The organism is Curtobacterium sp. PhB128 (assembly GCF_004340725.1).
Lineage (GTDB): Bacteria > Actinomycetota > Actinomycetes > Actinomycetales > Microbacteriaceae > Curtobacterium.
The window spans coordinates 111,897-169,567 of the sequence record NZ_SLUR01000007.1 but is presented as its reverse complement, the minus strand read 5'-3'; the positions used below and the strand labels follow the sequence as shown (position 1 = coordinate 169,567).

Below are 57,671 nucleotides of genomic sequence, written 5' to 3'. Positions count from 1 at the left end.
TCGTTGAGGCAGTGCCCGGCCTTCGACACGAGGACGAGGCTGCGCAGCGGGCGACCGACGACGTCGAGCTGGACGCGGGCGTCGTACCGGGCGGCGACGGGGGCGAGGGCTGCCTCGAAGGTCGCACGGTCCACCGGCGCCATGACCTGCAGGCGCATGAAGAACGTGTTCGTGTCGACGCTCGAGAACTGCTGCGACTCGGTGATGTTGCCGTTGGCGGCGACGACCGCTCCGGAGACGGCGTGCACGATCCCGGGCTGGTCGTCGCAGACGAGCGTCAGGGTCCAGTGCGTGGGGGTCGGGTCGGTCACCGGATCAGGGTACCGGGCGCGAGGAGCGCGGTGCTTCGTGCGCAGAAATGGTCGAGTGCCGTCACCCGACCCGACCATTTCTGCTCACGAAGCGGGCGTGGCGGCGGCGGCCGTGCGGAGGCGGCGGTCGGCCAGGGTCAGGACCGTCAGGAGCACCGCGACCCCGAGGATCACCCACGCCAGCACGTGCAGGTCCGGTGTGGTCGGGGCCTGGCCGAACACGCCACCGATGAGCGACGAGGCCCCGATCGCCCCGATGTACACCGCCGTGCGGGACAGCCCGGCCGCGGTGCCGATGTACGACGCGGGCACGAGCCGGTACAGCGCCGCCTGGTTCGACACCGACGCCAGGGCCTGCGGGACGCCGAACAGCGCCGGCGCCAGCGCGAGCAGCACGACCGGCGACCCGGTGTGCAGGAAGAGCAGGAGTGCCCCGCCGACGATCGGCACCACGGCCGCGACGATCAGGGGTCCGCGGACGGCGGTCTTCCGGGCGACGACGAACGACGCGATCCCGGCCACGATCGCGGCCGGCAGCTGGATGTACCCGGCGACGTCGCTCGAGTACCCGGCGACGTCCTGCACCCACTGCGAGAACCCGTAGGTCATCGTGTACGCGAGCAGGTACGTCAGGAACAGTCGCACGTAGGTGCGGGACAGCGCGCCGTTCCGAGCGAGCATCCGGACGTCCACGAACGGTCGGACCGCGCGCAGCTCCCACAGCACGAGGGCGACGAGCAGCACGATCGCCACCGCGAGCAGCCACCACAGGCCGGCGGACAGGTCGAGCAGGAACACGAGCAGCGCCGAGACGGTGCCCGTCATGAGCAGCATGCCGAACGGGTCGAGCGCCTGCAGGACGGGCAGGGCCTCGTCGTCACGCGGACGGAGACGGTCGGACGGCAGCCACATCGACGCCACGACGATGCCGAACGCCGCCAGGGGCACGTTCACCAGGAAGATCGCGTGCCAGCCGAACGCCGCGATCAGCGCGCCGCCGAGCGGAGGCCCGGCCGCCGCGGACACGAGCGAGGTGATGGACAGCGCTCCGAGCACGAGCGGCGGCGTCGGCTTCCCGATCCGTGCCGAGTGCTGTCGGAGGGTGGTGAGTGCCGCCGGGTACGCCGACGAGGTGCCGATGCCGATGAGCACGCGGGCGAACACCGCGCCGCCGAAGCCGGTGAGGAACTCGGGCACGACCCCGGCGACACCGACGATCACGAGCCCGGTCAGGAACACCTTCTTCGGGCCGAAGCGGTCGGCGAGCTTGCCCATCGTCGGCTGCGCGATCGCACTCGCCAGGTACAGGGCGGCGACGAGCCAGATCGCCTGCGCCGCACCGATCCCCAGGTCGCGGGAGATCGGCGTGAGCGCGACGGACACCATCGTGGTGTTGATCGGGTTGAGCAGCGGCCCGACGAGCACCGGGATGAGGAGCTTCGGGCCGAAGCCACTGCCGGTGCTGCCCGGGGCGACGACGGGGGTGGGAGTGGTCGAGGTGGACGTGGGAGTGCTTCTTCCGGGGTCAGCGTTCGGTGAGCGGGGCGAGGATCGCGATCGCTCGGGCGACGGTGTCGCGGTCGGCGTCGGGCAGCGCGGCGAGCCGGTCGGTCAGGACGCGGGTGCGGGTGGTCCAGGCGTCCTCGCGGGCACGAGCGCCCTGGTCGGTCGCGCGGATGAGCGCACGGCGGCCGTCGGCGGGGTCTGGACGTCGTTCGACGAGGCCGAGGTCCTCGAGCGCCTGGACGGTCGCGCCCATCGACTGCGGCCGGACGCCCTCGGCGCGGGCGAGCTCGGCGACCGTGCTCTCGCCGTACCGCAGCAGGCGGCCGAGCGCGGCGGTCTGGGACGCCGTGACCTCGTCGGCCTTGCCGGTCAGCAGCGTGCGACGGATCCGACCGTAGAGCGTCAGCAGGTCGCCGGCGAGCGCGGTCGGATCGGGTGATTCCATACCGGCACGGTACTACTTCGACAGTGCAACTTGCAAGGTGGCCTTGCGAGTTCCGGGTTCGCCGCCCCGGATCGGCTCAGCGCTCGAACACGATGCGGCGCTTCGTCACCACGAAGCCGGCCCGTTCGAATGCCCGGCGCATCGGGGTGTTCGCCGCGTCCGTCGTGCCGACCACCTTCGGCTCCCCGGCCTCGGCGTGCACGCGCAGCCCCTCGGCGAGCAGCCCGTCGACCACACCGCGCCCACGGTGCTGCGGCAGCACGCCGATGAAACTGATCGCCGCGTCGTACGCCGTCCGCGTCGCCAGGACGAACCCGACCACCAGGCCGTCGGGGTCGAGCGCGACCCGCCAGCCGTCGCGCGACCCCGGCAGCGAGCGGTAGAACTCGAGGTCGTCGGCGGCGGCGCCCCGCGGGCCGAGTTCGTCCACCGACGCCACGGTGTGGGCGTCGAGGCTCCCCACCGCGACGCGGGCGAACAGGTCCACGAACTCGTCGTCGTCACCGGCGCGGAAGCGCAGCGAGGACGGCATCGGCACTCCGCGGTCCGGCGTCCACGCCACACTCACCCGCTCCGTCGATCGTCCGAGCCCTGCCGACCGGGCGGCCGCCGTGCGCCACGACACCGCGGCGACGGCCTCGGGGTCGTCGTGCCAGTCCACCGCGACGTCGACGATCCACTCCGGTCGCGCCCCGAACGCAGCGGTCCCCGCCGTGATCAACCCGGCGGCGATCGCCACCCGCTCGTCCTCGGGCACGTCCGGAGCCACCAGCAGGTCGTCGAGGGTCGACGGCACCTCGGCGTCCGCGCCACCCCACCAGAGCGCCCGTGCCACCGGGCGTCCGTCGCGCACGGCCAGCCACGACCACCCCGGGCGGTAGTTGTGCGTGCCGGACTCGGCGCGGTACCGGTCCGGACCGATCCACGCGACCGGTTCCGACGTCGAGAACGCGAGCAGGGCCTCCCGGTCGTCCTCGGTGGTCGCGCGGAAGGTGACCGTCACCGCGGGTCGGTCATCGTCGTGATCAGGTGCTCCTGCACGTAGCCGAGCCAGTCGTAGACGTCGCGCAGGCCGACGCCCGCGTCGGCCTCGACCGAACGCTCCTCGTCGTCGGCGTCGACGATCCCGAGGCGGTCCGCGATCGTCAGCCGCAGGTCGGTCAGGGTGCGGAGCCAGGCCTGCTCGTCCTCGGGGTCGAGGGCGCCGTCGCGGGTCCCCGTCAGCCACTCGTGCACGGTCGTCGCGTTCGAGGTCTTCTGCGCCAGCAGGTCGGACTGCGTGTACTTCCGGAACTCCGCGCTGGCGTCGTCGTCGTCCGGGTAGGCGTCCGGGAACATCCGAGTCGCCACCGGGTCCGCCGTCAGGTCGCCGTCGAGCACCTGGCGCAGCTGCTCCGTCAGGGACGTGAGCAGCCCACGCTCGCCGGAGGACATGCCGAGGTGGACGCCGTCGGCCCGGCGGACGAAGGGGATCACGCTTCGGGGGCCTTGTCGACGGTCGCCTGCAGGCCGTAGCCGTGCATCGACTGGACGTGGGCCTCCATCGCCTCGCGCGGACCCGTCGCCACGATGGCCCGACCCTCGGTGTCCACCTGGTGCATGAGCCGTTCCGCCTGCGCACGACCGAAGCCGAAGTGCCGCTGGAAGACGTAGGTGACGTACGACATCAAGTTCACCGGGTCGTCCCACACGACGGTGACCCACGGGGTGTCCGCGTGCGCACTGGTGCGTTCGTCCGGGGTGGTCCGTTCATCCACGTCGGGCGAGGTCAGCGTCATGCATCCAGGGTGACACAGGGCGGGCGGCTCGGTACGATCGTCACGTCGCGACTGGCGTTGGATGGGTCACCATCGGGGAGCGACACCTGACACGGTGCGCGGCCGTACGCCTGGGCTGCACCGACCGATCGTCCGTGCGCGACCCACCGGTCGTCGCCAACCCACGTAGGAGAACCGTGTCCATCACCGATCTGCCCGCCGTCGACGGCTCCGTCGACACCGACCGCGCAGCCTTCAACGCCCCGCTCACCGAGGTCGACCCCGAGATCGCCGCCGTCCTGCAGCAGGAGCTCGGCCGTCAGCGCGACACCCTCGAGATGATCGCGTCCGAGAACTTCGTGCCGCGCGCCGTGCTCGAGTCCCAGGGCTCCGTCCTCACCAACAAGTACGCCGAGGGCTACCCCGGCAAGCGCTACTACGGCGGCTGCGAGTACGTCGACGTCGCCGAGCAGCTCGCCATCGACCGTGCCAAGGCGCTCTTCGGTGCTGCCTACGCCAACGTCCAGCCGCACTCCGGTGCGACCGCGAACGCGGCCGTCCTGCACGCCATCGCCTCGGCTGGCGACACCATCCTCGGCCTCGAGCTCGCGCACGGCGGTCACCTGACCCACGGCATGAAGCTCAACTTCTCCGGCCGCATCTACAACGCCGTCGCGTACGGCGTCGACCCCGAGACGTTCGAGGTCGACTACGACGACATCCGCGCCAAGGCCATCGAGCACCAGCCGAAGGTCCTCATCGCCGGCTGGTCCGCCTACCCGCGCCAGCTCGACTTCGCGAAGTTCCGCGAGATCGCGGACGAGGTCGGCGCCAAGCTCTGGGTCGACATGGCGCACTTCGCCGGCCTCGTCGCCGCCGGTCTGCACCCGTCCCCGGTCCCGCACGCCCACGTCGTCTCGTCGACCGTGCACAAGACCCTCGGCGGCCCCCGCTCGGGCATCATCCTGTCCAACGACGAGACCCTGTTCAAGAAGCTGAACTCCGCGGTCTTCCCGGGCCAGCAGGGTGGCCCGCTCATGCACGTGATCGCCGCCAAGGCCACCGCGTTCCTGCTCGCCGGCACCCCCGAGTTCAAGGCCCGCCAGGAGCGCACCATCCGCGGTGCCCGCTTGCTCGCGGATCGGCTCACGCAGCCGGACGCCCGCGCGGCCGGCGTCGACGTCCTCACCGGTGGCACCGACGTGCACCTGGTGCTCGTCGACCTGCGCACCTCCGAGGTCGACGGCAAGCAGGCCGAAGACCTGCTGCACGAGGTCGGCATCACCGTGAACCGCAACTCCGTGCCGTTCGACCCGCGTCCGCCCATGGTCACCTCGGGTGTCCGCATCGGCACGTCGGCTCTCGCCACGCGTGGCTTCGGTGACGCCGAGTTCACCGAGGTCGCGGACATCATCGCGCTGACCCTCATGCCGAACCCGGACATCGCAGCGCTCTCGGCCCGGGTGAAGACCCTGACCGACGCGTTCCCCCTCTACGCGTGAGCGACGCCCTGAGCCCCCTGCCCGTCGAGCGATGGGCGGGGGAGGGCTCGGCGGTCCGCATCGACGGCACCGCCCTCGCTGCCCGGACCCTCGACGAACTGCGGGTCCGCATCGACCGCCTGCACGAGCACGGCATCCGTCCGGGGCTCGGCACGATCCTGGTCGGGGAGAACCCCGGTTCCCTGTCCTACGTCGCGGGCAAGCACCGCGACTCGGCGCAGATCGGGCTCGACTCGCACCGCATCGACCTGCCGGCGACGGCATCCGCCGCAGACATCCGAGCCGCGATCCTGCAGATGAACGACGACCCCCGGGTCACCGCGTTCATCGTGCAGCTCCCGCTGCCGGAGGGCATCGACCCGACGCCGATGCTCGAGCTGATGGACCCGTCGAAGGACGCCGACGGCCTGCACCCGACGAACCTCGGTGAGCTCGTGCTCGCCGTGCCCGGTGGTGCCGGCACGATCGACGCGCCCCTGCCCTGCACCCCGCGGGGCATCGTCGCGATGCTCGAGGCGTACGACATCCCGATCCGGGGCGCGCACGTCACGATCATCGGGCAGGGTCTGACGGTCGGCCGGCCGCTCGGTCTGCTGCTCACCCGCCTCGAGGCCACCGCCACCCTGACCCACTCCCTGACGGCGGACGTCGCCGCGGAGTGCCGTCGCGCCGACATCGTCATCGCGGCGGCCGGGGTCGCCGGGCTCGTCAAGCCGGACTGGGTGCAGCCCGGTGCGGCCGTGATCGACGTGGGCATCACCCGCGTGGTGAACGAGGAGACGGGGAAGGCCAAGCTGCACGGGGACGTCGACCCCGCCGTCGCGTCCGTCGCTGGGTTCATGTCGCCGGTGCCCGGCGGCGTCGGCCCGATGACCCGCGCGATGCTCATGAAGAACGTGGTCGAGGCCGCGGAGCGCCACCTGAAGTAGGTGCGCGGCGGTCGGTGCCGCTGGCGCGCGTCCGTTCGTGCCGCGGTCCGTGCCGCGAAAGCGACAGATTCCCGCGAACAGTTCGCTGGAATCTGTCGCTTTGGCGGGATGGTCGCGTCCACGGGCGGCCAGGAGGCGCGGCTCGCCCCCGCCCCGCGCGTTCGGGGGACGGGTGCGGAGCCGCCCCCAGTGCTACGGTCACCGCATGGGGGAGAACGTCCAGACCGCGCCCGTGATGGCGGCCACCGGCAGGAAGCTGCGTCCGCGTGCGTGGGGACTCGTACTCGTCGGGATCGTCGCACTGGTGCTGTCCCCGAACCTGGTGCTCTGGAGCACGTCGACGGGCTACGGCGGGGTCGACGCCGACGACAACTGGATCGACAACGGCGGCAAGGTCCTCGAGACCGCGCCCATCACGGTGCAGGTCGAGGCGCACGTCGCACCGGCCGCACTCGCACTGCTGCTGCTCGTTGTCGTCGTCGGGATCGTCCTGCCGCCGACGCTCGCGCGCTACGGGCACCGCACCCTCGGCGACATCGTGCGGTACTCCGCGTACCTGGCGGTCCCGGTGTGCATCGTCGTCGGCGTGCTGGTCTACACGGTGTGGCAGGGCCACGTCGTGATGGACCAGCTCCAGCACGAGGTGCTGCACCCGCACGGGTTCCCGTGGGGCGGAGTCACCGTCAGCACGGGGCACATGACCCGCTGACGCACGGCCTCGCGCTGGATTGCGCCGAAGTTTCGCGGTCAGCGACACCTCACGGGCCGTGCGCCGCGTGACGTGTCGGTGAGCGCGAAACTCCGCCGGTCAGGCTCAGTCGCGGCGGGCGCCCTGCGCGGCGTGCACCGTGAAGACGTTCGGCTCGCGGTACCCGGCTGCGGCGAAGGCGGCGGTCACAGCCTCGGTGATCGCACCACGCGATCCCCGGTCGACCAACGCGATCGCCGCACCACCGAACCCGCCACCGGTCATCCGCGCACCGACCGCACCGTGCTCGACGGCGGTCGCGACGGCCAGGTCGAGTTCCGGAACGGAGATCTCGAAGTCGTCGCGCATCGACTCGTGCGACGCGACGAGCAGCGAACCGATCGCCCGCGGGCCCTGTTCGCGCAGCGTCCGGACGGTGTCGAGGACGCGCTGGTCCTCGGTCACGACGTGGCGCACACGGCGGAAGGTCTCGTCGTCGAGCAGCTCCTGCGCACGGGGCAGGTCGTCGACGCTCAGGTCACGCAGGGCCTCGACACCGAGCACCTGCGCACCCTTCTCGCACGAGGCCCGACGAGCCGCGTACCCACCGGTGGCGTGGGCGTGCTCGACCCGGGTGTCGATGACCAGGACCTCGAGCCCGTTGGCCTCGAGCGCCAGGTCGACCACGGCGGTGTCGAGCGTGCGGCAGTCCAGGAACACGACGGCGTCCTGCTCGCCGAGCAGTGAAGCGGACTGGTCCATGATCCCCGTGGGGGCACCGACGGCGTGGTTCTCGGAGTACTGGCCGACGCGGGCGAGGGTCTTGCGGTCGAGCCCGAGCTCCCACAGGTCGTTGAAGGCGAGTGCGACGCCGCACTCGATCGCGGCGCTGGACGACAGGCCGGCCCCGACGGGGACGTCGGACTCGATGAAGACGTCGAACCCGGTCTTGTCGGACAGGTCCGCGCCGGCCTGCTCGCGGAGTGCCCAGGCGATGCCGAAGACGTACGCCGACCAGCCGGTCATGTTCGACGGGTCGAGGTCGTCGAGCGACAGTTCGAGCACCGTGTCGGCGTCGAACGCGGACGAGACGCGCAGCAGACGGTCCGGCCGCGGGGCGATCGACGCGGTGGTGCGCCGGTCGATCGCGAACGGCAGGACGTACCCGTCGTTGTAGTCGGTGTGCTCACCGATCAGGTTGACCCGACCGGGGGCGGAGTACCGCACCGCCGGCTCGTACCCGTAGACCTGCTGGAACGTCATGCTCGCTCGATTCCCTGTCGGATGAACTCGGCTGCCTTCTCGGGCACGAGGTCCCCGATCCAGGCGCCCATGGCGGCTTCACTGCCGGCCAGGAACTTCAACTTGTCCGCCGCCCGACGCGGCGACGTGATCTGCAGCATGAGCCGCACGGTGTCCCGCCCGACGTGCACCGGTGCCTGGTGCCACGCGGCGATGTACGGGGTCGGGTCGCCGTAGAGTTCGTCGATGCCCCGCGTCAGGCGCAGGTGCATGTGGGCCAGTTCGTCCTTCTCGGCCTCGGTCAGACCGGCGAAGTCGGGGACGTGGCGGTGCGGCAGCATGTGGATCTCGATGGGCCAGCGTGCGGCGAACGGCACGAAGGCCGTGAAGTGCTCGCCCTGCAGGACGACCCGGTCCGAGGCCCGCTCGTTCGCCAGGTGCTGTTCGAAAAGGTCCGGCCCGAAGCGCTCGATGGAGTCGAGCAGACGCTGCGTGCGAGGCGTGACGTACGGGTAGGAGTAGATCTGCCCGTGCGGGTGGTGCAGCGTGACGCCGATCGCTTCGCCGCGGTTCTCGAACGGGAAAACCTGCTGGATGCCGGGCATGGCGGAGAGCGCTGCGGTGCGGTCCGCCCAGGCCTCGACCACGGTGCGGGCACGCGACTCGGAGATCGACGCGAAGGACCCCTCGGTCGCGGGCGAGAAGCACACGACCTCGCACCGGCCGACGCTGCGGAGCTGCCGGTTCAGGCCGACGTCGGACAGTGACTGGAGCGAGGACGGAGCGTCATCGGCCTCGAGCAGGGGACCGAACGACGGTGACCGGTTCTCGAACACGGCGACGTCGTAGGTGCTCGGGATCTCGGACGGGTTCTGCGGTGTCTGCGGCGCGAGCGGGTCCTGGTCGGCCGGCGGCAGGAACGCACGGTTCTGCCGGCTCGCGGCGATGGAGACCCACTCGCCGGTCAGGACGTCCTGGCGCATCCGCGCGGTCTCGGGCCGAGGGTCGAGCGCACGCTCGTCGATGGCACGCTCAGCGGGCAGGGTGCTGTCCGCATCGTCGAAGTAGAACAGGTCGCGGCCGTCCGCGAGCTTCGTCACGCGCTTGGTGATCACCGGAACAGCCTAGCGCCGATCCGAAGCGTTGCGAAAGACTTCGGAAGCAAGCGAAACTAGAGCCGTGACCGACGACGACCTCTCCTTCCTGGCCGGATCGCTGCCCGCGCCGCTGCGGCAGGACCGCATCGTCTCCATCGTCGAGGGCGCGCCCGGCATGGTCCGGACCGCCGCGCTGGCCGCGTCGCTCGGCACGAGTGAGGTGACGGTCCGGCAGGACCTCGCGGTCCTCGACCAGGAGGCCCGGATCCGCCGGGTGCACGGCGGAGCGGTCCGCCTCGGGGCCGGGTCCACCGAGCGCCCCTTCGAGGAGACCGCCGTCGAGCACCAGGTGGCCAAGGCCGCCATCGGCCGCGCGGCCGCAGCGCTCGTGCGGTCCGGCGAGTGCGTCGTGCTCGACGTCGGCACCACCCCGGCAGCGGTCGCCGAGGCGCTCGTCGCCCGCACGGAGCTGTCCGACCTCACCGTCGTCACGAACTCGCTGACGACCGCGCTGGCCCTCGAGCGCGCCGTGCCGCGGTTCACGGTGATCGTCACGGGCGGCACCCTCCGACCGCTCCAACACTCGCTCGTCGCACCGTTCAACAACACCCTGTTGCCGGTGATCGCCGCTGACGTCGTGTTCCTCGGTGGCACCGGTGTCGACGTCGCGCACGGTCTGACCAACGTCAACCTGCCCGAGACCGAGGCCAAGCGGGTGCTCGCGGCCACGGCTCGGCGTACCGTCGTCGTCGCGGACGGGTCGAAGTTCGGCCGGGCCCACATCGGGGTCGTCCGCGCGCTCGAGGACATCGACGTCGTCGTCACCGCCGAGGCCGAAGCCGACGCGGTCGCCACGATCCGGGCGGCCGGCGTCGAGGTCGTCGTCGCGGACGGCGAGGACACAGCCGGAAGGAACCACACCCCATGACCGCAGCACCCACCGGTGGCCAGTACCGCCTGCACCACGCCGGACCGGACGGCGTCGTCGAGGCCGTCGTGACCGAGGTCGCCGCCGGCATCCGAGAACTCCGCGTCGCCGCCTTCGACCTGACCGAGCCGTTCCCCGTCACCGAGCAGCCGCCCGGCGCCAACGGCATCGTGCTCGTACCGTGGCCGAACCGCGTCGCCGGCGGGGTCTGGGAACTCGACGGCAAGCGGCAGCAGCTGGACGTCTCGGAGCCGAAGTACGGCAACGCGTCGCACGGCCTGCTCCGCTTCGCGCCGTACCGCGTGGTGTCGCAGACCGAGACGGGCATCGTGCAGGAAGCCACGATCCACCCGCAGCACGGCTGGCCGTTCACCCTCGAGACCCGCGTGCACCACGAGCTCGTCGACGACGGCATCCGGGTGACGCACGAGATCACGAACCGATCCGGTATCCGCGCGCCCTTCGCCGTGGGGGCACACCCGTACCTGCGCGCCGGTGACACCCCGGCCGATGACCTCGTCGTCACGCTCGACGCCGCCACTGCGTTCACCACGGACGAGCAGAAGGTGCCGAACGGGTCCGTGTCGGTGGAGGGCACCCCGTTCGACCTGCGACGGGGACTGCGTGCCGGGGACGCCGATCTCGACACCGCGTACTCCGACATCACCCCGGATGCCGACGGGGTCCGTCACACGACGCTGCACGGCCCCGAGGGCGACGGCGTGCAGCTCTGGCAGGACGCGTCGTTCCCGTACGTGCAGGTGTTCACCTCACGGGAGTACCCCCGCGGCGACGGGAAGGGTCTGGCCGTGGCGGTCGAGCCGATGACCGCTCCGGCCAACGCCCTGAACTCCGGCGAGGGCCTGCGGTGGCTCGAGCCCGACGAGACCTGGACGGGCACCTGGGGTATCCGCCGCGTCTGGTCCTGATCGCCTTCGTGCACTGAGAAGGCCCCGCCGGATGTCCGGCGGGGCCTTCTGTGTTCGTGGCGGGGAGCTTCTGGTCAGCCGCGGCGCATGCGGAGTGCCTCGACCGCGAGGGATTCGCTGGCGTAGCGGCCGACCTCGTGCGCCCAAGCCGGGTCGTCCCCGCGCAGGGCGATGAAGTCCTTGCGCTGTCGACACACGTAGCCGAGCACCGCGGTGGCCGTCGCGACCTCGATGAAGTCCTTGCGGATGTGCCGGGTCGTTACCTGCGCGTTGCGACGGAGCGTGTCGAGCAGGAGCTCGTTGCTCATCGTCGTGTTGGTCGCTGCGGCGAGCTCGACGATGCGGCGCGCGTCCCCGGTGCTGCTGGTCTGCGTGGCTTCGATGGGCTCGATCACGGTGTACCCCGTTCGTTCGTGGTGGTGCGGTGCTGCAGGATCCGGTGATCGGATCCGGGAACGACACTATCGGCGGCAGCCCAACAGTCGGCTGTGCGCGGGCTGATGTGTGCAGGGGATCTGCCATGAGCCAGCTGGGGACGACTTGTACCCCGAACCCGAACCCGAGGTCAGGCGCAGCGTTCGTCGTCGGAGGCAGCGAGCGCGTCGAGGGAGTCCGAGACCCGGTCCGCCAGGTACTGGTAGCCGGCGTCGTTGAGGTGTCCGCCGTCGATCGCCGCGTAGCCCGGGCTGTTCGCCGCGGTGAACCACTGCCCGGCGAGCGCGTCGATGTACGGCACGCCCGCTGCTGCCGCCCCCGCGGAGACCGATGCGGCGACCCCGACCGTCGACTTCGCCCACGGCAGCGGCGCCGATGGCCCGAGCGCGACGATGACGGCGTCCGGCCAGGTCTGCTCGGCGTCGCGGAGGGTCTTCTCGACGCGGGCCTGCAGGACCGACGCGTCGACGAGCCAGTCGTTCTGGCTGCCCTGCACGATGACGAGCTCGGGATCGACGGTCGCGGCGTGCCGTTCGAGGCGGGGGCCGAACGTGTAGTGCGAGGACCCGGTGCGGCCGGTGTCGACGTAGCCCGTCCCCGGGTAGCCGTCGATCGTGGCCTTCCAGTCCCGGTCGGCCGCGAGGTCCTGTGCCCACCCGTCGATGCCGCTGGTCGAGCCGCGGCCGGAGGTGTACGAGTCGCCGACGATCAACACGTGCGAGCCGGGGGCGATCGCGTCGGAGACCTCGGCGGAGGAGACGCTCGACGACGTCGTGACGGGCTGGCAGGCACTCGAGACGGTCGGCAGGATGACGAGCAGCCCGCTCACGCCGAGAGCCATAGCTCCGAGCGCGATGCCGGGGAGGAGTCGTCGTGCCATCCGCCACATCTTAGACAACCCACTTGGAGTGGGCCCCGTGGGGCTCGAACCCACGACCCTCGGATTAAAAGTCCGGTGCTCTACCAACTGAGCTAGAGGCCCTCACCCGCAAGGCTAGCGGGTGAGGGCCTCTAGGAAGAACCTGGTGTCGAGGGTCAGCCGCGACGCCCGGTGAGCGTCCGCAGCAGCCACAGGACGACGGCCACGATGAGCAGCACGATGCCGACCCACAGCAGGAACTTGAGGCTCGCGGTGAAGCCACCGACGAACAGCAGGATGACCGCGATGACGGCCAGGATGATGAGCAACGGGTTCATGGGGGAGTCCTCTCCTTCACGTTCGGGAGGAGCGCCTCCCGACGAGACACCGTACCCGCGGCGCTGCCGTTGCGTTCTGGGCGAACGGAGGGCGGGCGTGTCACCGGCCGTGCCTACACTGACGCGGTGCCTCGCGATCACCACCGTCCTGTCCACTTCACCGATGCCGAGTTCGCTGCGATCCAGGGCGGCGAGGACCCGGCGGTCGTGAACCGTGTCGCGCACGAGACCGCGAACGCGCTGCTGCACCGGGTACGTCAGGACCCGGACCCCGCTGTGGTGGAGCGGCTCGTCACCTACACGGACGTGCACGGCATCGACGCGATCGCCGAACTCTGGGCGCGGGTGGGTGCGCACACCCTGCCGGGCGCCCTGTGGCGGGTGTACCTCGTCCGCACCGTGATCCGGCAGAACCCGGAGGAGATCGCGTACTTCTTCCAGCGCGGCACCGAGCGCATCGGCACGATCGACCAGGCCGTCGCGGGGGCGGAGCAGCCGACCGGTCCTGCCGAGATCCTCACCCTGGCGGACCGCATCCTGCACGGGCTGTACACGGGCGACTTCGCCGTGGCGCTCGACCGTGGTGCGGCGTTCTGCCGGCTGACCGCGGCCGGTGCGACTGCCGTGGCGGACGACTCCGACCTGACGGCGACCGATCGTGCGAGCGAACTGACGCGGCGGGCGCTCCGTCTCACGGAGCTGGCGGCCGACCTGACCGAGGCGGCGGCGCTCTGGCGTCGCGAGAGCCTGGACTAGCGAGCGAACGCGCCGGACCCGCACCGGGCCTCCCGGCTGGCTGCGCATGGTGAGCAGAAGATGTCGGGTCGCAACGATGCAAGCGACCATTTCTGCTCACGAAGCGAGACCGGACGACGCGAGACGATACGACGCAAGAGGGCAGAGAAAAACCGGGCCGCAGAAGCGCCTCTCGGCGCGAGGCCGCTCGAAGCGGCGAATTTTGGAGCCCGGGGCTTGCTGCGGCCCGGCGAGACCAACTCTACGACGCGTCGGCTGAGTCTGCTGCCCTGTTCACTCTCGGTGGACAGATCCGGACCCGGGCGTGCCCGGCAGACGGCCCGGACGCGGCGTCCCGACAACTTCTCGGCATCCGATCCAATCCACCACGGGCACCGCGCCGAATCATCAGCGTGACGGACTTGATGACCGTCACGAACGCGAGAGGCCCGGCGTGACCCGGACCGGTATCCGCCGGTCAATTCCCTGTGGGTCACGCTGGCCTCTCGTCTCGACCGCACGACGCGGCGGCTTCGTCCTACCCGGGGCGCGACCGCAGCACAGCACCACCGCAGCACAGCACCACCAGCACCACCGCACCACGCAGCACCCCTGACAGAACGGCCACAACCGGTCGCCGACGCACCCGAGAGGAGGGAAACCTGCAATGCTTGCCCTCGTGGATAGCGACACCGAACGCTGGAGCTCGTCAGAGCCAGCCCAGGCATCGCCGGACGACCTCTTGGCGCGGGTTGCCTCCGGTGACCAAGCCGCCTTCGCGGACCTCTACGACGCCCTCTCCGGCCGGGTCCTCGGACTCGTGACGCGGCTCCTCCGGGACCGCGCCCAGTCCGAAGAGGTCACGCAAGAGGTCTTCCTCGAAGTCTGGCAACAGGCCACCCGGTTCGACCGGAAGCGCGGGACCGCCTCCAGCTGGGTCCTGACCATGGCGCACCGCCGAGCGGTGGACCGGGTCCGGGCGTCGCAGGCCTCGCACGACCGGGACACGAAGATCGGTATCCGCGACCTCGAGTCCGGTTTCGACCAGGTCTCCGAGTCGGTCGAGATCCGCATCGAACACGAACGTGTCGGCAGGGCCCTGGCCAAGTTGACCGAGTTCCAGCGGCAGGCCGTGCAGCTCGCGTACTACGGAGGCTTCTCGCACAGCGAGATGGCCGAACAACTCGGTGTCCCCATCGGCACCGTCAAGACCCGTCTGCGTGACGGGATGATCCGACTCCGAGACGAGATGGGGGTGACCTCATGACCGAACGACACGACGACCCCGCCCTGCTGACGGGTTCCTACGCACTCGACGCGCTGTCCGACGATGAGCGCATGCTCCTCGAGGACGTCCTCACGACGTCGCCCGAACTCCAGGCCGAGGCCGACTCGCTGCGCGAGACCGCGCTGCAGCTGGCCTTCGCCGCCGCTCCGATCGAGCCGCCGACGTCGCTCCGCGCGTCGCTGCTGGCCCAGATCGCGACGACCCCGCAGGCTGCACCACTGGCCGAGACGGCTCCTGCCGTCGACACGACCTCCGTCCAGGAGGCCCGTCCCGAGCCCGCCAGGCACGTCGCCTCGATCGCCGACGGCTCCACCACCGGTGGCCGGGCGACCTCCGAGGCTCGCCGCCGCTGGTTCCAGCGTCCGGCAGCCATGCTCACCAGTGCTGCTGCGGTCGCCGTGGTCTTCCTCGGTGTCGGCCTGGGGGTCGGCGTCGCGAACGGTCCGGCCGACGGACCGGGCACCGGCACCACGCAGGCATCGAGCGGCCTCGACCGCATCTACGCCGCGTCGGACTTCCAGCGCAGCACCACCAAGGTCGAGGGCGGTGGCACGGCCACGGTCGTGTGGTCGGGCGACCTCGGCAAGTCCGCGGTCATCCTCGACGGTGTCGCCCAGGCACCGAAGGGCAAGACGTACGAGCTCTGGTACATCGGCTCCGAGAACGAGGGCGGCACGATCAAGTCGGCCGGCCTGGTCGACGGTGTCGCGGACGGCGTGCACTCGGCCGTGCTCAAGGGCTCGATGTCCGACGGCGCGACGATCGGCATGACGGTCGAGCCGGCCGGTGGTTCGGAGCAGCCGACCACGACGCCGATCATGGCGGTCCCGACCACCTCGGCCTGACCCTCCCGGAAGGTGCTCACGCGATCGATGCGTGGGCACCTTTCGTCGTTCCACGAGGCGATCGACGCGTGCATCGTCGGAACATGCGCACGCACCGTCTGCGTGCGCATCGAGCGACGAACCACGAGACGATCGACGCGTGGATCGTCGGAACATGCGCACGCACGCACCCACGCCGTGCGGCACGCACCCCGCACGGCCCCCGCACCCAGCGCAACCACGAAGGCCCGGTGCGCGTCCGTTGCGGACGTGCACCGGGCCTCCCGGTCGTCCGTCAGCACGACGGACGGACAGCGTTCAACCGAAGCGACCCGAGACGTAGTCCTCGGTGGCCTGGACGGACGGGTTCGAGAACATCGTGGCGGTGTCGTCGAACTCGATGAGCTTGCCCGGCGCACCGGTGCCGGCGATGTTGAAGAACGCCGTCTTGTCGCTGACGCGCGAGGCCTGCTGCATGTTGTGCGTGACGATGACGATCGTGAACTCCTTCTTGAGCTCCTCGATCAGGTCCTCGATGGCCAGGGTGGAGATCGGGTCGAGTGCCGAGCAGGGCTCGTCCATCAGCAGCACGTCGGGCTGCACCGCGATGGCGCGGGCGATGCAGAGACGCTGCTGCTGCCCACCGGACAGGCCCATGCCGGGCTTGTCGAGGCGGTCCTTGACCTCGTTCCACAGGTTCGCACCCTGCAGGGAGCGCTCGACGATGTCGTCGGCCTCGGACTTCGAGACGCGCTTGTTGTTGAGCTTCACGCCCGCGAGCACGTTGTCCTTGATGGACATCGTCGGGAACGGGTTCGGACGCTGGAAGACCATGCCGACCTGGCGACGGACGAGCACCGGGTCGACCCCGGGGCCGTACAGGTCGTCGCCGTCGATCTTGACCGAGCCCTCGACCCATGCGCCGGGGATGACCTCGTGCATGCGGTTCAGGGTGCGGAGGAAGGTGGACTTGCCGCAGCCGGACGGGCCGATGAAGGCGGTGACGGTGCGGGGCTCGATGGTGATGTCGACACCCTCGACCGCCTTGAACTTCGAGTAGTAGACGTTGAGGCCGTCGACCTCGATGCGCTTGGACACGTTGATCCTTCTGGTGGGTGGGGAAGTGGGTTCGCTAGCGCGAGAGCTTGGGGGCGAAGAGTCGGGTGACGAACCGGGCGAGCAGGTTGAGCGCCATCACGATGAGGATGAGCACCAGCGCGGCGGTCCAGGCACGGTCGATGAACGGCTGCGGGTTGGCGCCCTGCTGCGAGTACTGCGTGTACGCGTACACCGGCAGGGTCATCATCGGGTCCTTGAACAGGTCGTAGTTCATGCTCGCGGTGAAGCCGGCGGTGACGAGCAGCGGAGCCGTCTCGCCGATGACGCGGGCGATGGAGAGCATGACGCCGGTGGTGATGCCGGCGAGCGACGTGGGGAGGACGACCTTGAGGATCGTGAGGTACTTCGGCACCCCGAGGGCGTAGGACGCTTCGCGGAGCTCCATCGGCACGATCTTCAGCACCTCTTCGGTGGAGCGCACGACGATCGGGATCATCAGCACCGACAGGGCGACGGAGCCGACCAGGCCGAAGCGGGCGCCCGGGCCGAGGAACAGCGCGAACAGCGAGTAGGCGAACAGACCGGCGACGATCGAGGGGATGCCCGTCATGACGTCGACGAAGAACGTGATGCCCTTCGCCAGTGCACCGCGGCCGTACTCGACCAGGTAGATCGAGGTGAGCAGCCCGATCGGCACCGAGATGAGCGCCGCGAACAGGGTGATCTCGAGCGTGCCGACCAGCGCGTGGATCGCGCCGCCGCCCTCGGAGATCACGCCGCGCATCGAGTACGAGAAGAAGTTCGCGTCGAAGCGGGCCAGGCCGTCGGCGATCACGGTCCAGAGCAGCGACACCAGCGGCAGGACCGCGATGACGAAGGCGGTGATGACGAGCGACGTGACCAGTCGGTTGACGGCCTGACGGCCACCCTCGACGATGCGCGAGACGACCACGATCAGGACGTCGAACAGGACGGTGCCGAGGAACAGGGCGGCGACGACGTTGAAGTCCTTGACCGCACCGCCGGCGTTGAGCAGGGCGAACACGGCCACCAGGGCGACCCAGCTGCCGACCAGCAGCAGCCACGGCACCGAGCGGTGCAGCTTGCCGTTGGCGTAGACGTTGCCGGCGGTGCCGGTCTGACGGAGCGCGAGGGACATCGGGTGCGACCTCTCAGCTGACCCGCGTGCGGACGATGTACCGCGCGAGCATGTTGATGACCAGGGTGATGACGAACAGGATCAGGCCCGTCGCGATCAGGGCGTTCAGGGCGGTCCCCGATGCCTCGGCGAACTGCAGCGCGATGTTCGCGGCGATCGTCGAGGGGTTCTGCGAGGTCAGCATCTGGAAGGTGACGTTCGTCGAGACCGACAGCACCAGGGCGATCGCCATCGTCTCGCCCAGGGCACGTCCGAGCCCGAGCATGATCGCGGAGACGATGCCGGACTTCGCGAACGGCAGCACGGACAGGCGGATCATCTCCCAGCGCGTCGCACCGAGGGCCAGGGCGGCTTCCTCGTTGAGCGTGGGCGCCTGCAGGAAGATCTCGCGCATGACGGCCGTCATGATCGGGATCGCCATCACGGCGAGGACGATTGACGCGGTCAGGATGGTGCGGCCGGTGCCGGACACCTGGCCGGAGAAGAGCGGGAACCAGCCGAGGTACTCGTTCAGGAAGCCGTAGAACGGCTTCACGAACGGCGCCAGCACCACGATGCCCCAGAGGCCGTAGACGACCGACGGGACCGCGGCGAGCAGGTCGATGACGTAGCCGAGCACCGGCGCGAGGCGTCGCGGTGCGTAGTGCGAGATGAACAGGGCGATCCCGAGTGCGAGCGGGACCGCGATCACGAGCGCGATGAGCGCGGACCAGACGGTGCCGAAGACCAGGGGGCCGACGTAGTCCCAGAAGTTCGTGGCGTTGTTCGGCAGGTCGCCGACCTTGGCGGCGAACGCCGGGATGCTCTGCCAGACGAGGAACGCCGCGACGAGCACGAGCACGAAGAGGATGAGGCCGCCGGCGATCACCGAGGCAGCGGAGAACACCCGGTCACCGACGCGGACGACGGCCTTCGGCTTGGTCGGGGTGACGGTGGCCCCTGGCTGGGCCGGTGCGGTCGTCATGGGACTCCTGTCGGAGGAACGCCGGGGGAGGCGACGGGTTCGGGGATGGTACGTGGTGCGTGGCGCTGGTCGGACGGGCGCTGGCGGTGGAGCCGGGCTGCTCGCGTCGCGACGAGCAAGGGCCCGGACGCCGGTCAGGTGGGTGGGACCGGCGTCCGGGCGCTTGAGGGTCTTACTTGATGGAGTCGACCGCGGCAGCGGCCTTGTCGGCCAGGTCGGACGACAGGGCGGCCGACTTGGCCTCCTTCGCCGCAGCGTCCTGGGCGTCGCCGGAGACGACGTAGTTCAGGAAGCCCTTGACCAGGTCGGCCTTGTCCGAGTCCTTGTACTCCTGGCACGCGATGGCGTAGGAGACGAGGACGAGCGGCCAGGCGCCGTCAGCGGTGTCCTTGCGGTCGATGTCGATCGCGAGGTCGTTGTCCTCGCGGCCGGTGGCGACCTTCGAGTCGGCGACGACCTGCGCGGCGCCGTCGGCCGAGATCTCGGTGGCCTTGTCGCCGACCATCAGCTTCGCCTTGTCGAGGTCACCCGCGCCGGAGTCGTCGATGTAGGTGATCGCGTTGGAGGCGCTGCCCATCGCGGAGGCGACACCGGAGGTGCCCTTCGCGCTGTCACCGACCGAGTACGGGAAGGTCTGGCTCGGCTCTTCGGTCCAGACGTCGCCGGCGTTCGCGGAGACGTACTCCGAGAAGTTCTGCGTGGTGCCCGAGTCGTCGGAGCGGTGCACGACCGTGATGTTCGCGTCCGGCAGGTCGACGCCGTCGTTCAGGTCGGCGATCTGCGAGTCGTTCCACTTGGTGATCTTGCCCGAGAAGATGCCCGCGATGGTCTTCGCGTCGAGGGTCAGGTCGCTGACGCCGTCGACCTTGTAGGCGATCGCGATCGGGGAGATGTAGACCGGGATGTCGATGGCCTTGGTGTCGGCCTTGCACAGGTCGAAGGAGCCCGAGAGCTCCTCGTCGTTCAGTGCTGCGTCGGAGCCAGCGAAGTCCGCGGCGCCCGAGATGAAGTTCTTGCGGCCGGCGCCCGAGCCGTCAGGCGAGTAGTTCACCGTGACGCCCTTGGCGACGTCCTGGAAACCGGCGGCCCAGGTGGCCTGCGCGGTCTGCTGGGCGGACGAGCCGGAGCCGGTCAGGGTTCCGGTGAGGCTCGAGGAGCCGGTGTTGCTCGAGGAGGACTCGGTGCTGCCCGCGTCCTCGTTCGCCGCGCACGAGGAGAGCACGACTGCGCCGGCGATCGCGATTGCTGCGATCGAACCGATTCGCTTGATGTTCACAGGGGTCCCTTCGGGGATGGGGTGCAGTGGGACCACTGCGGTCCCTGGGCCGGTGCCGACCCGGGAGCGACTGTAGGGACGCGAGGTGACGGGGATCACGCGCGTTGGTGAACGGAAGGTGAACGAGGGGTTGTGCCGACCGGGAGGCGCGGATCGCGTTCCGGGCGCGGCGGACGGCCGGTCCGTGGCCGGGTGCAGGGCGTGCGGTCGCTACGCCGGGATCGTGTTGCGGTGCGTCTCGACGGCGACGAGGGTCTCGCCGGCGATGTGCATCACCGAGAAGTCGCCGACCGAGAGCATCGCGGCGCGGCGGAGGTCGAACCGGCCGGAGTCGTCGGCGGTCGCGGTGGCGATCCGGGCGATGATGTCCGGCAGCACCGGCCCGTGCGAGCACAGCACCGCGGTCTTGCCCTTGTCGAGCCGGCGGCGGACGACGCCCTTGACGTCTGCGGCGCCACGGTCGTGGGCGTCCTGGCTGATGTCGGGGGTGCTCGAGACGCCGAGCTTCGTGGTGGCGGACAGCGGTTCGACGGTGGCGAGGCACCGGGCCGCCGTGCTGCTCACGATCTTCTTCGGGCCGAACGCGGCGACGGGCGACGCGGCCGCCTTGGCCTGGGAACGACCGACGGGCAGGAGTGGACGGGTGGCGTCCGGGCCGTTCCAGTCGGAGCCGGGCACGGTCTTCGCGTGTCGCAGCGCGATCAGGGCGAACGTGCGGTGGTGGCCCGCGGCGGCGCGCTCGGCGAACCGGTCGAGGATCGCCACGTCGCGCTCGTAGGTCAGGCGGTTGCGGGCGTCGTCGATCGTGACCCACTCGAGGGCGGCGACCTCGTGGTTCGGCGTGAAGTCACCCGCGCGGGCGTACTCCTTCGACGAGACGCGGGCGGCCCAGTAGTGCACGACCTTGTCGCGGCCGTTCGGCAGCACGTACTCCGCAGTGCCGAGCGGGGCGCCGAGGTGCACGCGGTACCCGGTCTCCTCGTCGATCTCGCGCACGGCGGTCGTCGGGACGGCCTCGCCCGGGTCGACCTTGCCCTTGGGCAGGGAGACGTCCTTGTGGTGGTCGCGGTGGATGAGCAGCACGAGGGGCGTGCCGTCCTGTTCGCGCCAGACGACTGCGCCGGCGGCGAGGACGGGGCCCGAGGGACCGCCGCTCACCGAGTGGAGCGCTTCCGAGCCGAGATCTTCCGCATCGTCACATTCTGCACGTCTTCGAGCGGGCGACCGTCATCGTCGGTCGAGTGCCGCGTCCACTCACCGTCGGACTCGAGGTGCCACGAGCTCGCGGTGTCGGCCATCGCCAGGTCGAACATCGCGAGCACCTCGTCGATGTGGTCCGGTGCCGTCAGCCGGACGAGGGCCTCGACGCGGCGGTCGAGGTTGCGGTGCATCATGTCGGCGCTGCCGATGAAGACCGCCGGGTCGCCGTCGTTGTGGAACGCGAACGCGCGGGAGTGCTCGAGGTACCGCCCGACGATGCTCCGCACCCGGATGGTGTCGCTCACGCCCTCCATCCCCGGCTTGAGCGAGCAGATGCCGCGCACCCAGACGTCCACCGGCACGCCCGCCTGGCTGGCCAGGTACAGGGCGTCGATGATCTGCTCGTCGACCATCGAGTTGACCTTGATCCGGATGCCGGACGGCTTGCCGGCGCGGGCGTTGTCGGACTCGGTCTGGATCCGCTTGAGCAGCCCCTTGCGCAGGTGCAACGGCGCGACCAGCAGCCGCTTGAACTTCTTCTCGATCGCGTAGCCGGACAGCTCGTTGAACAGGCGCGTCAGGTCCTTGCCCACGGTGTCGTCCGCGGTGAAGAGGCCCATGTCCTCGTAGATGCGCGAGGTCTTCGGGTTGTAGTTGCCCGTGCCGATGTGGCTGTAGTGCTTGAGCGTGCCGCCCTCTTGCCGGATGACGAGCACGAGCTTCGAGTGCGTCTTCAGCCCGACCAGGCCGTAGACGACGTGCACGCCGGCCTTCTCGAGCTTGCGGGCCCACGTGATGTTGTTCTGCTCGTCGAAGCGTGCCTTGATCTCGACGAGCGCCAGGACCTGCTTGCCCGCGGCGGCCGCGTCGATCAGGGCCTCGACGATGGGGCTGTCACCCGAGGTGCGGTACAGCGTCTGCTTGATCGCGAGCACGTGCGGGTCGGCCGCGGCCTGCTCGAGGAACGCCTGCACGCTCGTCGCGAAGGACTCGTACGGGTGGTGCACGAGGACGTCGTTCGCCTTGATCGCACGGAACAGGTCGGGCTTCGTGTTCGGCTCACCGGGCTGGAACTGCACCGGGGTCGTCGGCACGTGCTTCGGGTAGTGCAGGTCCGGGCGGTTGATCTTCGAGAGCTCGAACAAGCCACCGAGGTCGAGCGGCGACGGCAGCCGGAAGACCTCCTGCTCGGTGATGTCGAGCTCGCGCACGAGCAGGTCGAGGGTCACCGGGTCCATGTCCTCGGTGATCTCGAGGCGGATGGGCGGCCCGAACCGGCGACGCAGCAGTTCGCGCTCGAGGGCCTGGATGAGGTTCTCGGCCTCGTCCTCCTCGATCTCGACGTCCTCGTTGCGGGTGACCCGGAACACGTGGTGCTCGAGCACCTCCATCCCCGGGAACAGGTCGTCGAGGTGGTTCGCGATGAGGTCTTCGAGGGGGATGAACCGCATCCGCCCGGAGTTGTCGTCCGGCAGCTTGATGAAGCGGGAGAAGTTCTGCGGCACCTTCAGGCGCGCGAACTCCTGCCGCTGCGACTTCGGGTTGCGGACCCGGACCGCCAGGTTGAGCGAGAGCCCGGAGATGTAGGGGAACGGGTGCGCCGGGTCGACCGCCAGGGGCATGAGGACCGGGAAGATCTGCTCGTTGAAGTACTCGCGCATCCGAAGCCGGTCGGCCTCGTCCAGGTCGGACCAGTGCTCGACGTGGATGCCGGCGGCGTCGAGGTCGGGCTTGAGCGAGCCGATGAACGCCTGGGCGTGGCGGTCCTGCAGCTCGTGGGCCTTCTTCGCGATGTCGCGCAGGACGTCGCTCGGTGCGCGGCCGACGTTGGTCGGGACGGCGATGCCGGTGTCGATGCGGCGCTTCAGGCCGGCGACCCGGACCATGAAGAACTCGTCGAGGTTGGACGCGAAGATCGCCAGGAAGTTCGCCCGCTCGAGCAGGGGCTGTGTGCGGTCCTCGCCCAGCTCGAGCACGCGCTGGTTGAAGCGGAGCCAGCTCAGCTCGCGGTCGAAGTAGCGGTCCGACGGCAGCGACTCGTGCTCGATCTCGACGACCTCGTCGAAGTCGTCGAGGTCGGGTGCGACGGATTCGCCGTCGAGCTGCGGTTCGGTGTCCATGTCCACATCCTGCCACCAGGGCACCACGGCCGGAGGGGCTCTGGTGGACGCTGTGGAAACCCGCGGTGAACGGACTGTTTGTGGAGGAACGATCACGATATACGAACGGTGACATCTGCGCCGGATTGTGGGTATGGTGGGTCCCGTCAGAGCCTCCGGGGGGATTCCACTGCGCGGGGGTGCAGCTACGAATGAAAGAGGTTCATCATGTCGCGTGTCCTTTCGACCGAGCAGGCCAAGACCGCCATCCGTCAGGTCCAGTCGATCATCAACGGTGGGTTCACCGACCAGATCTCACAGCTCGACGCCCAGGGCCGGATCCTGTCCGACTCCAACGTCTGGGACGGCCCGCTCGCGGCGACCTTCCGTGGGTCGACCTGGCCGGAGACCAAGGCCGCCCTCGACAAGGCGAAGACCGAGCTGGAGCAGCTCCGCACGCAGCTCGACAAGATCTCGCAGGACATCTTCACCGCGGGTGGCGGCGCGTAAGCAGCCACTCGTTCCGCCCGGACCGTCGCGCTCGCGGCGGTCCGGGCGTTCGCGGTCGGTGGGGCCGCGTGACCAGCACGACCAGTACGACTTCGGGGGATGAACCATGGCTGACCTGCACGGCAACGATCCGGTCAAGTTCGACAACGGCACGGCCGACGCACTCAGCACGGCGCTGAACGGCGCGGCCGAGTCGATCGAGGGGCAGGCCGGCTCACGGCAGTCCTACGTCACCACCGCGGCACAGGAGTTCCGCGGGCACTTCTCCGAACTCTTCGCGCAGAACGCGTCGACGGCAGCGTCCGACGGTTCGACGATCGCCGCGAACCTCCGCACCGTCGCGGGGTGGGTCGACAAGATGACGGCCGCTGCCGAGCGGGAGAACGCTCGCCGTAAGGAAGCCCGCGACTGGGAAGCGGAGTACGGCGACCGGAACTTCTTCGAGTGGGTGCACGACAAGGTCGCCGGGGCTCCCGTGCCGCCCACCGTCCACCACGAGGACGCACCGACCTTCGACCAGGCGACCGGACCGAGCACTCCGCGCCAGACGCCGAACCCCGGCTCCGGTGGCGGGGGCGGCGGTGGGACGTCGTCCGCCAAGCCCGCCGACCTCCGCTCGTTCGCCACCGGGTCGTCGACACTGAACCAGTCGCTCGACGGCAAGCCGGCCGGTCTGCGCGGCAAGCTCACCGACTTCGCGTCGAAGTGCTCCTGGGGGCACATCGACGCGACGAGCCTGGTGAACGCCTTCGAGCAGTGGATCACCGCCAACGGCCAGGACGTCACGTGGGCGAACACCATCGCCGACGCGTTCGCTGCTGCCGGCGGTGAAGGCGCCGTCTCCACGGTCTCGGACGCCGCGCTCGCCGCAGCCCTGGCTGCCGCGGGGGTCTCGCAGTCCCGCACCGACCTGCAGTTCGATCCGCCGTCGGCCTACGGGGCCCAGCCGACGACCGGCTACTCGATGGACCCGGTCAACACCACGACGGGCAACTTCCTCGAACCGGAGCTCGACCTCGGGTTCACCGGTGCATCTGCAGCGCTGCAGGTCACCCGCATGTACAACTCCCTCGACCAGCACGTCGGGCTCTTCGGTCCGGGGTGGGCGTCGATCTTCGAGACCCGCCTGCTCCTCGACGACGAAGGCGCGTTGTTCGTCGGAGCCGACGGTCGCCAGGTGCGCTTCCCGCGCGACGGCGAGGGGTGGGCCCGCGGCGTCGGCGAGAACCGCTGGCTCGCGGCCGAGGGTGACCGGCTCGTCGTCCGCGACAACCAGGGCGGGCGCATCGACTTCTCGCCGTCCGGGCTGTGGCTCGGACAGCGCGGTGGGGCCGGCACCGCGGTCCGCGTCGAGCGGGACGGCGCCGACGTCGTCGTGCGCCTGGTGCACGAGCGCGGTCGCTCGATCGACATCGACCACGTCGACGGCCGGGTGGCGGTGCTCCGCGCCTCCGACGGCCGCCGGGTCGAGTACGGGTACGACGATCGCGGCCGACTCGTCTCGGCGACCGATGCCGTCGGCACCCGGACCTACGGCTGGAACGACGACGACCTGATCACGACGGTCACGAGCGCGGCCGGTGTCGTCGAGGTCGACAACACCTACGACGACCAGCGTCGCGTCGTCGAGCAGGCCAGCCCGCACGGCCGCACGGTGCGGTTCGCGTACCTGCCCGGTCGTGTCACGGTGGTGTCCGACCACGACGGCTCGCGGTCGAACTCCTACATCGCCGACGCCAAGGGGCGTCTCGTCGGGGTCATCGACTCCGACGACCGCCGCCAGTCGATGAGCTACGACCGGCACGGCAACCTCGTGTCGGCGACCGAGCGCGACGGCTCGGTGACCGTCCACGCCTACGACGACCGCGGCCGGAAGACCCGCACCGTCACGCCGTCCGGCGGTGACCTGACCTACGGGTACGACGAGCAGGACCGCGTCACGACCGTCGTCACCGAGGCCGGCGCCGTCGTCGCGTACGAGTACGTGGGCGACGACCGCGACCCGTCGGTGATCACCGACCCGGTCGGGGGCCGGACGGAGCTGACCTGGCAGGACGGCGCGCTCACCCGCGTCGTCGACCCGGCCGGCGTGGTCCTGACGCTTTCCCACGACGCGTTCGGCGAGCTCGCCGCGACCACGAACGCTGTCGGCGACACCGCGCGGATCGAGCGCGATCCGGCCGGTCGCCCGGTCGCCGCGGTCAGCCCCTCCGGCGCACGGAGCGAGTACCGCTACGACGCAGCGGGGCTCCTCGTCGAACGACGTGACGCCGACGGAGCCGTCTGGCGCTTCGAGTACGGCGCCGGCTCACGCATCGCAGCGGTCGTGGACCCGCTCGGAGCACGCACCACGTTCGACTACGCCCCGAACGGCGAGCTCGCGACGACCACCGACCCGCTGGGTCGGCGTGTCTCGCGGACGTTCGACGACCAGGGCAACCTGGCGGAGCTCGTGTTGCCGGGCGACGCGGTCTGGACGCTCGCGCACGACGCCTTGTCGCGCCTCCAGGCCATCACCGACCCCGCCGGCGCCACCTGGCGTCGTGAGTACGACGTCGTCGGCGAGCTGACGGCGACCGTCGACCCGACGGGCGTCCGCCAGGAGTTCTCGGACGACGTCGCGACCGGCGTCGCGACCCTGCGTGACGCCTTCGACACCGCGACCGTCCGGTTCGACGAGTACGGCCGACCGGTCGAGTCGACCTCCGACGAGACCGGTTCCGCACTCGTCACCTACGACGCTGCCGGCCGACCCGTCGAACTCGTCGACGGCGAAGGCGGTTTGACCCGACTCGAGCGCGACCTCGCCGGCCGTGTCGTCGCCTTGGTCGCCCCCTCGGGGGCGCGCTCGACCTACGAGTACGACGCCTGCGGTCGACCCACCGCGGCGACTGACGCCGCCGGGGCGCGGACGACGCTCGCCTACGACGCGGACTCCCGCGTCGTGGCCCGGACCCTGCCCACCGGCGAGGTCGAGGAGGTCACGTACGACGCCGTCGGACGTGTGGTCACGCAGACGACTCCGGGTTCCGGCACCGCGCGGTTCCGGTACGACGAAGCCGGGAGGCTCGTCTCCAGCCACGACGCACGCTTCGGCCGTCGTCGGTTCCGCTACGACCCCGCGGGGCAGCTGATCCAGGTCGTCAACGGTCTCGACGGGGGCACCTCGTTCGAGTACGACGACCGGGGAAGGCTGGTGACGATCACCGACCCTGCCGGCGGGACCACGCGACGCGAGTACGACGCCGCCGACCGTGTGGTCGCCGTCACCGACGCGCTCGGCCGCACCACCACCGCGGCCTACGACCCGGCCGGGCGCCAGATCCGCCAGACCGATCCCGACGGCCGCACGACGGAGTGGACCCACGACGCGGCTGGCCGACAGCGGGCCGTGCTCGTCGACGGTGCGGTGCAGTCGGAGATCTCCCGCGACGCCGTCCACCGCACGGTCGTCGTGGCGGACCACACCCGTGGTGCCGGTCGGACGATCGAGCACGAGCTCCAGCACGACCGCCGTGGCCTGCTCGTCCGCCGTGCCCGAGGCGACCAGTCCGTCGCGTGGGAGTACGACGCCGACGGCAACCGCACTGCTCGGGTCGACCCGAACGGCACCCGCACCACCTACCGTCGCGATGCCGTCGGCCGCGTCGTCGGGGTGGAACGGGAGGGCGCCCCTGCCGGCACGTTCTCGTACGACGCCTCGGGTCGGATCGTCCAGGCGGCCACGGGCGAACTGGTGCAGTCGTGGTCGTACGAGGGTGGCGCACTCGTCGCGCACACCTCGACGACGCTCGACGGTGCCACCACCACGCGCATCGAGCGCGATGCCGACGCGCGGATCACCGCGATCGACGGACCGTCCGGAGTGGTGTCGTACGAGTACGACCCTGCCGGCCAGCTCGTCCGCGCCGGGGACTCGACGTGGACCTACGACGACCGTGGGCGACTCGTCGCCGAGACCGTCGGCGGTGTCGAGACGCGCCACGAGTACGACGCCACCGGACAGATCATCGCGACGATCACCGAGGATGGCCGGACCGAGTACGTCCACGACGGTCTCGGCCGACGAGTCCGGCGGACCGCCGCCGACGGTTCGACCACCGAGTACGCGTGGTCCGACCTGGGGTACCTCGCTGCCGTCGTCGACCGCGACGCCTCGTACGCTGAGACCGGTCGGCTCGACGTCTGGGTCGATGCCCTGGGTGAACTCGCCGAGGTGGGCGGGGTCGCCGCGTGGTGGGACTCCGCCGCGGTCGTGCCGTCGCTGATCAGCATCGCCGACACGTCGCTGCTCGACCTGCCGGGGGGTGTCACCGCGATCGGCGATGCCGTCGCGCAGCCCACGTGGCGCAGCGCGCGCGCCACCGATGCTGCGGATCCGTGGGCTGCGCTCGCTGCCGTCACGGACGTCGGACTGCCCGCGGGGGTGGCACTGACCGGTTCCGGCGGGGTGTCCGTCGCCGGGTTGGAGTGGCTCGGCGCACGTGTGTACGACCCGGCGGCGCGGGGCTTCCTGTCGGTCGACCCACTCGCGCCGATCCTGGGTGCGGCGTGGTCGGGGAACCCCTACTCGTACGCCGGCAACGATCCGTTGCACGCCGTCGACCCGCTCGGGTTGCGGCCGGCGACGGACAAGGACCTGCAGGCGTACCGGGATGCGAACCAGGGCGCGATCGCTGCTGTCGGGAGCTGGTGGGACGACAACTGGGAGTACGTGGTCGCGGGGGTTGCGATCGCTGGCGGCATCGCGCTCATGTGCACCGGAGTGGGTGGACCGGCGGGTGTCGCACTCTTGGCGGCTTCCGGTGCCCTGATGTCCGGTGGTATCTCTGTGGCGACACAGAAAGCCACGAAGGGTGAAGTGGATTGGCGAGCAGCCGGCGTCGACGCGGTGGTGGGAGCGGTGGGTGGGGCAGCTGGCGGCGGCGCGGCGCTGGGACTCGGTCGCCTTGCGCCCAACGTTGCGCGAGTAGCCGTGCCAGGAGCGGAGCGCCTGGCCGGAACCTTGCTGAGTTCAACGGGCCGGTCTGCGCTCTCGGCCGGGGCCGCGGGCTCTGCGTCCAACATGACGGATTACGCGTTCAACGGCAAGGATCGTACTGTCGGCGGGTTCATCCAGACGGGAGCCACGGGATTCGCTACCGGCGCGGCAGTCAGTGTTGGCTCGTCTCGGCTCGGGGGATGGGTGGCGGACTCCTTCAGCCCGACGGGCGGTCGGCATGTGATGCTCCCCGAGCCCAGCGGCCGACATGTCTTCGTTCCTGAGCACGCGGTTCGCGGATCGACGGCGGTGTGGAACACGATCACGTCAGAGACAATCGATCGCTCAGCCGGAGCGGGCGGCGCTGTCTTGAACGATGTCCTCACCGGGAAGGATCCGGGCGACTACTTGAAGGATGCTATCAACGGCGCCGTGTCAGGTGCCGGCGGGCCTACGGTTGGTCTCCACAGCCGCTGATGCGGAACAACGAACATCGGAGTTGCAGTTGACGAGATCGGCGCTCGAACGCACAGCGCAGAGAAGGCTCGTGCGCAGGAGGCGGATTCTTGCTTCCATCGTCCTGGCGTTCGTTGTCTTGGTTCCGCTGCTCGGCTTCTTCGTCGGACCGATAACTTTGAAGGCGTACGACGCCGGACATCGGGTCGAGCCGATCTGCACAGTCAGCTCGGCGCACAGCAGCATCGATTCCTCTCGTTCGTTGAAGGGCGTTGGGTCGTCGACATCTCAAGTCGTGTTCGAGACGTCTGACTGTGGAACGCTCGTGCTGCAGTGGGGTGTCACGCGCGACAACGAGGAGGACATCGCCCGAGGTGTCGACGAGGGCGGGCGTTACAGATTCGACGTGGGAGAGGGGTCCTACAACATGCGGGGATTCCTGAACGCAATCCGCCAAGCCGTCTACGTGAAGAGCTTCGAACCCGCTTGACCTCGCATCTGCCATTGACGACCATGCGCTCGACCGAGCCGAGGGCGTCCGCCACGGGTTTCGGAACCAGCCTCGGCGGAAGCTGGGTGTCGACGAAGGCAAGTAACCTCGCGCTGTCGAACATCCACATCGAGCCTCGCTTCCCGCAGCCCAACGGACGCCACGTGTGGACTCCGCAGCACGCGGAGGCGCCCAACGTCACCTTGGTGAACAGGGTGGTGACGGCTGGCGTTGATCGCTTCGTGGGCGGCGTGCAGGGCGGCGTGAACGAATTGGTGCGGCCTGGCGGAGACGGGCCTGTGCAAGGGTTCACCAACGGCTTGTTGTCAGGTGCGGAAGGCCCGAAGTACTCGACACCGAGACGTGTGGCTGGGTAGACGGAGAAGGGGCAGAAGTTGGAACACGAAGCGAGGAGCGCGGATGCTTCGCGGAGGAAGCGAAAAAGAGGAAATGTTCTCGTTTTCTCCGCTCTCGGTCTCGCGGCCCTCGTCACGATCGGCATCGTTGGTGGCGGACAGGCCTTCAGGGCGTACGACAAATCCCACCAGATCGAGGAGACCTGCGAAGTCCGGACCGCTGTGGCTTCATCCGGTGGCTCGACATCCTCGAGGGGTATCGGCACGCTTTTCGATCAGGTCGAGGTCGACACGAAGAACTGCGGGCCTTTGGTCCTGCGGCGAGGAGTGACCGAGCAGAACAAGGAAGACATCGCGGATGAACTGGGTGCCGCTGGCAGTGTCCAGTTCCGCATCGGAGCGGCATCATTCAAGTGGCGCGGAGTGCTGCACACGTTCCGGACGCCTGTGATCGTGGAGTCGTACGTGGCTCGTGAATAGCTCGGAGTGGACGGCTTCGATCGCCAGGCTTGTTGCAGGGTGACCTCCGGAGGATCATCGGTTCACGGTCGGTCGAGGCTCGTTCCGGCCTGAGGGTGACTGAGGCGCTCGTCAGTGCCCGAAGACCCGGACGAAATCGTTCCACTGCGCCGGCGCACGCTGCTCGAGCCATGCGCACAGTTCCGGGTAGGCCGCATCGATGGAGATGACGCTGATGACGCCGCGCTGCCCGTTCACCTTGATGTCCAGGCCGCCGAATCGGTTGGTGGTGGGACGGATGTGCTTGATCGCCGTCGGGTCGATGGTCCGTGCTGCGCGGAACATCGGGGTGACCACCAGCTGGGAGTCGTACGCCTCGACGCGACGGCGCTTCTGCCCGACGCCGAGGTAGACGAACAGGATCCCGAACAGCACCATGGCGACAGCAGTGATGAGCATCCCGATCGCGTCAGGGTCGTCGAGCAGCGTAAGCGTGGCGAGGAAGAAGAACCCTCCCACGACGATGAACACAATCCCGATGATCCGGAGCAAGAGGTAGTTCCACCGGCGTGCGCGGACGGTGAAGAGCACGCCGTACGCCTCGTCGCCCACGACGGTGGACGGTGGTCGCTTGCGATCGCTGCGGCGGACGAGCGCGCTGACGGCGGCCGGGATCGCGATCATCGCGAGCAGCGCGATGAGGACCGGCGAGAGGTTGAGTGTCACCGATCTGCGCCCGGTCGTGCGTGCGGACGTCGTCGTTCGATGGGCCCGAAGCCCTGGTCCCCCTGGATCATGCGTGCAGAGTATCAGCGCGGTTGTGGAAGGCGAACGCGCAACTCACCGGATGCGATACGTTGTATTCCAGTCGGGGCGTGTGGCCCGAACGGGGGCGGCCAGGGCGGCCGATCGACGCGGACCCGACGCCATCGAGCAACTAGCATCGATGTGCTCGACGATTCTCTTGGGGGGAAGACCGTGATCAACCAGCGTGCCGGGAACACCGGAGCACGAAGCACCACTCGCCGGCTCGTGGGGGCGGTCGCCGTCACCGGCATCGCCGCTCTGGTGCTCGCCGGGTGCACGTCCGACGACAAGCCGGTGGCTGACCCGTCACGGATCTTGCAGACCGTCGACACGCGTCTGGCCGAGGACGGCTCGATCACGTCGATCTCCGACACCGCGATCTCCGTCGCGGGCAAGGACTCCTCGTCAGCGACGACCGACCACGACCCCGCGAAGGCGGCTGGTGACCTCCCGCTCCGCATCACGACGCAGTACTCGACGTCGAAGAAGACCGGTACCGACCTTGCCGACCTCGACGGGTACTCGGGTCGTATCGCGATCGACCTGACGATCGAGAACCTCACGGTCACGTCGAAGAACCTGACCTACGACGTCGCCGGGACCTCCCGCTCGACGCCGGCGCTCGTGGGTGCACCGTTCAGCGTCGCGGCCTCGACCGTCCTCACCGGCACCGCGGCCGACCGCATCGTCACCGATGCCGCTGACTCCGGTTCGTCCACGGACGGCGTCGTCAGCACGAACGAGGACGGGGACGCGGTCGTCCAGTGGGGTCGCCTGCTGGCACCGCCGACATCCGGCGCGAGCAGCACGCTGCACCTCGTCGCCGACGTCAAGGACTTCACGGCACCGACGTTCGACGTCGCCGCGCAGCCCGGGCTGTCCACGGACCTGTCCTCGACCGGCGTGGTGAACGCGGCGTTCGGGTCCGACAGTGACTCCGAACTCGCGCTCCAGCGCCGCACCATCGACCTCATCTCGCAGGTGAACGAGGTGCTCGCACGAGCGGGCGGCACGATCACCGAGGTCCGGTCCAACCTCGAGACCACGTCGAAGACCCTCGGCGTCAGCACGGCCGAGCGGCTCAAGGAGAGCAGCTCGTCCTTGGCGGGCACCATGCGGTCCCTGTCCGGCGAGCTCGGTTCCCTGAACGGCGACCTCGGCGCGACCGTGAAGGCGACACAGTCCACCGTGCTGCAGCAGCTCCAGCAGACCACGACGAGTCTCGACAGCCTGCTCGGCGACACCTCGGCGACGGCACCGGCCACGGTGCTCGACGGCAACGGGTGCGCGGCGACGCCGAAGACCTCGACCGCGGGCGGCAGCGTCTACGGCAACCTGCTCCGCGTCTCGTCGCAGCTCGAGGGCTACGCCGACGCGAGCGAGGCGTGCAAGCAGCAGGTCAGTGCGCAGTTGGCGGGATCCGTCGGCCCGGCGTCACCGGACGCAGCGACGTGCGCCCCTCAGGAGGCCCGTGGATCGTTGACCTGCGCGCTCTGGGAATCGTCGCGTGCGGTGAGCACCTCGTTGATCGGTCTGGTCAGCACCGGGCAGCAGCTCGCCGACCAGCTCGACCCCAAGCTCGCGGACACGGCGATCGAGCAGTCGAACGCCCTGCGCGCCAAGCTCGGCGAGATCGACACCGCGGTCCAGGCCCTCGGAAGCGACGGCACCGGCGAGGTTGCTCGCACCCTGCAGGCTTTGCAGGACCTGCGTTACCAGACCGCCGACGACCTCGGCCCCGTGCGCGACGCCGTCACGACGGTGAACCGGCAGGCAATCGCAGCGAGCGGGCTCGTGGGCAACGCCGGCGATGGTCTGTTCAGCACCTCGATGCAGGCGCAGAACCGTGAGGTCGCCGACCAGCTCTGCGCCTTCGCGGCAACCGACCAGCTCGACGCGGAACAGGCGGATGCGCTGCGGGGCTACCTGACCGCGACCCCCTGCCCCGGCGCCGAAGAGGGCACGACGCTGAAGCCCGGTGGACGGTTCAGCACCCCGATGGATGAACGCCTCACGGACCAGGCGAAGCAGTGGGACGCGGTGATCGCGGCAACCGATCTCCGTTCCGCGACCGGCATCGGTGCCGCGATCACGACGCTGTCCGACGACGTCGATGCACTCGACGACGGCATCGAGGAGGTGCGTCGAGCGGTGCGCAATGACGGGGGTTCGGTCGACGGCGCAGCCCGCCAGCTCGAGGAACTCGTCGAGCAGGCAACGAAGTCGAGCGATGTGGTCGGCACCCAGCTGACCGCGATCAGCGCCCAGCAGACCGAGCTGCAGGACGCCGTCCGCAAGGCCTTCGCAGACGCGTCCACGCAGTCCGAGAAGGACGTCCAGGAGATCATCGACCAGCAGGTGCGGCAGGTCAGCGAGACGGCGAAGGGCAGTCGTGACGCCGTCATCTCGGCCTTCGACAAGTCGATCGCCGGCCTCCGGTCCACCTCGGGCGAGGTCACGAAGGACTCGAAGGGCACGATCGACGAGCAGAAGAGCACGCTCGAGCAAGAGGGTTCGGAGCTCTCCTCCGCGGTCGACCGGCAGACGGCGTCCAGCCTCGAGCGCATCGCGGCCAGCACGAGCGCCTCGACGCGCGACGTGCAGGGTGCCTCGACGCTGCTGACCGGCGACCTCAACCGCGTGATGCTCGACCTGGGCGACCGCAAGGTCAACGGCTCCGGCATCCTCGGCGCCATGGCCACGAGCGCGGCGAAGTCCGACTCCGCCGACTACCAGCTCGCCCTGGCGTCGCAGAACGCCGCGGGCTACGCGAACGTCCGGGCCGAGGACGTCGCCGGCATCCTGCTCCAGCAGGAGCAGTTCCGCGCATCGCTCGATGCGGCGACGACGCTGCCGGCGTTCCAGTTGAAGGTCCCCGCCAGCGCGACGTCGACCACGCTGTACACCTACCGGATCGGGGCCGACCGATGAGTGACCAGACGACCGAAGCAACTGCGACCGAGGGCGCTGACGGAACGCGTCCGAGCAGCCGCCGTCCGCTGCTCTTCGTCGGCATCGCGGTGCTCCTCGTGGCCGCGGTCGTCGCCGCCGTCCTGACGTTCCGGGCGTTCGGCAGCAGCACCCCGGCCGAAGCGGTGTCGGCGACCGTGCCGGTGAAGATCACCGTGGCACACGTCCCGGCGAAGACGAAGATCGGCATCATCGTCACGCTCGGAGACGGCGAGGGATCCGAGTGGAACGAAGCGGCGCAGGGCGCGCTGGTGGCGGAGCGTCGGCTCGCCCTCGGCGGCACCGACGTCGCGCTCGTCACGAAGAACGACGGCGGGACCGCTGCCGGGGGCACGGCCGCGGTCGACGCCCTGGCGAAGAGCGGCGTCGCGGGCATCGTCGTCGCCTCGTCGGGCAGCCACGTGTCCGGCGCCCTCACTGCTGCTGCGGCGAAGGGCATCCCGGTCGTCCTGCCCTACGCTCCGGCGGAGAAGGACTCCTGGTCGACGGCGCCGGCCGCTGACTCGATCAGCAAGGCGATGACCACGGCACTCGGCGACGCCGACGCGCCACTGCTGGTCGACCTGGGCGGCGGCGCTCCGGCAGGCCTGCGGGTGGCGCACGTCCTGGACGGGGACGACACCGCGGACGCCGCAGTGCTGGCCACGACCGTCGCCGAACGCACCGGCGCGACGAGCAACGAGCAAGATGCCGATGCCGATGCCAATGCCGACGCGAAGACCCCGACGCCGGACTCCGACGCCGTCGTCGTCAGCGGCTCCGCGGAACGCCAGGGTGCCTTCGTCGCCGCGCTCCAGGCCGAGAACGTCACGGTGCCGGTCGTCCTCACGCCGGATGCGACGAGCCCGGCGTTCGGCGCCGCACTCGTCGAGGCCGGCGGCAGCCTGAGCGGTTCCTTCCGGACCGTGGGCGTCGCCACCGACGACGCTCGAGCGCTCGCCTCCGACGCCGGGGGCCGCGCGATGTCCGCCTTCCTCGGTGGTGTCCGGGTGCTCGTCGGCGATCAGGACGCCGAGAACCTGACCGGTGACCAGCCGTTCTCGGCGGTCGCGGGCGCAGCGGACTCGCGTAGCCACGACGCCGTCATCGCCCTGGTCCGCGCCGTCGGCAACGCGCGGAGCGTCGACCCGGCGGACGTCACCGACGCCCTCGCTGCGCTCGACCTCGACGCCGATGCGGGCATCGCCGGTCCGGCGCTCGACTTCACGCAGCAGCAGGCACTCGGCGCGCACGCGACGGTGCTCGCGGCGTCGGCACAGCAGCTCGGTCTCCGTCCGGCCAGCACCGCGTCCGGCGACGGCACCGGGAGCGGAACCGACGCTGCCCGGACGGCGTCGCTCGTCTGGTTCGACGACTCCAGCACGGACTGACCCACCCACGCACCGACCCGGAAGAGGAACGCGAGCATGCGCCTGTTGATCGAGCTCGACGACCGACGTGAAGCGGTCGAGGTCGACGGGTGGTCCGGCGCATCCTCGCTCGGGGAACTCGTGTCCGCGGCCGTCGGCCTCACACTCGAACCCGGCACCACGCTGGCGGTCGACGGGCACCGCACCAGCGTCGACACCCCGCTCCGTGACCTCGTGCTGCTCGAGGGCTCCCGTATCGGCCGCACCCCCGAGGACCGTCCGCTCGGCACCGACGGCTGGACCGTCACGCTCGCCGGCGGGCTCGAAGCCGGGCTCGTGGTGCCGGTCCCGCGCGGGCGGAAGCTCGTGGTCGGACGGGCGCCGCAGGCCGACGTCGTGCTCCCCACCGAGAGCGCGTCGTGGGAGCACTGCACCGTCGAGCGCGAGGACGACGGCGTCCGGGTGCGTGATGCGGGATCGACGAACGGCACCGTCATCGCCGGGGAGCGCATCGACGCCGAGGGCGTCCTGCTCAGCGGGACGACGAGCGTCATCGTGGGCGGGGCCGTGCTGCTCGTCCGGCCGGCGCTCGACGAGGTGCCCGTGCCGGCGGCCGGCTCGATGGCGAACCTGACCCCGGCGGCGACGGCGCCGTTCAACCGTCCACCGCGCGCCGGACGGACCTCCGACGCCGAGACGGTCGTGCCGCCCGGACGCAAGGACGTGCCACCGGCGTCGAAGTTCAGCTGGATCACCGTCGCCGCGCCCCTGGTGCTCGCCGGGGCGATGGTGCTCCTGCTCGGCGACGCACGGTTCGCGCTCTTCGCCCTGCTCTCCCCGGTCACCGCGATCGGCATGTGGTTCGAGCAGAAGCACCGCCGCGCGAAGAACCTGAAGGAGGAGGACACCCGCTTCGCCGAGGCCGTGGAGTCCTTCCGCGGTGAGATCTCCGAAGCCGCGGCCGTCGAGGCCGCCCGCCGCCAGGAGCTCGTGCCCGATCCGGCGACCGTGGTGCGGCGAGCCGAGCTGCCGACCACCCTGCTGTGGCAGCGCCGCTCGGATGACGAGGACTTCCTGAGCCTGCACGCCGGCACCGGGGACGCTCCTTGGCGGCCCGAGGTCGACCAGCGTGCAGCGTCCGCGAAGCTCGAGGACGAGGCGAAGGCCGCCATCGCCGACAGCCGTCTGACGGCCGCGCCGGTGGTTGCCGACCTGTCCGACGCCGGCGTCGTCGGGATCGTCGGCGACCGTCAGGGCGCCCTCGCCCTGGCGTGCAGCCTGCTCACGCAGGCCACCGTGCACTGCGGTCCAGCGGACCTGACGGTGGGCGTCTTCTGCGACGCGGGCCGCGCGGAGGACTGGGGGTGGGCCTCCTGGCTGCCGCACGCGCGTGTGGCGGGGAGCAGCACCGGCGCCCGCTGGATGTCGGCACAACGCGACCAGAGCGCGGCGATGCTCCGTGGCCTGCGGGAGTCGCTCGACGAGCTGCCGACGCCGAACCTGCTCGTCGTGGTCGACTCCGAGGTGCTCACCGAGGGACGGGACGCCCCGGCCCGCAACCTGCTCGGCCAGGGCCGCTCGGTGCCCGGGCAATCCCTGCGCCCGGGGGAACGACCACACCGGGTGAGCGGGATCGTCATCGCGACGAACGAGCAGCAGCTCCCCGCCGCCTGCACGTCGATCATCACGGTCGGTGCCGATGCCGCCGCCACGGTCTACCGACCAGAGGACCGGACCCGTGTCGAGGACGTCGTGCTCGCCGGCCTCAGCGTCGAGACCGCTGAGCGCAGCGCGCGCAGCGTGGCGCACTTCGACGATCCTGAACTGCTGGTGCCGGGGGCGTCCTTGCCCTCGCTCGTCCGCCTGCCCGAGCTGTTGTCGAGCGAGGGGATCCGCGCGGCGTGGGACGCCCGCACGGGCTTCTCGACCCCGATCGGCTCGTCCGAGAGCGGTGTGCTCGAGATCGACCTGGTGCGCGACGGTCCGCACGGCCTGGTCGGCGGCACGACGGGTTCCGGCAAGAGCGAGTTCCTCCGGTCCCTCGTGGCCGGGCTCGCCGCCCGGAACGACCCCACCCGACTCAACTTCCTGCTCGTCGACTTCAAGGGTGGTGCGGCCTTCGCGGCGTGTGAGCGCCTCCCGCACACCATCGGCACGATCAGCAACCTCGACGAACAGCTCGCCGACCGTGCGATCCGGGCACTCGAAGCCGAACTCGAACGACGTCAGCGGGTGTTCGCGGCAGCCGGAGCCGACATCGACAACCTCGATGCCTACCTGGCGACGAAGCCGGTCGAGCCGATGCCGCGGCTGCTGCTGGTCGTCGACGAGTTCGCGATGCTCGCGAAGGACTTCCCGGACGTCCTGACGTCGCTCGTCAGCATCGCGGCCGTCGGCCGAACGCTCGGCGTCCACATGATCCTCGCCACCCAGCGGCCGGCCGGTGTGGTGAGCGAGGACATCCTCGCGAACACGAACATGCGGGTCGCCCTGCGGGTGCAGAGCCGCGAGGACTCGACGAACGTCATCGGTGTCCCCGCCGCAGCCGGGATCGGTCGACAGCAGACCGGCCGCGCCTACGTGAAGCTCGGGCAGGACGACATCACCCCGGTGCAGACCGCTCTGGTCACGGGCCGAGCCCGTGACGAGCGTGCCGAGCAGCCTGTCTCGGTCCGACCGACCGACGTCTTCGGCGTGCCTGCTCCGATGCCCACCCCTGCTCCGACGGCGTCCGACGTCACCGACCTCGACCAGCTCATCGAGGCGATCGGGCAGGCGAACGAGGCAGCCGGGTACGCCCCGCCGCGTCCGATCTGGCCCGAGGCGCTCGGCGAGCGCGTCGAACTGGCGGCCCTCACCGCCCCAGGCCCGGGAACCGACCCGCGCCCCGCGACGGTGCCCGTCGCCCTCGCCGACGACCCGGACCACCAGCGCCAGGTCACCACCGGATGGGACCTCGACGAGGGCAACCTCATGCTCATGGGCATCCCCGGCAGCGGGACGAGCACCGCCCTCGCCACGATCGCGCTCCAGCTCGCCGCCGCGTCGAGCCCCGACGAGCTCGACCTCCTCGTGCTCGACATGGGTCCGGGGGACCTCGCTCCGCTCGCACAGCTACCGCACACGACGGCCTACGTCGGCTCCGGTGCGGGTGCGGGGGAGCTGCAGACGCGGTTCCTGCGGCACCTCCGCGTCGAGCTCGAGCGTCGCCGTGCGGCACCCGGTGGGCGCCGTGCCGTGGTGCTCATCGACGGCCTCGCCGCCCTGCGCGACGAGTACCAGGACTTCGAGGGGCAGCAGCTGCTCGACGCGCTCTACCGGGTGTACGCCGAGGGTCCGGCGCTCGGCATCTCGTTCGCGGTCTCCACGACGCGCGCGAAGGCGGTGCCGTCGGCGATGGACGAGGTCACCACGCAGAAGTGGATGTTCCGCCTCGCGGATCCCTACGACTACGCGTCCATCGGGGTCCGCCCCAAGGACGTCCCGCCGCCGGTGCCCGGCCGCTTCATCGACTCGACCAGGCGGCTGCAGTCGCACGTCGCGACGCCGGACGTCCCGCTCGCGCAGGCGGTCGCACGGATCGCGGAGATCCGGTCGGACGGTACGAAGAAGGCCAGTGCGGTCGGCCGGCTGCCCGACGCTGTGCTCGTGGACGAGCTCGGTGCCGGAGCGGTGTTCGCGGGTGAGCCCTGGCGGATCCCGATCGGCATCGCCGAGGACGACCTGCAGCCGGCGTCCGTCGAGGTCTACGACGGCGAACACGTGCTCGTCGCCGGCCCGGCGCGGTCCGGCAAGTCGAGCGTGCTCCTCGCCGTCGCCGAGCTCGCACGGACAGCCGAGGGTGTCCGTCCAGCGGTCTGGGCGATCTGCGACCGCCGGTCGCCGCTCGCCTCGGGTTCGTTCGACCGCATCGCCGTCGGCCCGGACGAGGTCCCGGCCCTGTTGGCCGGGCTGCGGCTCGAGCGTGGACCGGTGCTGCTGTTGATCGACGACGCGGAGCGGTTCGAGGACGGCGACCAGGCCATCGCGACGCTGCTCACGACCGAGCGCCCCGGACTGTGCGTCGTGGCGGCCGGCCGGTCCGCGGACCTCCGGTCGCTGTACAGCCACTGGACCCGAGCGGTCCGGAAGTCCCGGTGTGGCGTCCTGCTGCAGCCGGACGTCGACTACGACGGCGAGCTCCTCGGTGTCACGCTCCCGCGTCGTGCACCGGTCGCGCTGACCGTCGGCCGCGGCTACGCCGCTTCAGGCGGGACCGTCCGTCTCGTGCAGACCGCGTCTGCTGTCAGCTGACGGAGACGCCGAGACCGTCGACCTGGAGGCCCGTGGCTGCGTCCGCCACGGACGGCAGGATCGACCCGCAGTCACGACCAGAGCGCGCTCAGTCGCGCGTCGTGATCCCGAAGGGCGAGCTCTCGAGGTTCGTGAAGTTCCCCACCGTCGCCCGCACCGTGCACGACGGCGCGACCGACAGCGCCGTGACGACCAGCCCGTCGGACGACACCGCCAACGCCCCCGAGCAGCCGTCGGCGAACCGCACGCCGGACTCCCCGCCGGCCACGTCGACGAGCATCTGCGACGGGCGTCCCGTGGCGGGACTGCGGTAGAGCGGGTTGAGCTCGTCGGCACCGTTCGGCCACACCGGCACCAGGGTGACCGGCAGGGCCGTCTGACTGACCGTGCGGTCGGGCGTGCGGACCTCGACGCCCTGCAGCCGCTGGACCGGGTAGGCGGTCCCGCGCACCGAGTCGTCGCTCACGGCAGCAGTGGTCGCCTCGCCGACACTGTCGAGCCACGTCTGCAGCGCCGCGCCGTCCGTGACGGAAGCGAGCGGCACCGAGGCCTCGACCGTGACGTCGCCGCCGGCGGGAACCTCGACCCCGGACAGGGCCCAGGCGCACGCGGTGTCGACACCAGTCAGCGAGGGCTGGTTGCGCTTCGCCGAGATGCCCTCGCCGGACCAGGTGACCGCGGGGCAGGACGCCCCCGAGCGGGAGCCCGGCACGACTTCGAGGAACGGACCGGTGAGGGTCGACGCCTGCGCCGCGTACGTGACGCGCAGGTCGACGGTGCCCTTCGCGGGGTCGATGGTCGCGCGGCGGGTGGTGGCGAGGCCCGTGGGCAGTGGGCGGTCCTGCTGGTAGGCGTTGGCGGCCTGTGCGGTCGCGGTGCCGGCGCCCGGCGTCTTCCGCAGCGCACCGGGCAGCCACACGACGCCACCGACGACCAGTGCGGCCACGAGCACGACGCCGATGCCGCCGAACAGGAGCGCACGGTTCGTCAGCCACTCGGGACGGGCGAACCGACGCGCCGGTGGGGGCTCGGCAGCGGGGGCGGCCGGCAGCGGCTGTCTGGCCATCGGCCGGATGACGGTCTGCGATCCGGCCGGGCCCAGTTCCGGAGCCGGCCCTGCCAGGGCTTCGTCCTCTGGTACCCCGGTGTCATCCCGATCAGCATCGCGCTCGGGACGGACCCCGCGGACCACGGTGGCGGGCCGCTCGACCTCGTCGAACGCGTCCGGGTCGCTCGTCGCGGCCAGCGCAGGGGCCGAGGCGAGGGACCGGGCGAGCCGCCGCAGGGTCGCCGCCGCGTCCGCTGCTGCCGGACGGCTGTTCGGGTCCTTCGTCAGCAGGGCGGACACCGCGGACCACAGCGCATCGGGCACGTCGAGCGGCGGTGGGTTCGAGGTGACGTGCCGGTACGCCACGGCGAAGTCCGTGCCGGGCCCGGCGAAGGGCGTGCGGCCGGACAGCAGCTCGTAGAGCATGACCCCGGCGCCGTAGACGTCCGCAGCGGGACCGGCGCGGCCGTGGCTGATCGACTCGGGCGCCATGTACTGCGGCGTGCCGAGGAGCCCGGTGGTGGTGCGCTCACGCTCGGCGACGACCGACGCGATGCCGAAGTCGGTGACCCGGACGTCGCCCGTCGCACCGGCGGCCCAGGGGGTCTGGAGCAGCACGTTGTCGGGCTTGACGTCGCGGTGGGTCACGTCGCGTTCGTGTGCCGCGGCGAGGGCATCGAGGGTCTCGGCGGTGATCGTCAGAGCGTCCCGCGGGGTCAGCGGACCGTTCGATGCGAGCAGATCGCGCGCGGACCCACCGGGCACCAGGTCCATGACGATCGCGAGCCGGTCGCCCTCGACGACCAGGTCCCGCACCCGCACGATCGAGGGGTGCTGCAGCGCGAGGAGCACCGAGCGCTCGCGGACGAAGCGTTCGACGATCTGCGGGTCGGCGGCGAGCTCAGCGCGGAGCAGCTTCGCAGCGACGTGCTCGCCGGTCGCGGTGTGTTCTGTCCGCCAGACCTCGCCGGTGGCACCGGTCCCGAGCAGCTCGACCAACCGGTACGACGCACCGAGTGGCTCACCCTGACCGTACTGCGCCACTGCGTCCCCGACTTCCCGATTCCCCCGTTGGCCGACCCCTCGCCGACCACGCAATGTTACCGGCCGGTCGGCGCCTCCGCCTGCTCCGGCGCGGCGTACTGCACGTCGATCGCGTGCTGCTCGAACCCGGACCGTCGGTAGAGCGCCAGCGCGGGTTCGTTGTCGCCCTCGACGTACAGTGCGGCGGCGGTCAGCCCACGCCCGGTCAACCGAGCAGTCCCCGCGCGCATGAGCACCCCGCCGAGCCGTTGCCCCTGCAGGTCGGGTCGGACGGCGACGGCGTAGAACTCGCCGATGCCGTCCTCGACCTTGAGCCAGCACGAGCCGGCGAGCTGCCCCGAGGCGTCGCGGAGCAGCAACAGGTCCTCGCCCGAGAACCAGGCGTCCGATTCGCGGGCGTGCAGGTCGTCGAGCGTCATCCGCCCCTGCTCGGGGTGGTGCGCGAAGGCCGCGGCGTTGAGGGCGAGCCAGTCGGCCTCGTCCTCGGTGCCGGGTCGGAAGGCGGACAGGCTGTACCCGGCCGGAACGTCGGCGGGAGCCGCGTCCGATGACGGCGCGCCACTGTCGATCGGCGCCCGGAGCTGCAGCAGCGTCCGTACCGCGCGCCAGCCGAACCGATCGGCCAGGGCCCGCGCTGCGGGGTGGTCCCCGTGTGCCCAGGCGAGCACGGGAGCGGCCCCGCCGCCCAGGGCGAGCGCCTGCGTGACGAGGGCGGTGCCGGTGCCGCGGCCACGGGCCTCCCGGTCGACCACGAGTTCCAGCTCGCCGTCGCGGACCACGGCGACCCCGTCGTCGACGGTCAGGACCGTCGCGCGCCCGGCGCGGACGTCGACGAGGGTCTGGTCCGAGAACGACGGTGCTTCACCGGGCACGACGAACCGTGCGAGGTCCGGCACTACTGGCCCATCAGGCGCTCGGCCTCGTCGTCGTAGACGTTGAAGCGGTAGCCGACGTTGCGGACGGTGCCGATGAGCGACTCGAGGTCGCCGAGCTTGGCGCGGAGACGTCGGACGTGCACGTCGACCGTGCGGGTGCCACCGAAGTAGTCGTAGCCCCAGACCTCGCTGAGCAGCTGCTCGCGCGTGAAGACCCGGGACGGGTGCGTGGCGAAGAAGCGCAGGAGTTCGAACTCCTTGAACGTCAGGTCGAGCGGCCGGCCGCGGACCTTCGCCGAGTAGCTGGCCTCGTCGATGACGACACCCGACGCCTGGATCTTCGAGCTGGACTGCCCCTTGGCCGCACGGCCCGCGGACAGCCGGATGCGGGCGTCGATCTCGGCCGGGCCGGCGCTCTCGAGCACCACGTCGTCGACGTTCCACTCGCTGTTGACGGCGGTCAGGCCACCCTCGGTCACGACGAGCACGATGGGCGTCGTCGAGCCGGACGAGGCGAGGATCTTGCACAGGGCCTTCGCGCTGACCAGGTCGGTGCGGGCGTCCACGAACATCAGGTCGCTCTGCGGCGCGTTGACCAGTTGTGCGGCCTCGGCCGGCACGTGACGGATCCTGTGGCTCAGGAGACCGAGGCTCGGCAGGACGTCGCCGGGCGCGGTCGAGGTGAGTACCAGGAGCTGTGCCACAGGACCTCCGCAGGTGGATGACGTCGTGGACACATCCTAGTGATGCTCGGGAAGTCCTCATCCGGCCGGACGGTTTGCACGTGAAGCCGCAAGCGCCGGGCGCGGGGCTGCGCCCGCGCGCCGGGCGCGGAGCCGCTGTGCCTGCGCGCCGGGCGTGACCCCTGTCATGATGGAACGCGTGACCCAGCCAGTGCAGCCCACCGACCAGCGGCGCCTCAAGCTGACGTCCGTCCTGCCGGTCTGGATCCTGGCCGTCGTCGGGGCGGTGCTCGTCCTGACGCTCGCCGAGCGCGACGCCTTCGCCTGGCTGCTGCTCGTCTTCGTCGCCTGCGTGATGGTGAGCTTCGTGCTCCAGCTCATCACCGCGACGAAGGACGGGCTGGTCGAACGGATCAGCATCGCGTCGTCCGGTGCCTTCGTCGTGGTGCTCGTCACCGCGGTGGTGCTCCTGGCGCGTTGAGCCGAGCCGCGTAGACTCCGGGGCATGGATTCGCTGCTTGCGCTCGAGCTGTTCTACGTGGGCCTCCTCGGCCTGGCGTCGCTCGCGATCGCGTTCATCTCGGTCGTCGTCGTCGTGAAGCTGTTCAAGGGTCAGCGTTGATCGAGCTCCCCGAGGGCCTGGCGCCCGAACTGGTCCCGTTGTCGTGGCTCGTCGGCGTCTGGGAGGGCACCGGCGTCGTGGAGTACCCCGTCGGTGACGAAGAGGCACCCCGCACCTACGAGTTCGGCCAGCGCGTGAGCTTCAGCCACGACGGCCTGCCGTACCTCAACTACTCGTCCACGACGTGGCTGCTCGACGACGACCACACCCCGCTCGCTGCCGAGATGGGCTACTGGCGGATCGACCGTCCGACCGAACCCGGTGACCGCGGCCCCGCGATGCTCCTGGGTGAGGGACCGACGCCGTTCACCACCGTCGAGAGCGTCGAGGCGCTGCGCAACACCACCGACGGCTTCGACGTCGAGGCCGCGATCGTGCACCCGACGGGCGTCAACGAGCTCTACGTCGGCCGCGTCCTCAAGGGCCGGATCGACCTGGCCACCGACGCCGTGATGCGCTCGCCGAACGCGAAGGACTACTCCGCCGCGACCCGCCTGTACGGCCTGGTCGAGGGCAAGTTGTTCTGGGCGTGGGACATCGCCGCCCTCGGTCGCGAACTCACCTCGCACGCCTCGGGGCAGCTCGCGAAGGTCGACTGATGTCGGCGTTCGCGGTGCGCGACGGCTTCGTCGCGGCATCTGATGCGCCCGGCGCGCCCGCAGCCCACTTCGGCAACCCCCTGGGCGAGCAACGGCTGCTGGCCCGTGGCCGCGCGGTCGTCGAGCTCGGTCTCGGCGTGGTCACCGTCTCCGGCCCGGACCGCCTGTCGTGGCTCAACTCGATCACCTCGCAGCAGCTGACCGGCCTGCCGACCGGCGTCAGCACCGAGACCCTCGTCCTCGACCAGTCCGGCCGGGTCGAGCACGCCGCCCGCGTGGTCGACGACGGTGCGGTCGTGTGGCTCCTCACCGAGTCGCAGGACGCCGCACCGCTCGCCGCCTGGCTCGACTCGATGCGCTTCATGCTCCGGGTCGAGGTCGCCGACCGTTCGGCCGACTTCGCGACCCTCGGCTGGTTCGGCGAGGCCGCCCCGTTCGCGTCGACCGTCCTGCCGGACCCGCCCGTCGTCGAGTGGGTCGACCCGTGGGCAGCCGTCACGCCCGGTGGGTGGAGCTACGCCGCCCAGGAGGCCCATCCCGGCTCCGACTGGACCCTCCGCATCGCCGTGGTCACGCCCGGAACCTCGGCCGCGATCGCTGCGTCGGACGAACCCGTCGCGGGGCTGCTCGCGTACGAGGCACTGCGGATCGCCGCCTGGCGTCCGACGCTGTCCGATGCCGACGAGCGCACCATCCCGCACGAGCTCGACTGGCTCCGCTCCGCCGTGCACCTGACGAAGGGCTGCTACCGCGGGCAGGAGACCGTGGCGAAGGTGCACAACCTGGGCCACCCGCCGCGTCGGGTCGTGCAGCTGCACCTCGACGGCTCCGACGCCGTGCTGCCGGCTCCGGGGACTCCCGTGATGCTCGGCGACAAGGAAGTCGGGCGACTGTCGGCCTCGGCGGTCCACCACGAGCTCGGCCCGATCGGGCTGGCCGTGGTCAAGCGTTCCCTCGACCCGACCGCGACGCTGACGCTCATCGCCGACGACGTCGTGGTGACGGCGGCGCAGGAGACCATCGTCCCGCCGGAGGCCGGCGCCACGGCGAACGTCCCGCGGCTGCCCCGGCTCGGAGCCGTCAAGCGCTCGTAGCCTGCGCCGCCGGTCGTCGGTCGCCTGGTGTGTGCGCAGGTTTTCGACAGTCCACGAGTTGATCGACTGGTGTTCCGTCGGGTGATGCGCACGCATCGTGTGCGTGTGCATCTTCCGACAGTGCACGCGGTGATCGACTCGTGGATCGTCGCCAATTCGTCGCCGCCGCCGTGGCGCAGTCCCGCCGCCGCGCCGCCGCGCCGCCGCCGAGCCCGTCAGGCGGGCTCGACCACGTCCCACGGCACGCTGAGCTCGCCGAGCCGCCACCTGGTCGGCCCGTGCAGCACCGGCCACCCGCGGTCGCGCATGCCCCGCACCGTGGCGATCCACCGCTGCCGAGGTCCGTACGTGCCGAGCGGCGCCGCGACCGCCCACGACAGGTCGAGGTCGCGCAGGAACTCGTGCACCCGCTCACCCGGCACGTTCCGGTGGATGAGCGCCTTCGGCAGCCGTTCGGCGACGATCGACGGCACGTCGAGTCCGGCGAGCCGCAGCGACACCGTGAACGACACCGGTGCGTGCTCGTCGAGCGTCACCCACGAGGCCACCCGCCCGACCTCGTTGCACGTCCCCTCGACCAGCGCGCCGCCGGGCTGCAGCCGGTCCTGCATGATCCGCCACGACCCCACCACGGCGGACTCGTCGTACTGCCGCAGCACGTTGAACGCCCGGATCACGGCTGGTCGACGCTGCCCGGGGGTGGGGGTCTCGAAGCCGCCGAGCCGGAACGTCACGCCGTCGCGGGTGCCCGCGTTCGCGAACGCCACGCGTGCCGGTTCGATCTCGATGCCGGTGACCTCGACGTCCGGACGCACCAGGGCCAGACGGTCGCGCAGCTCGAGCGTCGTCGTCGGCGAGGCCCCGTACCCGACGTCGGCGACCAGCGGGTCGTCGGCCTTGCGGAGTGCCGGCAGCGACGCGATCCACCGGTCGACACGGCGGAGCCGGTTGTACCCGGTCGTCCCGCGCGTCACGTTCCCGATGGGCATGACGTCAAGGGTACGGGCCTGCCGACGCTCGGTAGACTCGGCAGCATGACCTCCACGCTCGTCCTGCTCCGTCACGGAAACAGTGACTGGAACCAGAAGAACCTGTTCACCGGTTGGGTCGATGTCCGGCTCAGCGAGCTGGGCGAGAAGGAGGCGAAGCGCGCCGGCGACCTCATCGCCGAATCGGGCATCGTCCCCGACGTCCTGTACACCTCGCTCCTCACCCGCGCGATCCAGACGGCCGACATCGCGCTGCTCCAGGCCGACCTCGCCTGGCTGCCGGTCAAGCGCGACTGGCGCCTCAACGAACGCCACTACGGCGACCTGCAGGGCAAGGACAAGGCCCAGACGCTGGCCGAGTACGGCGAGCAGCAGTTCATGGAGTGGCGCCGGTCGTTCGACGTCCCGCCGCCCCCCATCGCCGACGGCGCCGAGTGGTCGCAGGCCGGTGACCGCCGCTACGCCGACCTCGGCGACCAGCTGCCCCGCACCGAGTCGCTCAAGCTCGTGATCGACCGCCTGCTGCCCTACTGGGAGTCGGACATCACGAAGGACCTGGGCGAGGGCAAGACCGTGCTGGTCACCGCCCACGGCAACTCGCTCCGCGCGCTCGTCAAGCACCTCGACGACATCTCCGACGACGACATCGCCGGGCTGAACATCCCGACGGGCATCCCGCTGGTGTACGAGCTCGACGACGACTTCCGTCCGACGAAGCCGGCGTACTACCTCGACCCCGAGGCCGCTGCCGCCGGCGCTGCCGCCGTGGCTGCCCAGGGCGCCAAGAAGTAGCACCGCACACACGAACGCCCCGTCCGGTCTCCGGGCGGGGCGTTCGTCGTTCTGCCTGGTGGGGCCGCGAAAGCGACAGTGTGCCGCGAACGTTCCGCCGACTCCTGTCGCTCTGCCGGGAGGAACGGATCACCACTCCGACGACGTGTCGCTTCGGCGGGGCGGTCGGCTCCTCGAGCCTCGGCTGGTCAGACGAAGTGCGACGCGATCTCCTGCACGAGGGCACCGACGTCGTAGGGCTTCGTCGTGTCGACGCGGACTACCGGGACGCCCGGCAGCCCGACCGGCTGCGCGTCGTCGCCGTGCTCGTCCCAGAAGGCCAGCACGCCGGCCAGGTCCCCGTGCACCTCGTGCCGCACCGGGACGGTGCCCGGGTCGTACCGGTCGTGCAGCCGATCTTCGGCGGCGGCGCGGTCCGTGTCGCACCACACCTCGACGGCGCGAGGCGACCCGGCGGACGCGAGCCCAGCCTCCAGGAGGTCGCGATCGCGTGACGGGAGCCAGACGGCGTCGAGGACGACCCCGTTCTCCACGGCCCGCGTCATCGACCACATGGTCTCCATCGCGATGCCACCGAGCGGACGCGACGCGATCATCGGCCCGACGATGTCGGCGAGGGGCTCCTTGATCCGGTCCTTCGACAGGAACGGGCAGCCGAGCACCTCGGCCAGCGCAGCGCCGATCGTGCTCTTGCCGGAACCGGGCATGCCGTTGACGATGATCGCGACCTGAGCCATGCCTCGATCCTCGCAGACCGCGCAACCGCGGTCAGACCACGGCGCTCAGACCGCGGCGGTCGAACTCGAGGCGCCGGTCCAGTCGCCGGTCGCCAGGTACTCGACCTTCTTGGCGATCGACACCGCGTGGTCCGCGAAGCGCTCGTGGTAGCGGGAGGCCAGGGTGGCGTCGACGGTGTCGATCGGCCCGCCCTTCCACGCCTCGCCGAGCACGAAGTCGAACACGCTCGCGTGCAGTTCGTCGACGGCGTCGTCCTCGTCGCGGATCTCCGCGGCCAGGGCGATGTCCTCGGTCGCGAGCAGTCGCGTGAGCTTCTGCGACATCGCGACGTCGTGCTTGCCCATCTCCTTGAAGGTGCCGCGGAGGCCCTTCGGCACGACCTTCTCGGGGAAGCGCTGGCGGGCGAGCTGCGCGATGTGCTCGGCCATGTCGCCCATGCGCTCGAGCGAGGAGCTCACGCGCAGGGCGGTGACGACGACGCGCAGGTCGCGGGCGACCGGAGCCTGGCGGGCCAGGATGTCGATGGCGATCTCGTCGAGGCTGTTGGCGGCCTCGTCGATCTTCTGGTCGTCCGCGATCACCTCCTCGGCGAGGGCGACGTCGGAGTCGCTGAAGGCCTGGGTGGCCCGGGTGATGGCGGACTCGACGAGTCCTGCGATCTCGGTCAGTCGCTCCTGGACGTCCTGGAGTTCCTGCTGGAAGACTTCGCGCATGGGGGAGTACCTCTCTCTGCGTACCGGACGAGTGTCGTCAGCCCAGGTGAACGAACGGTGACGTGGGGCTGAACGCTTCGCGATCCGGCCTTCCGGGACGGGTGAACGGTACCGGAACCCCGCATGACCATCCCTACACTGGCGGCATGGACAACGCGTGGCTCGTGCCACTGTCGATGCTCCTCGGCGGGGTCTTCGGCGCGGGCGTCGTGGTGCTGATCATCACCGCCGAGCGCACGGCTCGTGCAGCAGACGTGGCGGAACGCACCCTCCCGGACGGCGTCGCAGCGGTGATCGCGACGATGCACAACCCGGCGGTGGTCATCGACCCGTCGAACACGGTCGTGGCCGCATCGCCCCAGGCACTGACCGTCGGGCTCGTCGTGCGGCGCCGGCTCGTGCACCAGGAGCTCCTCGACCTGGTCGACCGGGTGCGCAAGAGCGGCGAGATGGGAGCGGAGGACCTCGAGCTCCCGCGCGGACGGCACGGGGAGCTCATCGGCTACCTCAGCTTCCGGGCCGCGCAGCTCGGCAACCGGTACGTGCTCATCACGGCCGACGACCTGACCGAGAGCCGGCGCATCGACGAGGTCCGCCGTGACTTCGTCGCCAACATCTCGCACGAGCTGAAGACCCCGATCGGCGCCATCGGCCTGCTGTCCGAGACCCTCGTGATCGCGGCCGACGACCCGGAGCACGTCAAGAAGTTCGCGGCGCAGCTCATCACCGAGTCCGAGCGGCTCGGCGCCCTGACGAAGGACATCATCGAGCTGTCCCGGCTGCAGTCGGTCGACGCGTTGGAGAACAGCGAGGAGACCGGTGTCGACAAGATCGTGCAGGCAGCGATCGATGCGAACGAGGTCGTCGCGCGCGCCCGCTCGATCGAGATCATCCGGGCGAAGAAGTCGAAGCTCCGGGTGATGGGCGACCCGGGCCTGCTGCAGGTCGCCGTCTCGAACCTCATCGCCAACGCGGTGAAGTACTCGCCCGACGGCACCCGCGTCGGCGTGGGCGTCCGGTCCGCGAAGGGCTTCGTCGAGATCGCGATCACCGACCAGGGCGTCGGCATCCCCGAGGCCGACCTGGACCGCGTGTTCGAGCGGTTCTACCGTGTCGACCCGGCACGGTCACGGGCCACCGGCGGCACCGGCCTGGGGCTCGCCATCGTCAAGCACGTCGTCGGCAACCACGGCGGCGACGTCCGTGTCTGGTCGCAGCCAGGCAAGGGCTCGACCTTCACCATCCGCCTGCCCGAGGCGGACACCGAACTGACCACCGCACTCGAAGAGCAACTGGAAGAGCAGCCATCGTGACCAAGATCCTCATCGTCGACGACGAGCCGGCCCTGAGCGAGCCCCTGGAGTTCCTGCTGCAGCGTGAGGGGTACGAGACCTCCGTCGCGGCCGACGGCGTGACCGCGCTGTCGAAGTTCGACTCGGAGAACCCGGACCTGGTGCTCCTCGACCTCATGCTGCCGGGGCTCTCCGGCACCGAGGTCTGCCGCCAGATCCGCACCCGGTCGAACGCGCCGATCATCATGTTGACGGCGAAGGACTCCGAGGTCGACATCGTCGTCGGGCTCGAGCTCGGCGCGGACGACTACGTGACGAAGCCGTACTCGACGCGCGAGCTGCTGGCCCGCATCCGTGCGGTCCTGCGCCGACGCACCGAGGACGACCCGGCGGACAGCGGGATCCTGCAGGTCGGGGGCATCCGGATGGACGTCGAGCGGCACACGGTGTCGGTGGACGGGTCGGAGACGGCGATGCCGCTCAAGGAGTTCGAGCTGCTCGAGCTGCTGCTCCGGAACGCCGGCCGGGTGCTCACCCGTGGGCAGCTCATCGACCGGGTGTGGGGCTCCGACTACTTCGGCGACACGAAGACGCTCGACGTGCACATCAAGCGCATCCGCTCGAAGATCGAGCGCGTGCCGTCCACCCCGGAGATCCTGGTGACGGTCCGCGGTCTCGGGTACCGCATCGAGGCCTGAGACGGACGGACAGGAGGCCCGGTGCGAGTCCCTGGGACTCGCACCGGGCCTCCCGGTCTGAAGCGCTTGCGCGGTGCGGCTACTCGCCGTCCGTCGGCGTGGCCGACGGGGTCTCGACCGGCAGCGTGATCTGGCCGGACGGCTCGGGGGTCGAGGTCGGCGCGAGGGTGGCGTACTCCTCTTGCGCGGTGGTCAGCACCGGCACGTTGGCCGAGATGCCCTCGTCGTCGGGGTAGGAGAAGTACACCTTGACGAGCGAGCCGGGCTTCGCGTCCGCGCTGTCGAAGTCGAGGGTGTCGTGCTGCGAGTCGTTCGCCAGGTCGACGTGCGAGTTCGCCGGCACCAGCACGGTCTCGGTGTCGCCACCGATCTCGACCGACACGGTGATGCCGTCGGTGTCGGAGTTGTTCACCAGCGTGCCGATGAACCGCGCGCCCTCGCCGTCGTCCGAGATGAGGATGGCGTTCCGCACGTCGACCTTGCCGGTCGAGACGTTGACGCCGTCGGTGATCTGCTTGATGTCGACGGTGTGCGCAGGCGACATGAACTCGCACCCGGTGGCGCCCAGCGCGATGGTTGCCGCAACGGCGACGGACACGAGTACCCGAGCTCGCAAGAGATTCCTCCGTAAGTCGATGAGGACCAGACGGTCCCGCTCCATCTTAGCGATCACCGGGAAGGCCCAGTGCTGAGGGTCCCCTTACCCGAACACCCCTTGTGGTAAACTGGAAGTCTGGGAACGGAGCCTGATACATGCAATTCGAGGTCGGCGAGACCGTCGTCTACCCCCACCACGGGGCGGCAACCATCTCTGAAGTCAAGACGCGCGTCATCAAGGGCGAGGAAAAGGTCTACCTGAAACTGCGGGTCACGCAGGGTGACCTGACGATCGAGGTACCGGCGGACAACGTCGACCTGGTCGGAGTCCGCGACGTGATCGGCAAGGAAGGGCTCGACAAGGTGTTCGAGGTCCTCCGGGCGCCGTTCACCGAAGAGCCCACCAACTGGTCGCGCCGGTACAAGGCGAACCTCGAGAAGCTCGCTTCCGGGGACGTCATCAAGGTCTCCGAGGTCGTCCGCGACCTCTGGCGACGCGATCAGGACCGCGGCCTGTCCGCGGGTGAGAAGCGGATGCTGGCCAAGGCGCGGCAGATCCTGATCTCCGAGTTGGCCCTGGCCGAGAAGACCGACGAGGACAAGGCATCGACCGTCCTCGACGAAGTCCTCGCGTCCTGAGCGCACTGCACACCACGACGACCGCACGGTTCCCCGAAGGGGTGGACCGGGCGGTCGTCGTCGTTGCAGCCGGGTCCGGAACCCGGCTCGGCATCGGCACCGCGAAGGCGTTCGTGCCCGTCGCGGGGCAGCTCATGCTCGCGCGGGCGCTCGAGCCGCTGTTCACGTTGTCGGCTCCGACGCTGGTCGTCGTGGTCGCGCCGTCGACCATGCTCGAGGAGTGCCGTCAGGTGGTCGCCTCGGTCGCGGGCGCCGCGGTCGCGTACACGGCGGTGGTTCCGGGAGGCACGGATCGCCACGGTTCGGTCCAGGCCGGCCTGGGCGTGCTGCCGGACTCGGTCACCGCGGTGCTGGTGCACGACGCGGCGCGGTGCCTCACGCCGGCCGCGCAGTTCGACCGGGTGTTCGACGCGGTCGAGGGTTCGGTCGCGACCGGCACCGGTGACGGCGTCGTCCCCGCGCTCCCCGTCACCGACACGGTCAAGCGGGTGTCCGGCGACGTGGTCGTCGAGACCGTCGACCGGTCCGCGCTCGTCGGGGTCCAGACGCCGCAGGGCTTCCCGCTCGACGCACTCCGCCGGGCGTACGCGGTGTCGACGCAGTCCGAGACCGACGACGCCGGCGTGTTCCAGGCGGCCGGTGGCACGGTGCGCTTCGTGCCGGGCGACGCCGACGCCTTCAAGATCACGACGCCGTGGGACCTCGGACGAGCAGAGTCGATCGTCCGGTCGCGCGCCACGGCCCCGGATGACCCCGGTGCCTCGGCGGTCCGGCTCGGGCTGGGCGTCGACGTGCACGCGTTCGACGTCGAGTCGCCGTGCCGCGTCGGCCTGCTCGACTTCCCCGGCGAACCCGGCCTCTCCGGGCACAGCGACGGTGACGCCGTGGCGCACGCGGTGTGCGACGCGCTGCTGTCCGCGGGTGGCCTCGGTGACATCGGTGGGACGTTCGGCACCGCCGACCCCGCCTACGCCGGAGCCGCGGGGGACGTCTTCATCCGCGGTGCCGTCGGGCTGCTCGCCGACGCCGGCCTCGTACCCGTGTCGGTCACGGTGCAGGTCATCGGGAACCAGCCGCGCATCGGGGCCCGTCGCGCCGAGATGCAGGACGCCCTGTCCGCCGTCGTCGGTGCCCCGGTGGGGGTGTCCGGCACGACGACCGACGGGCTCGGGTTCACCGGCCGGGGCGAGGGGCTCGCCGCGATCGCCACGGCCGTCATCCGTCCGGCCTGACGTCCTAGGCTTGGGATCGTGACCGTTCGCCTCTACGACTCCCGCGCCGCAGCCGTCGTCGACCTCGTCCCGCTGGTCGACGGACACGTCAGCGTCTACGTCTGCGGTCCGACGGTGCAGTCGTCGCCGCACATCGGGCACCTGCGCTCGGCCCTGGTCTACGACATCTGGCGCCGCTGGCTGACGTACCGCGGGCTGCGCGTCACCCTCGTGCGGAACGTCACCGACATCGACGACAAGGTGCTCGACCTGGCCGCCGGCACCGACGAAGCGTGGTTCGCCCGCGCCTACCGCGTCGAGCTCGAGTTCACCGCCGCGTACAACGCCCTCGGCATCCTGCCCCCGACCTACGAGCCGCGCGCCACCGCGAGCGTGCCGCAGATGCACGACATCATCAAGAAGCTCATCGACCGCGGTCACGCCTACGTCGCCGCCGACGACTCGGGCGACGTCTACTTCGACACCGGCAGCTGGGAGTCCTACGGGGCGCTCACCCGGCAGCGTCGCGAGGACATGGTCGAGGCTGCCGACGCCGACCCCCGTGGCAAGCGCGACGCCCGCGACTTCGCGCTCTGGAAGGGTGCGAAGCCCGGCGAGCCCTCGACCGCGTCGTGGGACTCCCCGTGGGGCCCCGGTCGTCCGGGCTGGCACATCGAGTGCTCCGCCATGTCGCGGCGGTACCTCGGTCCGGCGTTCGACATCCACGGCGGCGGACTCGACCTGCGGTTCCCGCACCACGAGAACGAGCTCGCGCAGTCCACCGCGGCGGGCGACCCGTTCGCGTCGTACTGGTTGCACAACGGGCTCGTCACGGTCGAGGGCCAGAAGATGTCGAAGTCGCTCGGCAACTCGATCTTCGCCGCCGACTTCCTGGCCGCTGCCCGTCCGGCCGTGGTGCGGTACTTCCTCGGCGCCGCGCACTACCGATCCTCGATCGACCACCACGACGGCTCGTTGGCCGAGGCCGAGGCCGCCTACGACCGCATCGACGGGTTCCTGCAGCGGGCCGAGGTGCGGCTCGAAGGCGTGCACCTCGCCGACGCCCCCGCTGTGCCGGACGCCTTCGCCGCCGCGATGGACGACGACCTCGCGGTACCCCAGGCGCTGGCCGTCCTGCACGAGACCGTGCGCACCGGCAATGCCGCCCTGGACGCCGACGATGCGGAAACGCTCGGGGTCGCGTACCATCAGGTGGCCGCCATGGTAGAGGTCCTCGGCATCGACCCGCGAGCCGCCCACTGGTCGGGGGGCGGTCAGGACACCTCGGCAGGCCCGCTCGCCGCTCTCGTCGAACGCCTCGTGCAGGAGCGCGCGGACGCCAGGGCAGCACGGGACTTCGCTGCGGCCGACCGCGTGCGCGACGACCTCGCCGCCGCGGGCATCACGATCGAGGACACGCCGTCCGGAACACGCTGGAGCATCGCCTGAACACGGCAGTGCCGAACAGGAGCTACGCATGAAGAACGTCTCGGGAAGCAAGAAAGGTCGGCCCGGCGCCGTCCGCACCGGTCGCAAGGGCAACAAGCAGGTCGGTTCCGGTGGTCAGGGTGCCCAGGCGCTCGAGGGTCGCAAGCCGACCCCGAAGGCCGAGGACCGGCCGTACCACCCCGCCGGCAAGCGCAAGGCGGCGAAGGACCGCTTCGAGGCAGCCAAGGGCCGTCACGGTTCCTCGAGCACCCCGCAGGGCCGCACCGGTCGTCCGCCGGCCCGGAAGACCGATGACTCCGAGCTCGTGACCGGACGGAACTCCGTGCTCGAGGCGCTGCGCACGAAGACCCCGTCGACGACGCTCTACATCGCGTCGCGCATCGAGGTCGACGACCGCGTCAAGGAGATCCTGACGCTCGCGAACCACCGCAGCGTGCCGATCATCGAGCTCATGCGCCCCGAGCTCGACCGCATCACCGGCCACGACAGCGTGCACCAGGGCGTCGCGCTCAAGGTGCCGGCGTACCAGTACGCCGTGTCCGAGGACATCGTCGAGCAGGCCTTCTCGCGCGACCAGGTCCCGCTGCTCGTCGCGCTCGACGGCATCACCGACCCCCGCAACCTCGGTGCGATCATCCGCTCGACCGCCGCGTTCGGCGGACACGGCGTCATCGTGCCGCAGCGTCGTTCGGTCGGCGTCACCGCGTCGGCGTGGAAGACCTCCGCCGGCGCCGCGGCCCGCACGCCCGTCGCGATGGCCCCGAACCTCACCCAGACGCTGAAGTCCCTCAAGTCGATGGGCCTGTTCGTCCTCGGTCTGGACGGCGACGGCGACGTGGAGCTCGACGGCCTCGCGCTCGCCGACCGCCCGATCGTGATCGTCGTCGGTTCCGAGGGCAAGGGCCTGTCGCGCCTGGTCACCGAGACGTGCGACGCGATCGTGTCGATCCCGATCTCGAGTGCGACCGAGTCCCTCAACGCCGGCATCGCCGCGAGCGTCACCCTGTGGGAGGTCGCCCGGCGCCGTCGCGCCGAGTAAGCCCCGGCGCTTCGTCCGCAGGAACGGTCGCCTCCCCTCGTGGGAGGCGGCCGTTCCTGCGTGCGGTGCCGGCCGGGTCAGGCCCGACGGGTCAGGACACGTCGGATGATGCCCGCCGTGTGGTCACGAGTCGTCGCCGCGCGACGCCGCAGGCGACCGTCCGTGACCGGCCGACGTGCACCTGGCGGGGTGTCGGGTGACCGCTCGACGTCCAACGGCATCACCGGCGGTGCAGGCGTGACGGTCTGGAGGGTCGGCGCCGGTCTCCGGGACGCACGCCGGGCCTCCAGGCGGTCGCGTTCACGGGCCCCGAACGGTCACGACATGTCGGCCGGTGTCCTCCGGGTGGTCGCGTGTCGTCGCTGCGCGACGCCGCCGGCGACGGTCTGTGACCAGTCGGCACCCACCCGGCGGAGTGTCATGACCGACCGGCGACCGGGTCAGACGGTGGTGCGCCAGTCCTGGACGTCGGCGTCGTCGTCTGCGGGGTCCGCGTCGTCGACCACGGGGATCGGCAGCGTCATCGACGACGTCGGCGGGTTGATGAGCAGGCGCTCGTCGCGGCGGTGGCGCAGCACGTCGTTGATGTACGCCGTGGTGGCCTCGGGCAGCGAGACCGACCGCTCCTCTTCCTGCGACATGAACCAGCGGTGCTCGAGCAGTTCGTGGAAGACCTCCGCGGGTTCGAGGCGACCGCGCAGGTCACGGGGGATCGAGCGGACGACGGGCTCGAAGACCCGCGAGACCCACTCGTGCGCCACCATCTCCTCGTCGAGTTCGTCGCGGCCGTTGCGTGCCCGGTACGAGTCGAGGTCGTTGAGCAGGCGTCGGGCCTGGTTCTCGCCGGCGTCCAGGCCGGTCAGCCGCAGCAGGCGTCGCTGGTGGTGTCCGGCGTCGACGACCTTCGGCTGGATCCGCACCTGCGAACCGCCCTCGGTCGTGTGGATCGAGAGCTCCTCGATGTCGAAGCCGAGCTCGTTGAGCCGCTCGACGCGGTCGTTGATGCGCCAGCGTTCCTTGATGTCGAACTGCTCGGTGCCCGTGAGCTCCGTCCAGAGTGTCCGGTACTGCGCCACGATCCGGTTGGAGACGTCCACGGGGTCGGCGTTCTCGTCGAGACGCCCGCCGGCCTCGAGGTCGAGGAGCTCGCCGGCGATGTTCACGCGCGCGACCTCGAGGTCGTTCTCGCGCTGCCCGTTCGACAGCCCGCCGGGGTAGAGCTTGCCGGTCTCGGCGTCGACCAGGTACGCGGCGAACGAGCCCGCGTCGCGACGGAACAGCGTGTTCGAGAGCGACACGTCGCCCCAG

Annotated in this window: 51 protein-coding genes, 1 tRNA gene and 1 riboswitch (2 of these 53 cut by a window edge); of the genes, 25 read left to right on the top strand and 27 right to left on the bottom strand. The window is 70.5% G+C overall.

Translation table 11 applies throughout. The annotated features are described in order from the left end of the window. From purU to clpS, 6 genes are all read right to left on the bottom strand, one after another. Positions 1 to 311, bottom strand: the start of a protein-coding gene (gene purU / locus EDF23_RS13615) for a formyltetrahydrofolate deformylase (RefSeq protein ID WP_131921937.1). Its footprint begins 550 nt before the window's first position; the window shows 311 of its 861 coding nt (coding positions 1–311); the start codon lies at positions 309 to 311; its stop codon lies beyond the left edge, outside the window. Between the two features lie 84 nt (positions 312 to 395). Further along, the gene (locus EDF23_RS13610; RefSeq protein ID WP_123936889.1) at positions 396 to 1,736 is read right to left on the bottom strand and encodes an MFS transporter; all 1,341 of its coding nucleotides are present in this window, start codon (positions 1,734 to 1,736) and stop codon (positions 396 to 398) included. Between the two features lie 100 nt (positions 1,737 to 1,836). Beyond that, the gene (locus EDF23_RS13605) at positions 1,837 to 2,262 is read right to left on the bottom strand and encodes a MarR family transcriptional regulator (protein WP_123293262.1); all 426 of its coding nucleotides are present in this window, start codon (positions 2,260 to 2,262) and stop codon (positions 1,837 to 1,839) included. A gap of 76 nt (positions 2,263 to 2,338) precedes the next feature. Next, the gene (locus EDF23_RS13600; RefSeq protein ID WP_131921936.1) at positions 2,339 to 3,265 is read right to left on the bottom strand and encodes a GNAT family N-acetyltransferase; all 927 of its coding nucleotides are present in this window, start codon (positions 3,263 to 3,265) and stop codon (positions 2,339 to 2,341) included. Continuing rightward, positions 3,262 to 3,738, bottom strand: coding sequence for a DUF2017 family protein (locus EDF23_RS13595; protein ID WP_123340930.1), 477 nt, complete (start codon positions 3,736 to 3,738; stop codon positions 3,262 to 3,264). The genes EDF23_RS13600 and EDF23_RS13595 overlap by 4 nt, the downstream gene beginning before the upstream one ends. Beyond that, positions 3,735 to 4,040: an ATP-dependent Clp protease adapter ClpS gene (gene clpS, locus EDF23_RS13590; RefSeq protein WP_207895501.1), complete on the bottom strand. Its 306-nt coding sequence runs from the start codon at positions 4,038 to 4,040 to the stop codon at positions 3,735 to 3,737. The genes EDF23_RS13595 and clpS overlap by 4 nt, the downstream gene beginning before the upstream one ends. Positions 4,041 to 4,077: 37 nt before the next feature. Continuing rightward, positions 4,078 to 4,163, top strand: a riboswitch (ZMP/ZTP riboswitch). A 68-nt stretch (positions 4,164 to 4,231) separates the two neighbouring features. Between clpS and glyA the strand changes: the two genes are divergently transcribed. From glyA to EDF23_RS13575, 3 genes are all read left to right on the top strand, one after another. Continuing rightward, positions 4,232 to 5,521: a serine hydroxymethyltransferase gene (gene glyA / locus EDF23_RS13585; RefSeq protein WP_123937599.1), complete on the top strand. Its 1,290-nt coding sequence runs from the start codon at positions 4,232 to 4,234 to the stop codon at positions 5,519 to 5,521. After that, positions 5,518 to 6,450 (top strand): tetrahydrofolate dehydrogenase/cyclohydrolase catalytic domain-containing protein, encoded by a 933-nt coding sequence (locus tag EDF23_RS13580; RefSeq protein ID WP_243648921.1) that lies wholly within the window; start codon positions 5,518 to 5,520, stop codon positions 6,448 to 6,450. Before glyA ends, EDF23_RS13580 begins: the two co-directional genes overlap by 4 nt. A gap of 205 nt (positions 6,451 to 6,655) precedes the next feature. Further along, on the top strand, positions 6,656 to 7,159 hold the full coding sequence (locus tag EDF23_RS13575) for a hypothetical protein (protein ID WP_131921935.1): 504 nt from the start codon (positions 6,656 to 6,658) through the stop codon (positions 7,157 to 7,159). A 105-nt stretch (positions 7,160 to 7,264) separates the two neighbouring features. Here the strand turns inward: EDF23_RS13575 and galK are convergent, their stop codons facing one another. Together galK and galT are read right to left on the bottom strand one after the other, a co-directional pair. Beyond that, positions 7,265 to 8,401: a galactokinase gene (gene galK, locus EDF23_RS13570; RefSeq protein ID WP_131921934.1), complete on the bottom strand. Its 1,137-nt coding sequence runs from the start codon at positions 8,399 to 8,401 to the stop codon at positions 7,265 to 7,267. Beyond that, positions 8,398 to 9,495, bottom strand: a complete 1,098-nt coding sequence (gene galT, locus EDF23_RS13565) for a galactose-1-phosphate uridylyltransferase (protein ID WP_123340927.1) — start codon at positions 9,493 to 9,495, stop codon at positions 8,398 to 8,400. The genes galK and galT overlap by 4 nt, the downstream gene beginning before the upstream one ends. Positions 9,496 to 9,559: 64 nt before the next feature. Between galT and EDF23_RS13560 the strand changes: the two genes are divergently transcribed. Together EDF23_RS13560 and EDF23_RS13555 are read left to right on the top strand one after the other, a co-directional pair. After that, positions 9,560 to 10,405, top strand: a complete 846-nt coding sequence (locus EDF23_RS13560) for a DeoR/GlpR family DNA-binding transcription regulator (protein ID WP_173168871.1) — start codon at positions 9,560 to 9,562, stop codon at positions 10,403 to 10,405. Continuing rightward, on the top strand, positions 10,402 to 11,334 hold the full coding sequence (locus tag EDF23_RS13555; RefSeq protein WP_131921933.1) for an aldose 1-epimerase family protein: 933 nt from the start codon (positions 10,402 to 10,404) through the stop codon (positions 11,332 to 11,334). Before EDF23_RS13560 ends, EDF23_RS13555 begins: the two co-directional genes overlap by 4 nt. A 74-nt stretch (positions 11,335 to 11,408) precedes the next feature. On the opposite strand, the gene EDF23_RS13550 is transcribed toward EDF23_RS13555, so the two are convergent. The 4 genes from EDF23_RS13550 to EDF23_RS19280 all read right to left on the bottom strand — a co-directional run bounded on the left by EDF23_RS13550 (position 11,409) and on the right by EDF23_RS19280 (position 12,966). Beyond that, positions 11,409 to 11,729 (bottom strand): hypothetical protein, encoded by a 321-nt coding sequence (locus EDF23_RS13550; protein WP_111085292.1) that lies wholly within the window; start codon positions 11,727 to 11,729, stop codon positions 11,409 to 11,411. Positions 11,730 to 11,899: 170 nt separating this feature from the next. After that, on the bottom strand, positions 11,900 to 12,649 hold the full coding sequence (locus tag EDF23_RS13545) for an SGNH/GDSL hydrolase family protein (protein WP_165901129.1): 750 nt from the start codon (positions 12,647 to 12,649) through the stop codon (positions 11,900 to 11,902). A gap of 29 nt (positions 12,650 to 12,678) precedes the next feature. Next, positions 12,679 to 12,751 (bottom strand) — tRNA-Lys (locus tag EDF23_RS13540). A 53-nt stretch (positions 12,752 to 12,804) separates the two neighbouring features. Beyond that, positions 12,805 to 12,966: a DUF2207 domain-containing protein gene (locus EDF23_RS19280; protein WP_146249745.1), complete on the bottom strand. Its 162-nt coding sequence runs from the start codon at positions 12,964 to 12,966 to the stop codon at positions 12,805 to 12,807. Positions 12,967 to 13,092: 126 nt separating this feature from the next. Here EDF23_RS19280 and EDF23_RS13535 point away from each other — a divergent pair, with 126 nt between their 5' ends. The 3 genes from EDF23_RS13535 (at position 13,093) to EDF23_RS13525 (ending at position 15,834) form a co-directional block, all read left to right on the top strand. Continuing rightward, entirely contained in the window at positions 13,093 to 13,722 is a 630-nt protein-coding gene (locus tag EDF23_RS13535; protein ID WP_131921932.1) for a DNA-directed RNA polymerase subunit beta, read from the top strand. Positions 13,723 to 14,368: 646 nt separating this feature from the next. Beyond that, the gene (gene sigK / locus EDF23_RS13530) at positions 14,369 to 14,968 is read left to right on the top strand and encodes an ECF RNA polymerase sigma factor SigK (protein WP_123340923.1); all 600 of its coding nucleotides are present in this window, start codon (positions 14,369 to 14,371) and stop codon (positions 14,966 to 14,968) included. Continuing rightward, the gene (locus tag EDF23_RS13525; RefSeq protein WP_131877515.1) at positions 14,965 to 15,834 is read left to right on the top strand and encodes an anti-sigma factor; all 870 of its coding nucleotides are present in this window, start codon (positions 14,965 to 14,967) and stop codon (positions 15,832 to 15,834) included. The genes sigK and EDF23_RS13525 overlap by 4 nt, the downstream gene beginning before the upstream one ends. A 297-nt stretch (positions 15,835 to 16,131) precedes the next feature. On the opposite strand, the gene pstB is transcribed toward EDF23_RS13525, so the two are convergent. The 6 genes from pstB to EDF23_RS13495 all read right to left on the bottom strand — a co-directional run bounded on the left by pstB (position 16,132) and on the right by EDF23_RS13495 (position 23,591). Continuing rightward, the gene (pstB, locus tag EDF23_RS13520) at positions 16,132 to 16,911 is read right to left on the bottom strand and encodes a phosphate ABC transporter ATP-binding protein PstB (protein WP_111085283.1); all 780 of its coding nucleotides are present in this window, start codon (positions 16,909 to 16,911) and stop codon (positions 16,132 to 16,134) included. 34 nt (positions 16,912 to 16,945) lie between these two features. After that, positions 16,946 to 18,031 carry a phosphate ABC transporter permease PstA gene (gene pstA, locus EDF23_RS13515; protein ID WP_131921931.1) on the bottom strand — a complete coding sequence of 362 codons (1,086 nt, stop codon included), beginning with the start codon at positions 18,029 to 18,031 and terminating at the stop codon, positions 16,946 to 16,948. A gap of 13 nt (positions 18,032 to 18,044) precedes the next feature. Next, positions 18,045 to 18,995, bottom strand: a complete 951-nt coding sequence (pstC, locus tag EDF23_RS13510) for a phosphate ABC transporter permease subunit PstC (RefSeq protein WP_111085280.1) — start codon at positions 18,993 to 18,995, stop codon at positions 18,045 to 18,047. Between the two features lie 172 nt (positions 18,996 to 19,167). Further along, positions 19,168 to 20,271: a phosphate ABC transporter substrate-binding protein PstS gene (gene pstS, locus EDF23_RS13505; protein ID WP_123293275.1), complete on the bottom strand. Its 1,104-nt coding sequence runs from the start codon at positions 20,269 to 20,271 to the stop codon at positions 19,168 to 19,170. A 210-nt stretch (positions 20,272 to 20,481) separates the two neighbouring features. Beyond that, positions 20,482 to 21,429, bottom strand: a complete 948-nt coding sequence (locus EDF23_RS13500; protein ID WP_131921930.1) for an NUDIX domain-containing protein — start codon at positions 21,427 to 21,429, stop codon at positions 20,482 to 20,484. Then, positions 21,426 to 23,591, bottom strand: coding sequence for an RNA degradosome polyphosphate kinase (locus tag EDF23_RS13495; protein ID WP_123293277.1), 2,166 nt, complete (start codon positions 23,589 to 23,591; stop codon positions 21,426 to 21,428). The genes EDF23_RS13500 and EDF23_RS13495 overlap by 4 nt, the downstream gene beginning before the upstream one ends. 207 nt (positions 23,592 to 23,798) lie before the next feature. Here EDF23_RS13495 and EDF23_RS13490 point away from each other — a divergent pair, with 207 nt between their 5' ends. The 4 genes from EDF23_RS13490 to EDF23_RS13475 all read left to right on the top strand — a co-directional run bounded on the left by EDF23_RS13490 (position 23,799) and on the right by EDF23_RS13475 (position 30,843). Beyond that, positions 23,799 to 24,080, top strand: a complete 282-nt coding sequence (locus EDF23_RS13490) for a hypothetical protein (protein ID WP_027466625.1) — start codon at positions 23,799 to 23,801, stop codon at positions 24,078 to 24,080. 106 nt (positions 24,081 to 24,186) lie between these two features. After that, the gene (locus EDF23_RS13485; RefSeq protein WP_131921929.1) at positions 24,187 to 29,538 is read left to right on the top strand and encodes a DUF6531 domain-containing protein; all 5,352 of its coding nucleotides are present in this window, start codon (positions 24,187 to 24,189) and stop codon (positions 29,536 to 29,538) included. Positions 29,539 to 29,566: 28 nt separating this feature from the next. Further along, on the top strand, positions 29,567 to 30,007 hold the full coding sequence (locus tag EDF23_RS13480; protein ID WP_123936875.1) for a hypothetical protein: 441 nt from the start codon (positions 29,567 to 29,569) through the stop codon (positions 30,005 to 30,007). A gap of 395 nt (positions 30,008 to 30,402) precedes the next feature. Next, entirely contained in the window at positions 30,403 to 30,843 is a 441-nt protein-coding gene (locus tag EDF23_RS13475; protein WP_123936874.1) for a hypothetical protein, read from the top strand. Between the two features lie 111 nt (positions 30,844 to 30,954). Here the strand turns inward: EDF23_RS13475 and EDF23_RS13470 are convergent, their stop codons facing one another. Further along, complete coding sequence (locus EDF23_RS13470) at positions 30,955 to 31,548, bottom strand: hypothetical protein (protein WP_123936873.1); 594 nt, start codon at positions 31,546 to 31,548, stop codon at positions 30,955 to 30,957. Between the two features lie 252 nt (positions 31,549 to 31,800). Between EDF23_RS13470 and EDF23_RS13465 the strand changes: the two genes are divergently transcribed. The 3 genes from EDF23_RS13465 to EDF23_RS13455 are packed head-to-tail and all read left to right on the top strand — an operon-like array spanning position 31,801 to position 40,241. Continuing rightward, a complete protein-coding gene (locus tag EDF23_RS13465; RefSeq protein ID WP_131921928.1) occupies positions 31,801 to 34,560 on the top strand; it encodes a hypothetical protein in 2,760 nt (919 codons plus the stop codon). Further along, positions 34,557 to 35,969, top strand: a complete 1,413-nt coding sequence (locus EDF23_RS13460; protein ID WP_131921927.1) for a hypothetical protein — start codon at positions 34,557 to 34,559, stop codon at positions 35,967 to 35,969. Before EDF23_RS13465 ends, EDF23_RS13460 begins: the two co-directional genes overlap by 4 nt. A gap of 36 nt (positions 35,970 to 36,005) precedes the next feature. After that, positions 36,006 to 40,241, top strand: a complete 4,236-nt coding sequence (locus EDF23_RS13455; protein WP_131921926.1) for an FtsK/SpoIIIE domain-containing protein — start codon at positions 36,006 to 36,008, stop codon at positions 40,239 to 40,241. An 88-nt stretch (positions 40,242 to 40,329) separates the two neighbouring features. Here the strand turns inward: EDF23_RS13455 and EDF23_RS13450 are convergent, their stop codons facing one another. Genes EDF23_RS13450 through EDF23_RS13440 form a run of 3 tightly spaced genes read right to left on the bottom strand, consistent with a single transcriptional unit; the run spans position 40,330 to position 43,912 of the window. Beyond that, a complete protein-coding gene (locus EDF23_RS13450) occupies positions 40,330 to 42,333 on the bottom strand; it encodes a serine/threonine-protein kinase (RefSeq protein ID WP_131921925.1) in 2,004 nt (667 codons plus the stop codon). Positions 42,334 to 42,389: 56 nt separating this feature from the next. Then, on the bottom strand, positions 42,390 to 43,229 hold the full coding sequence (mshD, locus tag EDF23_RS13445) for a mycothiol synthase (protein ID WP_131921924.1): 840 nt from the start codon (positions 43,227 to 43,229) through the stop codon (positions 42,390 to 42,392). Next, positions 43,229 to 43,912 (bottom strand): response regulator transcription factor, encoded by a 684-nt coding sequence (locus EDF23_RS13440; protein ID WP_123293289.1) that lies wholly within the window; start codon positions 43,910 to 43,912, stop codon positions 43,229 to 43,231. Before EDF23_RS13440 ends, mshD begins: the two co-directional genes overlap by 1 nt. A gap of 178 nt (positions 43,913 to 44,090) precedes the next feature. Here EDF23_RS13440 and EDF23_RS13435 point away from each other — a divergent pair, with 178 nt between their 5' ends. The 3 genes from EDF23_RS13435 to EDF23_RS13425 all read left to right on the top strand — a co-directional run bounded on the left by EDF23_RS13435 (position 44,091) and on the right by EDF23_RS13425 (position 46,206). After that, positions 44,091 to 44,372 (top strand): hypothetical protein, encoded by a 282-nt coding sequence (locus EDF23_RS13435; RefSeq protein WP_123936868.1) that lies wholly within the window; start codon positions 44,091 to 44,093, stop codon positions 44,370 to 44,372. Between the two features lie 137 nt (positions 44,373 to 44,509). After that, positions 44,510 to 45,112: an FABP family protein gene (locus EDF23_RS13430; protein WP_123293291.1), complete on the top strand. Its 603-nt coding sequence runs from the start codon at positions 44,510 to 44,512 to the stop codon at positions 45,110 to 45,112. Further along, the gene (locus EDF23_RS13425; protein ID WP_131877487.1) at positions 45,112 to 46,206 is read left to right on the top strand and encodes a folate-binding protein YgfZ; all 1,095 of its coding nucleotides are present in this window, start codon (positions 45,112 to 45,114) and stop codon (positions 46,204 to 46,206) included. Before EDF23_RS13430 ends, EDF23_RS13425 begins: the two co-directional genes overlap by 1 nt. Before the next feature lie 215 nt (positions 46,207 to 46,421). Here EDF23_RS13425 and EDF23_RS13420 read toward each other — a convergent pair whose 3' ends face one another. Beyond that, on the bottom strand, positions 46,422 to 47,195 hold the full coding sequence (locus tag EDF23_RS13420; protein ID WP_123293293.1) for a class I SAM-dependent methyltransferase: 774 nt from the start codon (positions 47,193 to 47,195) through the stop codon (positions 46,422 to 46,424). 45 nt (positions 47,196 to 47,240) lie between these two features. Here EDF23_RS13420 and EDF23_RS13415 point away from each other — a divergent pair, with 45 nt between their 5' ends. Next, the gene (locus tag EDF23_RS13415; protein WP_123293294.1) at positions 47,241 to 47,987 is read left to right on the top strand and encodes a phosphoglyceromutase; all 747 of its coding nucleotides are present in this window, start codon (positions 47,241 to 47,243) and stop codon (positions 47,985 to 47,987) included. A gap of 188 nt (positions 47,988 to 48,175) precedes the next feature. On the opposite strand, the gene EDF23_RS13410 is transcribed toward EDF23_RS13415, so the two are convergent. Both EDF23_RS13410 and phoU read right to left on the bottom strand, forming a co-directional pair. Continuing rightward, a complete protein-coding gene (locus EDF23_RS13410; protein WP_131921923.1) occupies positions 48,176 to 48,724 on the bottom strand; it encodes an AAA family ATPase in 549 nt (182 codons plus the stop codon). 45 nt (positions 48,725 to 48,769) lie between these two features. Beyond that, complete coding sequence (gene phoU / locus EDF23_RS13405) at positions 48,770 to 49,438, bottom strand: phosphate signaling complex protein PhoU (protein WP_123293296.1); 669 nt, start codon at positions 49,436 to 49,438, stop codon at positions 48,770 to 48,772. Positions 49,439 to 49,584: 146 nt separating this feature from the next. On the opposite strand from phoU, the gene EDF23_RS13400 reads away from it, so the two are divergent. Further along, on the top strand, positions 49,585 to 50,751 hold the full coding sequence (locus EDF23_RS13400; protein WP_123936863.1) for an ATP-binding protein: 1,167 nt from the start codon (positions 49,585 to 49,587) through the stop codon (positions 50,749 to 50,751). After that, entirely contained in the window at positions 50,748 to 51,428 is a 681-nt protein-coding gene (locus EDF23_RS13395) for a response regulator transcription factor (RefSeq protein ID WP_111085241.1), read from the top strand. Before EDF23_RS13400 ends, EDF23_RS13395 begins: the two co-directional genes overlap by 4 nt. A 79-nt stretch (positions 51,429 to 51,507) precedes the next feature. On the opposite strand, the gene EDF23_RS13390 is transcribed toward EDF23_RS13395, so the two are convergent. Next, positions 51,508 to 51,972, bottom strand: a complete 465-nt coding sequence (locus EDF23_RS13390) for a hypothetical protein (protein ID WP_131921922.1) — start codon at positions 51,970 to 51,972, stop codon at positions 51,508 to 51,510. A 209-nt stretch (positions 51,973 to 52,181) separates the two neighbouring features. Between EDF23_RS13390 and EDF23_RS13385 the strand changes: the two genes are divergently transcribed. From EDF23_RS13385 to rlmB, 4 genes are read left to right on the top strand one after another with little or no spacing between them, the layout of a single operon-like run. Continuing rightward, entirely contained in the window at positions 52,182 to 52,664 is a 483-nt protein-coding gene (locus tag EDF23_RS13385) for a CarD family transcriptional regulator (protein WP_017888066.1), read from the top strand. Between the two features lie 41 nt (positions 52,665 to 52,705). Next, positions 52,706 to 53,896 (top strand): 2-C-methyl-D-erythritol 4-phosphate cytidylyltransferase, encoded by a 1,191-nt coding sequence (gene ispD, locus EDF23_RS13380; RefSeq protein ID WP_131921921.1) that lies wholly within the window; start codon positions 52,706 to 52,708, stop codon positions 53,894 to 53,896. Between the two features lie 18 nt (positions 53,897 to 53,914). Then, on the top strand, positions 53,915 to 55,324 hold the full coding sequence (gene cysS, locus EDF23_RS13375) for a cysteine--tRNA ligase (RefSeq protein ID WP_131921920.1): 1,410 nt from the start codon (positions 53,915 to 53,917) through the stop codon (positions 55,322 to 55,324). A 28-nt stretch (positions 55,325 to 55,352) separates the two neighbouring features. Continuing rightward, entirely contained in the window at positions 55,353 to 56,363 is a 1,011-nt protein-coding gene (gene rlmB / locus EDF23_RS13370; protein ID WP_123936859.1) for a 23S rRNA (guanosine(2251)-2'-O)-methyltransferase RlmB, read from the top strand. 440 nt (positions 56,364 to 56,803) lie between these two features. Here rlmB and EDF23_RS13365 read toward each other — a convergent pair whose 3' ends face one another. Further along, on the bottom strand, positions 56,804 to 57,671 hold the 3' portion of the coding sequence (locus tag EDF23_RS13365) for a DUF4032 domain-containing protein (protein WP_123671506.1). The gene runs 443 nt beyond the window's last position; 868 of the gene's 1,311 nt are visible here — the last part of the coding sequence; the start codon falls outside the window, past its right edge; it ends in the stop codon at positions 56,804 to 56,806.

Bases quoted from the DNA above. Each gene is read 5' to 3' on its own strand.
- pstA (WP_131921931.1), bottom strand. From the start codon at position 18,031: ATGTCCCTCGCGCTCCGTCAGACCGGCACCGCCGGCAACGTCTACGCC.
- EDF23_RS13415 (WP_123293294.1), top strand. From the start codon at position 47,241: ATGACCTCCACGCTCGTCCTGCTCCGTCACGGAAACAGTGACTGGAAC.
- phoU (WP_123293296.1), bottom strand. From the start codon at position 49,438: ATGCGCGAAGTCTTCCAGCAGGAACTCCAGGACGTCCAGGAGCGACTG.
- EDF23_RS13545 (WP_165901129.1), bottom strand. From the start codon at position 12,649: ATGGCACGACGACTCCTCCCCGGCATCGCGCTCGGAGCTATGGCTCTC.
- pstC (WP_111085280.1), bottom strand. From the start codon at position 18,995: ATGACGACCGCACCGGCCCAGCCAGGGGCCACCGTCACCCCGACCAAG.
- EDF23_RS13605 (WP_123293262.1), bottom strand. From the start codon at position 2,262: ATGGAATCACCCGATCCGACCGCGCTCGCCGGCGACCTGCTGACGCTC.
- EDF23_RS13575 (WP_131921935.1), top strand. From the start codon at position 6,656: ATGGGGGAGAACGTCCAGACCGCGCCCGTGATGGCGGCCACCGGCAGG.
- EDF23_RS13410 (WP_131921923.1), bottom strand. From the start codon at position 48,724: ATGGCTCAGGTCGCGATCATCGTCAACGGCATGCCCGGTTCCGGCAAG.
- EDF23_RS13460 (WP_131921927.1), top strand. From the start codon at position 34,557: ATGAGTGACCAGACGACCGAAGCAACTGCGACCGAGGGCGCTGACGGA.
- galK (WP_131921934.1), bottom strand. From the start codon at position 8,401: ATGACGTTCCAGCAGGTCTACGGGTACGAGCCGGCGGTGCGGTACTCC.
- EDF23_RS13555 (WP_131921933.1), top strand. From the start codon at position 10,402: ATGACCGCAGCACCCACCGGTGGCCAGTACCGCCTGCACCACGCCGGA.
- EDF23_RS13495 (WP_123293277.1), bottom strand. From the start codon at position 23,591: ATGGACACCGAACCGCAGCTCGACGGCGAATCCGTCGCACCCGACCTC.
- rlmB (WP_123936859.1), top strand. From the start codon at position 55,353: ATGAAGAACGTCTCGGGAAGCAAGAAAGGTCGGCCCGGCGCCGTCCGC.
- EDF23_RS13385 (WP_017888066.1), top strand. From the start codon at position 52,182: ATGCAATTCGAGGTCGGCGAGACCGTCGTCTACCCCCACCACGGGGCG.
- EDF23_RS13400 (WP_123936863.1), top strand. From the start codon at position 49,585: ATGGACAACGCGTGGCTCGTGCCACTGTCGATGCTCCTCGGCGGGGTC.
- sigK (WP_123340923.1), top strand. From the start codon at position 14,369: ATGCTTGCCCTCGTGGATAGCGACACCGAACGCTGGAGCTCGTCAGAG.
- EDF23_RS19280 (WP_146249745.1), bottom strand. From the start codon at position 12,966: ATGAACCCGTTGCTCATCATCCTGGCCGTCATCGCGGTCATCCTGCTG.
- EDF23_RS13485 (WP_131921929.1), top strand. From the start codon at position 24,187: ATGGCTGACCTGCACGGCAACGATCCGGTCAAGTTCGACAACGGCACG.
- clpS (WP_207895501.1), bottom strand. From the start codon at position 4,040: ATGACGCTGACCTCGCCCGACGTGGATGAACGGACCACCCCGGACGAA.
- EDF23_RS13525 (WP_131877515.1), top strand. From the start codon at position 14,965: ATGACCGAACGACACGACGACCCCGCCCTGCTGACGGGTTCCTACGCA.
- EDF23_RS13490 (WP_027466625.1), top strand. From the start codon at position 23,799: ATGTCGCGTGTCCTTTCGACCGAGCAGGCCAAGACCGCCATCCGTCAG.
- EDF23_RS13455 (WP_131921926.1), top strand. From the start codon at position 36,006: ATGCGCCTGTTGATCGAGCTCGACGACCGACGTGAAGCGGTCGAGGTC.
- EDF23_RS13390 (WP_131921922.1), bottom strand. From the start codon at position 51,972: ATGTCGCCTGCGCACACCGTCGACATCAAGCAGATCACCGACGGCGTC.
- EDF23_RS13420 (WP_123293293.1), bottom strand. From the start codon at position 47,195: ATGCCCATCGGGAACGTGACGCGCGGGACGACCGGGTACAACCGGCTC.
- EDF23_RS13425 (WP_131877487.1), top strand. From the start codon at position 45,112: ATGTCGGCGTTCGCGGTGCGCGACGGCTTCGTCGCGGCATCTGATGCG.